The sequence below is a fragment of the Paenibacillus vini genome, assembly GCF_018403325.1.
Lineage (GTDB): Bacteria > Bacillota > Bacilli > Paenibacillales > Paenibacillaceae > Fontibacillus > Fontibacillus vini.
Genome location: NZ_BOSL01000001.1, coordinates 517,990 through 575,660 on the forward strand (window position 1 = coordinate 517,990; position 57,671 = coordinate 575,660).

Below are 57,671 nucleotides of genomic sequence, written 5' to 3' on the forward strand. Positions count from 1 at the left end.
AACGGCCTTAACCATGATGAGCAAAAATTTGCGCTTTGTACTGGCGGTCGGACTGATGGTCGTGTTCGCCATGCTGCTGTACAGAATGCTGTTTCGCAGGGAAGGGCGTAACATTTATCATCTGCTGCTGATCGGGCTCATTTTCGGAACTTTTTTCTCGAGTGTGACCTCGTTCCTGCAAAAGCTGATTGATCCGAATGAATTTCTGGTCATCCAGGATAAAATGTTCGCCAGCTTCAATAATGTCAATTCCGATCTGCTTTGGCTGTCGCTCGTCGGCGTGATGCTTGTGGCGCTTTATTTTGCGAGGTTTACCAAGTATCTGGATGTGCTTGCTTTGGGTCGGGATCATGCCGTCAACCTGGGCATCAGTTATGAATATGTCGTCAAGCGGATGCTGATCGTCGTCGCTGTCCTGATATCGATTTCGACTGCCTTAGTCGGACCGATTACTTTTCTGGGGCTGCTTGTGGCCAATGTGTCTTATCAGTTCCTGAATACTTACCGTCACAAAACGTTGATCCTCGGCGCTTCCCTGGTCAGCTTTATCGCCTTAACCGGAGGTCAGTTGATCATCGAGAGAGTGTTTACCTTCTCCACTTCGCTAAGCGTCATCATCAACTTTATCGGCGGGGTGTACTTCATCTATCTGCTGCTAAAGGAGAATAAATCGTGGTAAAGGTCAGAGGAGTTTCCAAACAATATGGCGGTAAAAAGGTCGTCGACAATGTCTCGCTGGAGATCGCGAAAGGAAAGATTACTTCCTTTATCGGGCCGAACGGTGCGGGGAAGAGCACGTTGATGTCCATGATCAGCAGACTGATTGCCAAGGACGAGGGCGAAGTCTTGATCGAAGACCGTGAAATCGGGCAATGGAAAAGCGGGGAACTTGCCAAAAAGATTTCAATTCTTAAGCAATCCAATCACATCAATATTCGGTTGACGGTGCGGGATCTCGTAAACTTTGGGCGTTTTCCCTATTCGCAGGGACGCTTGAATAAGGAAGACGAAGCCTATGTAGACGAGGCGATTCGCTATATGCACCTTGAAACGATGCAGAATAAATTCCTCGACGAACTCAGCGGGGGTCAGAAGCAACGGGCGTTCATCGCCATGGTCATCGCGCAAAACACGGAGTACGTGCTGCTCGACGAGCCGCTCAACAATCTGGATATGAATCATTCTGTGCAAATCATGAAGGTACTGCGCAGATTGGTCGATGAGCTTGGAAAAACGGTAGTGCTGGTGATCCACGACATCAATTTTGCCTCCTGCTATTCCGACTATATTGTCGCGCTGAAGGATGGCAAGGTGGTCAAGGAAGGCACGACCGATGAAATTATCGAACCGTCCGTGCTGCGTGAAGTTTACGATATGGAAATTCCGGTCCAGGAGATCGGCGGCAACAAAATATGCGTGTATTTTGCTTAAGCATTCTTTCGAAATGACTTTAAATTGTGAAAATATGGGGGAATTCAGGTGAATAGCAAAAAGTTAGCGTTAATGTTTACTACTCTGGTTATGGTTCTTGTATTGGCCGCTTGCGGAGCGAACAAAAACAGCGGAAGCAATGGCGGCAACGCTGGAGCTACTGGAAGCACGGATACTACGCAGCCGGCAGCTGCCGCACCAGCCGAGGATGAAGAGCTTACGATCAAGCACAAGCTGGGCGAAGCCAAGGTCAAAAAGAACCCGGCCAAAGTGGTTGTGTTCGACATGGGCGTGCTGGAAACGCTCGACAAGCTTGGCGTGGAAGTGGCGGCTGTACCACAAGCCAGTTTGCCTACCCATTTGAAGAAATACGAAGACGGCAAGTACAAAAATGCGGGTACGCTGTTTGAGCCGGACTTTGAAGGCCTGAATGCATTGGACCCGGATGTCATCTTCATCTCCGGCCGTTCTTCCGAGGCTTATGAAGAGTTGAACAAGATCGCTCCAACGATCTTTATGGGCGTAGATACTGCCAATTATATAGGCTCGTTCACGGAAAACGTGAAAACGCTCGGCGAAATTTTCGGCAAAGAGGCTGAAGCAGAACAAGAGCTTACGGCGATTAACGATTCGATCAAAGCTTTGAACGATGTGGCGACTTCCAGCGGGAAAAAGGGGCTTGTTATCCTGACGACTGGCGGCAAAGTCAGCGCCTATGGACCAGGCTCGCGCTTCGGGATCATTCATGATGTTTTCGGTATCCCTGCAGTCGATGAAAATCTTAAAGCCGATACGCACGGGGACTCCATCTCCTTCGAATTCGTAGCGGAGAAGAACCCGGATTATCTGTTCGTCGTAGACCGCGATGCTGTCGTAACTGAAGAAGGCAAGCAAGCCGAACCGGCCGCTAAGCTGGTTGAGAACGACCTCGTGAAAAAGACGAATGCCTACAAAGACGGCAAGATCGTCTACCTGGACGCTAACTACTGGTACCTTTCCGGGGGCGGCCTGTTGTCCGTACCGGAAATGTTGAAAGAAGTGCAAGAAGGAATTCAGTAATATAACGCAGGCCATATCTGTGATGCAGCAAGCAAGCCCTACGCTCTTATGCGCAGGGTTTGCTTTTTTGCGTTTGGGCTTTGTCTTACTTATCAGCCTTGGGTCCGCTTGGAATATTCACCGGGGATTACTTATATAATGGCAGTGATAAATCGGAGGTCAGGAGTTCGAGCGTTCATGATTTCCTCATCTAACCTTCATGCACTTTTTCATGCGGGCATGGTAGAATTTAATTCAGAACTTAGATTAAGTCTAAATACAATATCAAAGCCGAAAGGATGATTTATAGATGAACAGCAACAACAGATTGACGACGAATCAGGGAGCGCCAGTGGGAGATAATCAGAATTCGCGGACGGCAGGACAACGCGGTCCGACTTTGTTGGAGGATTACCATCTGCTGGAGAAGATCGCGCATTTTGACCGGGAGCGTATTCCGGAGCGGGTCGTTCATGCGAGAGGAGCCGGCGCTCACGGGGTGTTCGTTACGGAGCGGAGCATGTCCGAGTTTACTAAGGCGCATTTCCTGCAGGAGGCTGGCCGCGAAACTCCGGTGTTCGTTCGTTTCTCGACCGTTATCCACGGTCAGGGCTCGCCGGAGACGGCGCGCGATCCTAGAGGCTTCGCGGTAAAGTTCTACACGGAGGAAGGTAACTATGATCTCGTCGGCAATCATCTGCCGGTATTCTTTATCCGCGATGCGATCAAGTTCCCGGATATGGTTCATTCACTGAAGCCTGCGCCGGATACGAACATTCAGGATCCGGCCCGGTATTGGGATTTCATGTCCCTGTCGCCAGAATCGACGCATATGATGACTTGGGTGTTCTCGGATAACGGCACGCCGGCGAACTACCGGCAAATGGACGGCTTCGGAGTTCACTCCTTCAAGTGGATCAATGCGGAAGGCAAGATTACTTACGTGAAATACACCTGGAAGTCCAAACAGGGAGTTGTCAATCTGTCGGCGGACGAGGTGCGTGAAGTACAAGGGCAAGACTTTAACCATGCGACACGGGACCTGCATGATCACATCGAGCAAGGGAACTTCCCGCAGTGGGAACTGAACGTACAGTTGATGCCGGTAGAGGATCTCGATCTTTGGAGCTTCGATCCGTTGGATCCGACGAAGGTATGGCCGGAATCCCATTATCCGCTCATTCCAGTCGGCACGATGACCCTGAACCGTAATCCTGTGAACTTCTTCGCCGAAGTAGAGCAATCGGCATTTTCTCCAAGCGTACTGGTTCCGGGCATTGAACCGTCCGAAGATAAGCTGCTGCAAGGCCGGCTGTTCTCTTACCCGGATACGCAGCGTTACCGGCTCGGCGCGAACTATCTGCAAATTCCTGTCAACTGCCCGTATGCGCCGGTCCGCAATCATCAGCGCGACGGCTTGATGAATGTCATGCAGGACCCATCGCCGGTTAATTATGAGCCGAATAGCCTGGAAGAAAGTCCGAAAGAAGACCCGCATTACCAGGATAGCGTCGTTCCGGTAACCGGGCATATCGGCCGCGAGAAAATCGCCAAGACCGATGATTTTACACAAGCGGGCGAACTGTATCGCAGCTTTACTCCTGAAGAGCAGGCTAACCTGATCAGCAACCTGGTGAACGATCTGCGGCAGACGACGGAACAAACCCGGCTGCGCGCCATCTGCAACTTCTTCCGCGCTGACGTCGAGTACGGCATGCGGCTTGCGCAAGGATTGGGCGTGGACATCAGCGGGTTCATTCCGGCCGCTCCGGCTGCGGGAAGCCAAGAACAAGAGGCATAAACGGGATTGAAATCAATATGAAGAATAGAAAAGACGGAATCCGTGAAGGGTTCCGTCTTTTTTTGCAGTAATGTTATATAAGGGACCTTCCGCAAGCATGCTCGATGGATGGATTGATTGGATAATTTCCAAGCAATCCGCCGATTTTGAAGCCTGTAAGAGATTTGGTTGGACAAAATCCAAGCCGTGGTGCTTACGGAGAGCCATTTTGATAGTGTCGGGTCTCGTTGATTGGAAAACCTCCAATTAAGTAATGGGACGCGAACTTTCCTGGGGATTATGATTGGATTATATCCAATCACGCCGTAGTCGGGATGAAGAGATGATCTAGAAAAGATTCAAAACGGAAAGGGTGGGAATATGATCTCGAATAACTCGAGCAACTCGAATAACAGTCCTGTTATCACCTTAAGAGATTTAAGAATGAGATTTTCGGACAGGTACGTCTTGAACGGAATCGATCTGGATGTGAACCCCGGTCAAATTATTGGATACATCGGCCCTAACGGGGCAGGAAAGAGTACGACCGTTAAAATTATGCTTGGCCTGGTGGAAGGCTATACCGGCGAAGTCCGGGTTTTCGGCGAAAGCCCGAGCGACGGAGGCGTGGATTACAAGAAGCGCATCGGCTATGTGCCGGAGGTCGCAGAAGTGTACGATACGTTGACGGCACGGGAGTATTTGACGTTTATAGGCGAGCTGTACGGCCTGAAGCCAGCGGATGCGGAGAGCAAAGCGAGACGCCTGCTGGAGATGTTCGGGCTGAAGGATGTGTTTGACGTCCGGATCGCTACCTTTTCCAAAGGGATGAAACAGAAGGTGCTGATTATTTCCAGCCTTCTGCATAATCCGGATATTCTGTTTCTGGATGAGCCGTTAAGCGGCCTGGATGCCAACAGCGTGATGGTGGTGAAGGAAATTCTCGCCCTGCTGGCTGCCCAAGGGAAAACGATCTTTTATTCGTCTCACATCATGGACGTCGTGGAAAAGATCAGCGATCGCATCATTCTGTTGGATGGAGGGCGCATTGTGGCGGACGGCAGCTTTGAAGAGCTGAAGGGACAGAGCCAGGAGGGGTCTCTGGAGCAGATTTTTAATCAGTTGACCGGATTTAACGAGCATCAAGAGATCGCGGAGCAATTTGTGGCGATCGTGCAAGAGGTGTAGCCGATGAAAGAGATGAGAACGTTATGGGTGCTGGACCGGTTCAAAGGCGTCTTCGGAAAATTTGGAGTAGACTACCCCGTGATGCGCCGCATTCTCCAAATCAAGCTGACGATGGACGGAAGAAGAGTACCCACTATTATCGGTAAGGCCAGGAATAAGGATCAGGCGGATGGCGGGAAGGTAAACGGAACGGAAAAAAACCAGTTTTTCAGCTCTTTGTGGCTGTATCTGATCTTCGGTGCGTTCAGCTCCATGTTTGTGGGGCTCGGCGACAACTTTATTTTTCAGATGAGCCTGATTTTCGGCATATTCATGTTTATGATCATGACCTCGCTGATTTCAGATTTCTCCTCCGTGCTGCTGGATATCCGGGACCGGAACATTTTGTCCACGAAGCCGGTGAACCGCAGAACGATTGCGATGGCCAAGATGCTGCATATCTGCTTCTATATGTTTTTCCTGACCGGGGCAATTGCGATCGTTCCGCTGGGTGTAGGACTCGTCCGGCATGGAATAGGATTCTTTCTGCTGTTCGTGGCCGAATTAATTTTGATGGACCTCTTAATCGTCGTGATTACGGCGTTGATTTACCTGGCTGTGCTTAAATTTTTTGATGGCGAGAAGCTGAAGGACTTCATCAACTATGTGCAAATCGGACTCACCATCGTTATCGCGCTGGGGTATCAGTTGCTTATCAGGCTCTTCGACTTTGTTGATTTGCAGCAAGCGGTGTTTCAGCCGAAATGGTGGGAATTTGTCATCGTTCCGGTTTGGTTCGGCGCGCCGTTTGAGACGCTGCTGCACGGAGACAACAGTATACCGTACCTTTTGTTTTCGCTGCTGGCTTTATGCGTGCCGATCCTGACATTTCTGTTGTACATTAAACTGATGCCGTCGCTGGAAAGGAATTTGCAAAAGCTGGCTGACCCGGGGAGCCGTAAAAAGGAAGGCGCCGGAAAATGGCTGAAATCCATTTCACATCTGCTAGGCTCAAGTCCGCAAGAAGAGGTATTTTTCAGATTTGCCTGGACGATGATGGGGAATGAACGGGAATTTAAGCTTAAAGTGTACCCCTCTATCGGCTTCTCGCTGATCTTCCCTTTCATCTTTTTGTTTACGAGCGGCAGGGAACGCGGATTATCCGGATTGCCGGGGACGAAGCTGCATCTGTTCATTTACTTTTGCGCCCTGTTGGTTCCGAACGTCATATTGATGCTGAAATATTCGCGCAGCTACAAGGCGGCATGGATTTACCGGGTTCTGCCGATCGGCGATCGCGTTCCGGTATACCGGGGAACCCTGATGGCGGCTGTGGTCCGGCTCATTTTGCCTCTGTATGCGGTAGAGGCCGTCGTATTTGCCATCCTTTTCGGGGGCAGAATTGTTCCCGATTTGATTGTGGCCGGCCTCGCTATCTTGGCCTATTCCGTGCTTAGTTTTGCTTATCTAAGCAAAGCGCTTCCGTTCTCCGAACGGTTAGAAACGGCTCAGCAGGGTGAAGGAATGCGCATGATTCCGCTCATGCTTCTGTTAGGGGGCTTCGCTCTGGTGCATTATGCGGCGACTTTGGTCAGCTTTGGCGTATATGTGTACGCAGCGTTGCTGCTTGCGGCCAACTGGGTTTTGTGGCAAAAGGCGTTTTCCGCTAAATTGCCGTGAGAGAGCCCGTGCAACACAAATTAGGATTTTTTACGAAAAAGGCAGAGGTTATCCCACAAATTCACATTACTTAAGCGGGGGTTGGAAATGGACACATTGACTAAAGGCTCGGGGCAGGAACGACGCCAGGCCGGGCCTAGAATCAGCCGGGAGAAGGCAACCGTCGGGCATATGATTTTGATTTTTTGCAAAGGAAAGCACAGAGAGGTTACGAAGGAAGGCGGTTTATGCCAAGATTGCCGCGAGCTGCACCGTTATGCGATGAACCGGCTGACTTACTGCCGTTTCGGGGAAGAGAAGTCCACCTGTGTGGACTGTCCGGTTCATTGCTATGCTCCGGATCCCCGAGAAATGATTAAGGAAGTAATGCGCTATTCCGGTCCCCGCATGCTGTGGTCCCACCCCGTGCTGACGATCTGGCACATGCTGGACGGACGGAAATCTAAAGCAGTGACTAGCTGACACATTTTTTTCACAACCCTACAAATAAGAAGCAAAGTCGCGCCAGCACTGGGCTTTTAGGACTTTGTTCACTAATGTGACATCTATCATGTGATTCTTGTCACAAAATTATTACTTTTTACCCGTCTATCTTCATAATTCCGTGATAGAATTCACATTAGTTAAGAATTAATCTTGTTTGAAGAAAGTAGGGAAGAAAAATTATGGATCCGTTAGTGCTTGCGAGACTTCAATTTGCGGCGACAACGATTTTTCACTTCTTTTTCGTGCCTTTGTCCATTGGTCTGGTTCTTCTGATCGCCATCATGGAAACGATGTATGTCGTCAAAGGCAAAGAGGAATACAAGAAGATGGCGAAGTTCTGGGGCAAGCTATTCCTCATTAACTTTGCGGTGGGCGTCGTCACGGGGATTATTCAAGAATTCCAGTTCGGCATGAACTGGTCGGACTATTCACGGTTTGTAGGCGACGTTTTCGGAGCGCCTCTGGCGGTGGAAGCCCTGTTTGCTTTCTTTATGGAGTCTACTTTTATCGGATTGTGGATCTTCGGTTGGGACCGCTTGTCCAAGAAAGTCCACTTGCTCTGCATTTGGCTGGTAGCGCTCGGAACGACCATGTCGGCGTTCTGGATTCTGGCCGCCAACTCGTTCATGCAAAGACCGGTTGGCTTCGAGATCAACAACGGACGCGCAGAAATGAATGATTTCTTCGCCTTGATCGGCAACGGCCAGTTGTGGGTAGAATTTCCGCATACCGTGCTCGGTGCATTCGCCACCGGCGCGTTTATGATTACCGGCATCAGTGCCTATAAATTGCTGCGTAAGCAGGATGTTCAATTTTTCAAAAAGTCGTTCACGATTGCGGTCATTGTCGGCTTGGTGGCTTCTTTCTCCACCGCGTTGTTCGGGCACCAGCAGGCGCAATATCTGGTAGAAACGCAACCGATGAAAATGGCGGCTTCCGAAGGCTTGTGGGGCAAGAGCGGCGACCCTGCACCTTGGACGGTTTATGCACATATCGATTCTGAAAATGAAAAGAACAATTTTGAAATCAAGATTCCTTATCTGCTCAGCTTCTTGTCGTACAGTTCGTTCTCGGGCGAAGTCAAAGGCATGCATCAGCTGCAGGCGGAGTATGAACAAACTTATGGTCCCGGGGACTATATTCCTCCGGTACGCACGACCTTCTGGAGCTTCCGGATTATGATTGCCGCCGGATGTCTGATGATTGTGCTTGGGATGTACGGCGCCTATCTGGCATGGCGCAAAAAGCTGGAGCAGCCGAATAAATTTTTCTACCGTTGCATGCTTTGGGCGATCTCGCTTCCGTTTATCGCCAATACGGCGGGCTGGGTTATGACAGAATTCGGGCGTCAGCCTTGGACGGTATTCGGATTGATGCAAACGAAAGACAGCATTTCGCCAAGCGTTACATCGGGGCAGCTGCTGTTCTCCCTGATTGCTTATTGCTTAATTTACACTGCATTGGCTATCGTGATGGTTTACCTGTTCGTGAAAACAATCAAGAAGGGTCCGAACGCCATAGCCGCTTCTGATGACCATTCGTCAGATCCATTCTCGAAGGAGGGATACCACCATGTCTCTTAATGAACTCTGGTTTGTGTTAGTGGCCGTATTGTTCATCGGTTTCTTCTTCCTTGAAGGATTTGACTTCGGGGTCGGAATGAGTACCCGTTTTCTCGCCAAGAATGATATGGAGCGCCGCGTCCTGATTAACTCGATCGGTCCGTTCTGGGACGCTAACGAGGTGTGGCTGCTGACCGCCGGGGGTGCGATGTTCGCGGCATTCCCGAACTGGTACGCCACCATGTTCAGCGGATACTATACTCCGCTCGTAGTTCTTCTGCTTGCCTTAATTGCGCGCGGGGTAGCGTTTGAATTCCGCGGAAAAGTCGACAATGGAAAGTGGAAGGGAACGTGGGATGTCGCTATTTTCCTCGGCAGCCTGCTGCCTCCGTTCCTGCTCGGCGTCGTTTTCTCCGGCCTGCTTAAGGGCTTGCCGATTGACGGCGACATGGAAATGAAGGCTGGACTGTTCGATATGGTTAATATATATACATTAGTAGGCGGTATTACCGTAGTTGTGCTTTGCCTGGTGCATGGCCTCATGTTCACCTCGCTGCGCACGACCGGAGATTTACGGGATCGCGCCCGGAAGCTGGCACATAAGCTGCTGATTCCGTTGGCCGCCTTGTTCGTCATCTTTGCTGTCATGACTTACTTCCAGACGGATGTATTCGAAGTTCGCGCTTTGCCTCTCGGTTTGATGGCCGTAGTGGGTCTGGTCTGCTTCCTGCTTGCGGGAATGTTCATGACCAAGCGCAAAGACGGGTGGGCATTCGGCATGACGGGCGCTCTGACCGTGCTTTCGATCTCGGGCGTATTCGTCGGGTTGTTCCCTCGGGTGATGGTCAGCTCGATTAGTGAGGCATTTTCGCTTACGATTCATAACGCGGCCTCCGGTCATTACTCGTTGAAGGTTATGACGATCGTTGCTTTGACACTGCTGCCGTTCGTACTGGGATATCAGATCTGGAGCTACTTTGTTTTCCATAAACGTGTTCACGAAAAGGAGCATTTGGAGTACTAATGGGCCAGGGACTAATGAAATACAAAGGGATCAAGCCGGTAATGGCCGTGATGGCGGGCTTGACCCTGATTCAAACTATAGCGATTATATTGCAGGCTAAATGGCTGGCGGAGGTCATCTCCGCCCTGTTTGCCGGCGCTAAGCTGCAGGAACAGGCCGGTGGAATCGGCATGTTCCTGCTTGCTTTTATGGTCCGGCAGGGATGCGGAGCACTTATGCAGAAGACGGCCTACCGGTTTGCCGAGCAGACTGGGCAATCCCTGCGGAAGCAAGTGCTGTCCAAGCTGTTTGAGCTTGGGCCCCGGTTTGCCGGGCAGGAAGGTACGGGCAATCTCGTTACCCTCGTTCTTGAGGGCGTAACGAAATTTCGTAACTACCTGGAGCTGTTTCTGCCGCGGATGCTGGCGACGGGGATCACCCCGGCGCTGGTTTGGCTGTACGTCTTTATTACCCTGAACAAAACCTCGGCGGTCATCTTATTGGTGACGTTGCCGATTCTGATCATTTTTATGATTCTGATCGGTTTGGCTGCCCGCAAACAGACGGAGCGGCAATGGCAAACTTACCGTACGCTGTCGAATCATTTCGTCGATTCGCTGCGCGGGTTGGAGACGCTGAAATTTCTGGGGCGCAGCAAAACGCACATTGATTCCATCGAGCGGGTCAGCGATTCCTATCGTTCTGCAACGATGCGGACGCTCCGCGTGGCGTTTCTGTCTTCGTTTGCGCTGGATTTCTTTACAATGCTGTCCGTAGCCTCCGTGGCCGTAAGCTTGGGACTGCCGCTGGTAGAGGGCCGGATCGAGCTACTGCCCGCGCTGACGGTGCTGATTTTGGCGCCGGAGTACTTCTTGCCGGTGCGGATGGTCGGCGCGGATTATCATGCGACCCTCGACGGCAAAGAGGCTGGCGCAGCGATGGAATCGATCATCGCCGCAGCGGAGGAAGAGGCGTCTAAGACGGCGCCGGTTCCGGCGGGAGCCGATTTGCGCTGGACGCCGCAAAGCACATTGGTGCTGCGGGGATTGGGCGTGAAACATGAGGCTGAGGAAAGCCAGGCTGATGGTGGCCAAGGAGCGGATGATGCGATAGAATCGGGAGCCAAGCCTTCCTTGGAGGGCGTGGATTTGGAGATTCGCGGAATGGGCCGGATCGGCGTGATCGGCGAGAGCGGCGCCGGCAAATCGACCCTGATCGATGTGCTGGGCGGATTCCTGCGCCCGACAACAGGAAGCATTGAACTGAACGGTACGGTGCTTGGCGATTTGAGCCCGGAGGCGTGGCGGGAGCAGATTACGTATATTCCGCAAAAGCCTTATATTTTCAGCGGCTCGCTGGCGGATAACATCTGCTTCAACAAGCCGGATGCTTCATCGGCTGAGGTGGAGCAAGCCGCGGAGGCCGCCGGACTCGGCACGCTGATTCGCAGCCTGCCCGGTGGGCTGGACGAGCCTATCGGCGGCGGCGGACGCCCGCTTAGCGGCGGTCAGGAGCAACGCGTGGCGCTGGCTCGGGCGCTGCTGAGCGAACGGCCGGTCATCCTGCTTGATGAACCGACGGCGCATCTTGATATCGAGACGGAATATGAACTGAAGGAGACGATGCTGCCCCTCTTCGAAGGGAAGCTCGTCATTCTGGCAACCCACCGTCTGCACTGGATGCAGGACATGGAACGGATCATTGTCATGGAGCAGGGGCGGGTTGCCGAAACGGGCACGCATGATGAGCTCTTGGCACGCCAAGGCGCTTATTATGAATTGACGGCATTGCAGCGGGAGGGATTACGATGAAGGCTCAGGGACAGCAGGGACAAGAACCGTGGATTACTCCTTATTTCCGGATGTATAACGGCCGGTTTGCGCTTTACCTGATTCTCGGCGTAATGACGCTGCTCGCCGCGTCGATGTTGATGTTTACCTCCGGCTTTCTGATTTCCAAGTCGGCGACCATGCCGTACAACGTCCTGCTTGTATATGTGCCGATCGTCGGCGTTCGGGCCTTTGGCATCGGGCGCGCCGTGATCCACTATGTGGAGCGGCTGGTCGGTCATGATGCGGTGCTGCGGATTCTCTCCAAAATGCGGGTCCGTTTGTACCGCATTCTCGAACCGCAAGCTTTGTTTATCCGGTCCCGCTATCGGACCGGAGACATTCTCGGGGCGCTGGCCGATGATATCGAACAATTGCAGAATGTCTATATACGCACGGTGTTCCCGAGTCTCATCGCCTTGGTGCTCTATGCCGCGGTGGTGATCGCGCTCGGCTTCTTTGACTGGACGTTTGCTTTATTGATCGCCTTGTATATTTTCGTTCTTGTTGCCGTCCTGCCATATATCTCGCTGAAGCTGACCCGGAGGATGGACACGGAAGTGAAGCGGGAGCGGAACGGCTTGTACCAGAAGCTGACCGATGCCGTGATGGGCATCGGTGACTGGGTCATCAGCGGAAGATCGGACGTTTTCCTGCGCGAATACGAACGGGATGAAGCCGCCGTCATGCGCAAGGAGCGTAAGCTCAGATCCTGGGCCCGCTGGCGGATGTTAATCGGCCAGTTGGTGGTCGGACTCGCGGTCGTATCGATGATTTACTGGGCTGGCGGCCAGGCAGCGGCCGGCCGGATCGACTATACGCTAATCGCTGCCTTTGTTCTTGTCATTATTCCGCTGGCGGATGCGTTTCTCCCGGTGTCGGAGGCGGTTCAGCGCCTTCCCGAATACAGGGAGTCCTTGAACCGGCTGGAGCGGATTTCGGGTGGCGGGCATGCGAGGGGCGATGGCGGCGGCGACGGCGACTACTCCGTCTCGCCGGAGACGATTGCCAAGGCCGCTTCCAGCGCGCACCTGAAGCTGGAGCGTGTCCGCTTTGCGTACGGAGCCGAAGACGGCAATTCCGTTGACGGCGTTACGCTGGACATCCCGCAAGGCAAGCGGGTTGCGGTGATCGGCCGCAGCGGAGCGGGCAAGTCGACGCTGCTGAAGCTGATCCAGGGGGCCATCGCGCCTACGGAGGGCGCGGTTACGATTAATGGAATGCCGGCCGCCGATTTCGGCGATGACGGCATTCCGCGGATCATCTCCGTGCTGAACCAGAGCCCGCACTTGTTCGACACCACGGTGGCGAACAATATCCGGCTCGGGCGTCCGGACGCGGAGATGGAGGAGATTGCCCGCGCGGCAGAGCAGGCGCAGCTCGGCGGGCTGGTCGCCGGTCTTCCGCGTGGACTGGACACGCCGATGCGGGAGACCGGCCAGCGGTTCTCCGGCGGGGAGCGGCAGCGCGTCGCCTTGGCGCGCGTCCTGCTGCAGAACACGCCGGTGCTGATCCTCGACGAGCCGACCGTAGGGCTCGACCCGCGTACCGAGCGTGAGCTGCTGTCGACCATATTCCGGTCGACGGCGGGCAAGACGCTCGTGTGGGTGACCCACCATCTGGTGGGAGCGGAGGAGATGGACGAGATCATCTTCATGGAGCACGGCCGCATTCTGATGCGCGGTACCCATGCCGAACTGATGGAACGCGAACCGCGGTATCGCAACCTGTACCATTTGGACCGCCCGGGAGAATAAGTGGATTGGTAATCGGTCCGGCGGTTCGATTACCGAGCCGATCGTCGGCCAGATCGCCGGACAGATCGTCGGGCCGATCGTCGAACAGATCGCGGGCCAGATCGCCGGCCAAGGCCTTAACCGCCTTCCCGGCGCGCGGTGCTTGGTCACACGGTGACGGTCAACCCAATCGTATATTAAGTGTAAAATCTGCAGCTATTTTTAGCCCGAGAGAATAAATCGGAGAATTAACTGTAAAAACTCCCGCTAATTTCGCTCGTTTGAGCCCAATTCGGCTAAACTGGTGATATTACATGTAGGTTTTACAGTTAATTGATGGGATTCCCCGAATTCGTCGCAATTAGCTGCAGATTTTCCCTCTATTTTGTTTTAGGCAACCCATGTATATAACAACAAGGTTAGATCAAGGAATGGTTTCCCTTCCCGGATCTAACCTTGTTTGCTTATTGAACTTCCATATCCCTAACCTAAGTTGCGGACTCTGGCGATTTAGCCGGTCTAGCCGGTCTAGCTAGTCTAGCCAGTCTAACCAAATTGTGCACAATCAGGCTTTCCTCTACAGCAGAAACAGCTAGAAGAGGTGTAAGGCTTCCGTTCCGGAGGGATACCCTATATAATGAGGGATAATCAATCGATATTACATGGTATGGAAGTGTTTTTGGAATATTGAATCTGGCGGGATATCGGCGGGATATCCGCGGGAGCGGAGGCGGCGAAGTGGAACTCAGGCAAATCCAATATTTCATCGAGGTTGCGAAGCTGGAACACGTAACCGAAGCGTCTTATGCGCTGCATGTATCGCAGTCGGCGGTAAGCCGGCAAATTTTTAAACTGGAATCGGAGCTCGGGGTGGACTTGTTCATCCATGAAGGCCGAAAAGTAAAGCTGACACCGATCGGTCGATTGTTTCTGGAGCATATGGAACATTTGATGAAGGTAATAGATAACGCCCAACAGGAGATCAGCGAGTATCTGGACCCGGAGCGCGGGATTGTTCGGATCGGATTCCCGAGCAGCCTGGCGGCGCAGATGATTCCGAAGATCGTTTCCGCTTTTCGGGAGCGGCACCCGTTTGTTCATTTTCAATTGCAGCACGGGTCTTATAAGGAATTGGTCGAGTGGGTGGCAAAGGGCGACATGAATTTGGCGATCATGGGGCCTGTCCCGCATAATGAACCGCAAATCAAAAGCACCGTACTCTTTCAGGAGAAGTTTGTCGCTTTGCTTCCGGCAGGTCATCATTTAGCCGGTCAAGCCTCGGTTAAGCTGAATGAATTGAAGGACGATTTGTTCGTTCTGTTCCCTGAGGGATTTGTACTGAGGGAAATCGTGGTGGAGGCGTGCGCGAATATTGGCTTTCAGCCGAAGGTAACATTTGAAGGCGATGATCTGGATGCGATCAAGGGACTGGTATCCGCGGGACTTGGCCTTACCGTATTGCCTGAAATCGCGTTGAGCGAGCATATTGCGTCCTCGATCGTAATTCTGCCAATAACGGAGCCGCGAGTAACCAGGGATGTGGGCGTGATCGTTCCGGCAAACCGGGAACTGCCGCCGACGGAGAAATTATTTTATGACTTTTTGCAGGAAATTATACCGGAATTAGGATTTCCCGAGTAAAACGCGTTGCACAGAGATCATGTAAAATCCCAGGTAAAGCAGGCCCTTTATCGACTGTAAGCACAGAATAGGTTGAGTTAAATAGGACAAACTATGATGAAATTCACTTATTTTAGTCATTAAGTTAATACTTAATGACTATTTTTGTAGAAAATATGTTACAATGGATGACGGGTTGTTTACTTCTTAATTGTTCAATTTTTCACTAACTTACTTAGTTAAGTTGTGACGGGAATTGGGTCCCTGATCAACCCAAAATTCAAGCATTAAGGCTTATTGTAAAGGAGAATTGGAATGTCAGAACCGACCACTGAAACAAATTCTGCAGTAGAAACGAATGTTTCGTCCACCGACAATGCCGGACGGGATATCGTTGATCAACTGCTCAAGCCCGAAGTCCAGGAATCCTTGACGGTCCTGGTTCAGCAGCTGCCTAAACTAACCGAGCTGGTTAATTTGATGACTAAATCGTATGATTTTGCCAAAACGGTAGCTACGGACGAAACTTTAAAGAGCGATACAATCGGGGCGATTACGGAAATCGCCGGACCGGTTAAAGACAAAGTTAAAAATCTTGCGGCTACTGTGATTGAAGCCAAAGACCGCGCCGATGAGAGCCAGGAAGTTATCGGTCTTTTCGGTCTGCTCAAAATGCTTAAAGATCCTGAAGCGCAGAAACTGTTCCGTTTCGTAAATGCTTATCTTCAGGTTGCCGGTGAGAAAAGTAAGCAAAAATAAATACTAATTCATTTTTTCAGAACGGAGGACGGAGAATTACTATGTCTAAACATATTGTTATCCTGGGTGCCGGTTACGGCGGTGTACTGAGCGCTTTGAACGTGCGTAAATATATGACCAAGGAAGAAGCACGGGTTACCGTAGTCAACCAGTATCCAACACACCAGATTATTACTGAACTGCATCGTCTTGCTGCAGGCAGCATCGCTGAGCGGGCGGTAGCTTTGCCGCTGGAGAAGCTGTTCAAAGGAAAAGACATCGATCTTCGCATCGCGAAAGTAGAGAGATTCTCGGTAGACAGCAAAGAAGTGAAGCTGTCCGACGGTACGCTTCTTTCGTATGACGCTCTCGTTGTAGGTCTTGGCAGCATCACCGCATATTTCGGAATTCCGGGACTTGAGCAGTACAGCATGGTCCTCAAATCGGCGGAGGATGCCAACCGCATTCATCGTCATATTGAAGACCGGATCGCGGAGTATGCCAAATCGAAAAACCCTGCGGACGCTACGATCCTTATCGGCGGCGGAGGGTTGACCGGGGTTGAGCTGGTCGGGGAAATCGCCGACAAGCTTCCGGAAATGAGCAAGAAATACGGCGTGAACCAATCCGAGATTCAGCTTATGCTCGTAGAAGCTGGTCCTAAGATTCTGCCGGTTCTGCCGGATGTGCTGATTGAACGCGCAACGGCCAGCCTGGAGAAACGCGGTGTTAAATTCCTGACCGGCCTGCCTGTCACGAATGTGGAAGGCAATGCAATCGACTTGAAAGATGGACAAAAGATTGTCGCCAATACGTTTGTATGGACCGGTGGCGTACAAGGCCATCCGCTTGTCGGCGAGTCGGGTCTCGAAGTTAACCGCGGCCGCGCGACTGTGAACGATTTCCTTCAATCCACTTCGCATAGCGATGTTTTCGTTGCCGGTGACAGTGCGGTATACTTCGGAGCGGACGGACGTCCTTACCCTCCAACCGCGCAAATCGCTTGGCAAATGGGCGAGCTAATCGGCTACAACCTGTATGCAGCCTTAACCGGCAAGCATTTGGAAACTTTCAGCCCGGTCAACTCGGGAACCTTGGCCAGCCTTGGCCGCAAAGATGCCGTAGCTACGGTTGGCGCAAGCAACACGCAACTGCGCGGCTTGACGGCTACGATGATGAAAGAAGCAAGTAACATCCGTTACTTGTCCCACATCAAAGCATTGGACGCTTTGGCTTACTAATAACTAACAAGTACAAAACGACATATAAGCGAAGAGCCTGTACCTTTGATCGGAGATGCGATCCTGGGTACAGGCTCTTTTGGCTCTTTAGCATTCTATAGCATTCCTTGGCATCTCTTAGCATTCGTTGGTATTGGTTGGCTTGCAATCTCATTTCTTTGATATTCCCTGAATTTCCTGCAATTCTACATTAATTTGAGTCCAGACAACGTAATATTAGTGTAACTGATGCAATAGGGCAGCATTTTTTAGCTTGTAGGAGATAAAGTTACTCGGAATGAGGAGGGATGATGTATTTTCGCAGCAATACTTCCCTTTCGAGCCAGGAAATTAATAAACTACTGCACTTTTGCAGGATTCCTCCCTAATTCAGTATGCTCCAGCATAATCACACCGCCCGTACTATTCCGATGACTTTTTCTACTGTTACAACGCATTTCGAGACCTGTTCAAGACCAGCTCAAAGACTAATCTAAATCTGTCCTAAGGCTCTCTAAAACAACTAAAAAAGAGTATCCGCTGAGCCATGGCCCCGCGGATACTCTCCTACTTCAAGCTAATTATATTATGATTAAACCACGCCGTGAGCGACCATCGTGTCGGCGACTTTCAGGAAGCCGGCGATGTTGGAGCCGACCACGAGATTGCCTGCATGACCGTACTCTTCAGCCGCATTTACGCTGTTGCTGTAGATGTTTTTCATGATTTGTTGCAGCTTGGCGTCAACTTCTTCAAACGTCCAGGCCAGTCTTGCACTGTTTTGCGCCATTTCCAGAGCCGATACGGCAACCCCGCCGGCGTTGGCCGCTTTGGCCGGTCCGAAGTACACGTCGTTGCTCAGGTATACTTCAATGGCTTCCAAAGTGGAAGGCATGTTGGCGCCTTCGGCAACGAATTTCACGCCGTTCGCTACGAGCGTCTTGGCAGCTTCTTCGTTGATTTCGTTTTGGGTTGCGCAAGGCAATGCGATGTCGCAAGGAATGCTCCAAATGTTCTCGCAGCCTTCATGGTATTCCGCTGACGGATGCTCGCTTACATATTCTTTGATCCGTTTTCTTTCCACTTCTTTGAGGCGTTTAACTGTTGCCAGATCAATGCCGTTTTTGTCATAAACATAGCCGTTGGAATCACTGCATGCAACAACTTTGGCGCCGAGTTGTTGAGCTTTTTCGATCGCGTAGATCGATACGTTACCGGAGCCGGAAATGACAACCGTTTTACCTTCAAAGCTTTCGCCCTTAGTTTTCAACATTTCGTCGGTGAAGTAAACCAGACCGTAGCCGGTAGCTTCCGTACGCGTCAAGCTTCCTCCGTACGTAAGTCCTTTGCCTGTCAGGACGCCTGCTTCATTTCCACCGCGAAGGCGTTTGTATTGGCCGAACATATAACCGATTTCTCTCGCGCCTACACCGATATCGCCGGCAGGTACGTCTGTGTCTGGACCAATATATTTGGACAATTCTGTCATAAAGCTTTGGGTAAATTTCATGACTTCGTTATCGGATTTACCCTTCGGATCGAAGTCGGAACCGCCTTTACCGCCGCCGATCGGCTGGCCGGTCAAGGAGTTCTTGAAAATTTGCTCAAAGCCGAGGAATTTGATGATGCTGGCGTTTACGGACGGATGGAAGCGAAGTCCGCCTTTGTAAGGTCCGATCGCGCTGTTGAATTGAACGCGGAAGCCGCGGTTCACTTGAACTTTACCTTGGTCATCGACCCAAGGCACGCGGAAGGAGATCAGTCTTTCAGGCTCCACGATTCTTTCCAGGATCGCATGGTTTTTGTATTTAGGGTTCTTTGCGAATACCGGCACGAGGGAATCAAGGATTTCTTTTACGGCCTGGTGAAATTCGCTTTCTCCGGGATTGCGTTTTTTGACGGTTTCATAGACTTCGTTCACGTATTCTTGTGCGGCTTGGAGCTCGGGACTAGTTTGTGTAGTAATTGCCAATGTGTTCTCCACCTTTCGTTTTTTAGCATTATGGTTTGTTCCATTTTTCACGACTTTTCTAACTCTAATTGTAATATCTATGTAAGATATAAACAAAACTTTATTTAGATGAAGTTGATGACCTTTTGAGATGAACTTTACAGTTCGTGTAAGATAATTGAAGCATCGAAACAAGCTTAATGCATAAAAAAGCCAGGCGGCTCAAGGATTGATCCGCTTGGCGATAGAATTCAGGGATAGAGGAAATAGAGCAATTTTTAGGTTACAGTTTTTTCTCGTAAAAAGCCATTTGAAACAATGCTTTCATTCCTACGGCTTCGTACAATTTGTTTGCGCCAGTCAGGCTAACGTCATCGACACTGAGCAGGACTTGCTCTATCCCGCGGTTATATGCAGCGTGAAATACGTGTTCCAGCAGAGCGCGGGCGATGCCTTGTTTGCGCCATGGACGCCTTACGCCGAGGAGATCGACATAAAGGTGATCCCCGAAGTTTTTACTGATAATGAAGCCGGCTAATTGATTATCGGCATGGGCTATGAACCAAAAGTTACGGTCATAATGAGCGCCGCCTTTCTCTTTTAACCACTGGGACTTGTCTACTTCATAATAGGTTCTAGTGTCCTGAAACGTCTCGCAGTAAGCGGACCAAAGGAGATCTTCATCGGTTGCGGGATTATACAGATTGATAGATATGCCGTTATTTGGAGTTGATAGAGCAGGAGGCGTCTGCATCTCCATACCCATCCGGCTATACTTCCGTTGAAAGACATAACCGCGGTTTTCCAGCAACTGCCGGGCCGCCTCGCTGAGCGCAGGGATGACGTTGGAGAGGGTGCAGGCAGTTTCGGTGGAATCCAGTGTATATTCGCGGGCTCTGTTTTCAATGGCTTCAAGGAGAAGAGGACCCAGCCCCTGACTTTTCCACTTGGGATGGACATAGCCGTAAGAAGACAAACGGCCTTTTTCATTTTCTTCAAGAAAAGCGAAAGCCGCCACCTCGCCGTTCATCCGGATCATCCATGAATTGGTGGCTAATGGAATGTCGCTGCAAATGTCCAGCAAGTCTTCAAGCACGAAATCAGGCTGTCCGTATTCGTCAATATCGCAGGCGATAACAAGCTCCGTAATCTCCTCCGCTAAAGCCAAGTCGACCGGTTCAAGCGTAACATTTTGCATATAAGCACCCCTAATTTCCCAACAAATTTGATTATATTATTCCACAGGGTTCCATTTTCTGCCACTGGTTTTTGCGTTTCCGAAACTTTGCTCCCCTTGTGATTCGCCTAAATAACCGCTACGCTTAAGAAATAAGACAAAACGAATTCAGGAGGCAGACAACATGGATTTGAATATCGGAATTGTAGGTACGGGCTGGTTCAGCAAAGTGCATGGCGATATTTTGGCCGGGATGGATGGAGTTCGGGTTGCGGCAGTTAGCGGAACAAGCTTGCCCAAGGCAGAATCCCTGGCGGCGCGATATTCCGGAGCTCGCGGCTATGCCAGTTTGACCGAGATGCTGGATGGAGGGAAACTGGATGCCGTATACCTCTGTATTCCGCCGATGTCCCATGGCGACATTGAAGCCGAGCTGATCGAGCGGGGAATTCCGTTTTTGGTAGAAAAGCCGCTCGGCGCCGAGCTTGATACCCCGCTTAGCATTCTGAATAGCCTGGAGAAGAAGCCGGTCATTCATTCCGTAGGCTACCACTTCCGTTACAAAGCCTCCATTCAGAAGATGAAGGATGCTTTGGATGGCCGAACGATCGGGATGGCTCTCGGCACCTGGATGGGAGATATGCCGCAGGTTTCCTGGTGGAGAAGGCAAGATGGCTCCGGCGGCCAGTTTATCGAACAGACGACGCATATCGTGGATCTGCTGCGCTATACGGCCGGCGAAGTGGAAGAAGTTTATGCGACCTATGGCAACCGCGTAGTTCATAATCAATTTGAAAATGTAAATGTTGCGGATGTGGGCACGGTCACCCTCAAACTGCATAGCGGGGCTATTGCGAATATTTCAAATACCTGCGTTTTGCCGGGCGGTGTGGGTGAAGTTGGCCTGAAGCTGTATACCGACGAAGGAATTCTGGACTGGAACCCGGATCGTTTGGAAGTAACACGAGCGGGAGAGAAGAGCTCTTATGTAATAGATGATAATCCTTATGTAAAAGAAAGCGAAGCCTTTATCCATGCGTTGCGAACCGGAGATACGTCCGGGATTCTTTCCGGCTACGCCGATGCCGTGAAGACACAGCGGGTAACATGCGCTGCGCTGGAATCGGCCGCAACCGGCAAGCCGGTGACAATCGCGGGCGCCCCCGAGTAATTAGATTGATTCGTCAGGCTCGGCCGTCATAATCAAAAAGCTCTCTTCCCTGCATCGCGGGAAGAGAGCTTTTTTCTTAAAATGTTATATCATAGTTCACGAAATGAGGATCCCCATTAACTTCGGTGGTCGTAATTTCTCCGCCTAAAAGTTGGGTCAACTGTACAACAGGTCCGACCAGCCGGCCCTTGACGATGACGGGCTGCGAATCCAGATTCACAGCTTCCCCGTTCACGCTTGCCAGCGGATCATTGACGCTAAGCACGAGCTCTTTATCGCCGAGAGTCAGGGTTGCTTTCTTGGCGGCGGTATCATAAATGAATTCCGCTCCGATGCCTTCCGCGAAATCTTTCAACGGAACGCGGACCTGATCCTTAGACGTAGTCGGGATTTGCTGGAAGGAAGCCGGCTGTCCGTCGACGGTCAAAGTAAGCGAGAAGAGGGGTCCGTTTTCATTGATGACCAGGCTCTGCACCTGTTGCTCAAGATCCTTGTTGAACTGATCCACGTTTTCGGCGGTGACCTTGTTCGTTCCCACAGCGATTTCTTCCGCAATGCGCTGATTCACTTCCGCCGAGTGATGCGACAAGTCTTTGTATACACCGAGATCGTAGGTGATGGAGTCATCGCTTTGGAAGTCGTAAATACTCACATTGTCAAAGGCGCTGAATTGCTCGAACATATACTTTTTCATAGCCATTTGATTGGCGAAGCGTTCCGGATTCAAACTGTACCATACCTGCTGGCGGATGACGGAATACGGCGGGTAATAGAACGTAAACTCTACTTCCGGATGTTCCTTAACCAGTCTCAGAATATTGTCCTGAAACCGCTGTTTAACTACGTCCAGCGAAGGCTCGTTTACCGATGTTGTCTGCTCGGAGTTCCATGCCTCTTTCCATTTGGTCATGACGCGATCCGCGCCATATTTAGCATAGCCCCCCCAGTAATTGAGCTTCTCCAAATTGCGGTATTGGGGATACTTGTCCTTGGGCAGAAACAGGGCGCCGAAAGCATGCTTTACATTAGAGATATTGAAAATATATTTATAGTCGTTAAGCTTGTTATCGTCGTATAAGTAAAAGGGAAAAGACTGTTCATCCCGCACGGAATTTTCACGCAACGAGAAGTAATCGAGGCCCCAAAGTACTTTTTTAACTTGTCCGGTACCGAAAGCTACATCGGCGATCATGCTTTGCTCCTTGGCGGTTGAGCCCTCCGTCGACAGCTTAAGCACATTGCCGCCGAGTGTCTCGCCGACCTGGGATGGAATGAAATTCTCTGTCATGGAGCTGCCGATAATGACCATGTCGTATTTGTAATTTTTGGCCAGCCCCGGGTTCTGATAGCGTTGTTCCCCCGAGAAAAGAGGCTGATAAGACGCCTTCCGGTATTGCTGGAGAGGGTCGACGGCATATACGAACGTTCCGACGATCGCGCCGAACAGCACGATAAAGACGAGGAACGAAACAATAAAACGAAGGTTCTTCAAGAAGTGATCTCCCTTTCGCAGAATGATGAATATCCGGGATATTTTTTAGAATGTGAAATACAGGAATTCGCTGACTTGGTTAAAATACAAGACGGAGAACACGAACAGGAACGCGATGAACGCGGCGTGTCTCAGGTTAGGCCGGAATTTCTTGTTCATTTCCATCGAGTTGCGGGCAAAGACGGCAACTACCAGTCCTACGAAAATCAGCAGAACTTGTCCCAGCAGACTCATCGACAGGTCGATGGACCCGATATCGAACATGCCGCGGAACACTTTGATAGCGTCATCCCATGTTTTGGCGCGGAAAAACACCCAACTGAAGTTGATGAACATAAACGTAATGAACCAGGCAACCCAATTCGGGAGCACGATTCCGGTTTTTTTCCACAAACGTTGGATGACCTGAGCGACACCGTGCATCAGACCCCAGATGATAAATGTCCAGCCCGCGCCATGCCAAATCCCGCCGATCACGAAGGTGGCGACCAGGTTGAAGTAGGTGCGGAAATGACCTTTGCGGTTGCCCCCCAACGGAATATAGATATAATCCCTGAGAAAACGGCTCAGTGTCATGTGCCAGCGACGCCAGAAGTCCTGGATGCTGAGGGCTTTGTATGGTGAGTTGAAGTTAATCGGCAGCTTGATGTTGAAGAGCAGGGCGATCCCTATCGCCATGTCGGAATAACCGCTGAAATCAAAGTACAGCTGCAATGTATAGGCCAGCGACGTAGTCCAGGCTTCCACGAACCCTAAATGGGCGGATACGTCAAAGCCTTGCGTTGCGATCGGAGCTAAAGTGTCGGCAATGACGACTTTCTTGAACAGACCGATGCAGAATACGAACAATCCTCTTGCAACATTGCCCGGAATAATTACTTTGCTGCGGGCCCGGTCGAATTGCGGCATCATTTCTTTATGATGAAGGATCGGACCTGCGATTAAATGAGGATAGAAGGTTACGAAGAGCACGTAATTTACGATGCTGTACTCCTTGGCCGAACCCCGGTAGGCGTCAACCAGATAGGCGATTTGTGTAAAGGTAAAGAAGCTGATTCCGAGCGGCAGAGCCAATTGCAACAGTTGAAGTTGCGCGGAGAACAGCGAATTTACGTTGGTTATCAGGAAATCGGCATACTTATAATAGCCGAGCAGCAGAACATCCCCGGTAATCGCGAGCGTAAGCAGCAGCTTTCGGACGGACCTGGATTTATCAGCATGGCTGATGGCGCGGCCCATAATGTAGTTGAAGGCGATTGAAGCGAGAATCAGCGGTAGGGACTTAATGCTCCACCAGGAATAGAAAAACAGGGACGCGAGGGCCAACCACAGTTTTCCGATAATCGGGGGGCAAAAGCGATTTAGTAAAAAATAGACGACAAATGAGACGGGCCAGAAGGCAAAAATGAATTCGTAAGAGTTAAACAGCAAGTCCTGTGTACACCTCTTTGCTAGATTAAGAATAGTATTCAAATAATATGATCATACCCCAGACGGCAATAATCGACAATGCAAAAAATACGAATGCGCCCCCGTTGCTGAATCGAAAAAGAGGCCGTTCTTCCGGGTGGAAGGCAGCCTCTTTATTCCAAATTCGAGCCGACAAAATATTAACGTTGCTACTCACATGAAAGTTACTGTTACTTGACGGTTTTATTATAGTTTTCTATTTTGCTACTAATCTCTTTAGAGGCATCGTCCAGGGCTTGCTTCGTCGTCTTGGAGCCTCCGAGCGCTTCCTCGATGGCGCTTTCCACGATTTGCCGGGCTTCAGGGAACACGCCCATTACAGCGCCTTGCGTTGCCTGGCTTGGTTTGCTGGCATGAAGCTGGTCGATCGCCGTTTGGAACTGCGGATATTTGGCCAGATTATCCTTCACGATTTGTTCTTCATAGGCCTTCTTCGTGATTGGGAAATAACCGGTAGAAATATGCCATTTCGCTTGGGTATCCGGCTGAGCCAGGAATTTGATGAATTCCCAGGCGGCTTGCTGCTCGGCTTCCGGCTTGTTGTTTAAGATCCACAAGCTCGCTCCGCCGACTACTACGCCGCCGTCCTCCGTACCGTCGGGTTTCGGCAGGAATGCGGTGCCGACTTCGAATTTATCCCCTACGCCGTCAACGATGCCGCGCAGGCTAGCCGTAGAATCCAGCGTCATACTGATTTGTCCGGCGAGGAACGCCTTTTTCGTATCATCCGTTTTACGTCCGAGATTGATGGCGGCTTTACTGTCGATGAGGCCTTTCCACCAATCCAGAGTCTTCGTGCCGGCTTCGCTGTTTACGAGTGAAGCATCAGCCGGAGCGGTCCGGCCGTTTCCGTTGTTCACGTACTCCGCTCCCTGATTTGCAAAGAATTGCTCCATAAACCAGCCGTAGATCGCGAAGGAAGCGGGGGCTCCCTTTTGTGCCAGCTTATCGGCAGCCTGTTTTACTTCCTCATATGTAGCTGGCGCCTTCTCCGGGTCGAGTCCGGCGGCTTTAAATAAGTCCTTATTATAGTAGAGAATCGGATTGGAGGTATTAAACGGCATGGAGTATTGTTTGCCATCAAACGTGTAATAGCCGGCGATGTTCTCCTCCAACTGGCTGACATCGTAACTCTCCTGGTCGATAAAGTTCTGGACCGGGGTGATGGCGCCGGAATCGATCATGAAGCGGGAGCCAATTTCGTATACCTGGATCAGGGACGGTCCGCTCTTGGAATCCAAAGAGGCTTTCATTTTATTCAAGCTCTCGTCGTAGGTGCCTTGATAAACGGCTTCGACTTCTACGGTGCTTTGCGAGGCGTTGAAGTCCGTCACTAACTGATCCGCCGCTTTGCCCAGCTCTCCGCCCATGGAATGCCACCAGACCACTTTAGTCTTGGATGCGGAGGTCTCTTCTTTGTTCCCGTTTGAGTTTGCGTTGGCAGCTTGTTTGTTGTTGCTTGCCGCTCCGGCATTGGACGCGGTATTCGTATTGGCCCCTCCGCAGGCCGTCGCCAGCATGGACAGCAGCAATACGGTAATCAGCAATAAGGAACTTTTCAGCTTCGGTTGTCTCATTTCGGATGGTTCTCTCCTTTTTATATAAGATGAACTATTAAAGGGGATGGGGGGCAAGTACGTAAAATGTTCCTATGATCGCTGTTGGTTCCAGATTTCTTGATCTTATAGAATCTGAATCGGTAGAAATCCGGAACCAAAGGCGACCGCAGCCTATGCTTCCGATGCAGCTTTCTTGCAGAAAGCTTTGAACTTCTTCGGAATCATTTTACTCCCTTGCCTGCATCCCCTTCTTTTAAATCATCTTATAAATATAAGATTTTGTATTTAAAACCGTCCTGAAGGACGGGGATCTTTACGGATAACGTCGAGCGGCTACCCCTTTACCGCCCCCGCGGTCAAGCCGCGGACAAGCTGTTTAAGACCGAGAACGATCAGCAGCAGAGACGGCAGCAGGACGAGCGCCACACCGGACAATACGATGTTCCAGGCGGTGAATTCCTCGAATTGCAGCATGCTGACCCCGATTTGAACGGTGCGCATTTCGGCGGTATTGGTGATGAGCAATGGCCAAAGGTACATATTCCAGGTGTTCAGGAAGACATATACGGCCAAGGTGGCAAGTCCCGGGCGGGAGAGCGGCAGGACGATGTTGGCAAAATACCGCAAATGCCCGCATCCATCCATTTTTGCGGCTTCGAACAGTTCCTTGGGCAGCTGCAGATAGAACTGGCGGAGCAGGAAAACCCCGAATGCCGAAGCCAGAAAAGGAAAGACCAGCCCCGGGTAGGTGTCGAGCCAATTCCATGATTTGATCAATAGGAAGTTGGGAATCATCGTAACCTCCCATGGAATCATCATGGTCGATAGAAAGACGGCGAACCAAATCGCTTTTCCGCGAAAGGAAATAAACGCGAAGGCATACGCAGCCAAGCTGGCAGTAATGAGTTGCCCGATCATCACCAGGCCAGAGACGAGAAAGCTGTTAAGGATAAAACGCCCTACTGGAATGAGGTCGATTACTGCCTCGAGGCTGCCCAGATATAGACTGGAAGGCAGCAGCTTGGGCGGGAATTGATTGGTCTCCTCCGGGGTCATAAAGACGGAGAGGAACGTATAGAGCAGCGGATATACAATAAAGAGCGCCATCAGGCACAACAAGAGATATACCGCGCTTTTCCGAAGCGGGAGGGGGAGCGTCATTGATAATGCACCTTCTTTTCCACAAGAGTGAATTGAATCAGCGTCAGAATCATGATGAGCACAAAGAGCACGATGGCCATGGCGCTGCCGGTGCCGAATTGATAGTTGACGAAGGCTTCTTTATAGATGGAATATACAAGAACCTCTGTAGAGCCGGCGGGGCCGCCCTTGGTTAAAATATGCATCTGTCCAAATGCTTGAAAAGCTCCGATAAGCGAAACGACCGTCAAAAAGAAAACGACGGGAGATAGAAGCGGCAGAATAATCCGTACGAAAGTCCGGACCGGGCCGGCTCCGTCGACCTTTGCGCTGTCGTACATGTCTTCGGGGATGCCCTGTAGCCCGCTGAGCAGCACGATGAAGTTGAAGCCTGAGTTCATCCATATCGTCATGACGGAAATGGACAGCAGCGCCCACTTCGGATCGGTTAGCCATTGCACGGCCGGAAACCCGGCCAGATCGAGAAAGTAATTGAACATCCCGAGGGTAGGATGAAAAAGCATCATCCATATGACGGCGGAAGTGCTCACCGAGAGCGCCAGTGGCAGCGAGAATATAAACTGGAAAATCCACATCCCCTTGAGCCGGGAATGGGCGAGCGCGGACATGATCAAACCGAGCAGAAGCCCGCCGGGTACGGTGATGAGCGCGAATTTTCCGGTTACGGCGAGACTGCTCCAAAATGAGGAGGAGGTCAGCAACTGCCGGAAGTTATCGAACCCGACATAAGCGGCGATATGGCCGCGGGGGTCGGTCAGGAAGAGACTGAGGTATAGGGAGCGCATCAACGGGTAGAGCAGAAACAATCCAAAAAGCAAAATGGATGGCGCCAGAAAGAGGTAAGCCAAAGCGGGTTCCTTTAGGCGGGACAGGCTCCGTTTTTTTGCGCGAACCGCTTTATAAGAAGATGCCGGAGTTACGGCCGGAGCGGGTGCATTTTGGGCGGAAGAATTCACGGGGATGCTCTCCTTTCAATTCGGCTTGGTAGAGATATCTCTATCAGTTTAGGAAAGGGGGATTATCCCGGCATCAACGCGGGGTAAAGTTACCGTTAAATATGAATGGAATTGTATAACCCTAAATATCGCTATGGCGAAAAAAAAACGACCCCGCCAATGGCAGGGTCCAAGAGAGAAATCAATATATGAAAATTAGGAGGAAACAATAGTTAAAGTACTTACTTCGAATTAACGAATAAGCACTGAGATCAGCATCGGCGCCACGCCCAGCGTGAACAGGGCGGCCAGAATCATCGAGATGCTGGAGATCGTTCCGGTCAGGGAGCTCAGCTCAAACGCCTTGGAGGTGCCGGTGCCGTGAGCGCTCGTACCGAACAAGACGCCGCGGGCAACCTCGCCTTCGATGCGGAACAGCTTCATGACCATCGGTCCGAGCATGGCACCCAGAAGGCCGGTCAAAATAACAAAGACTGCGGTGATGTTCGGAACCCCGCCGATCACCTGCGATACGCTCATGGCGATCGGGGTCGTAACGGAACGGGGGATCAAGCTGCTGACGAGCTGGGCATCCAGATGCATCCACTCCGCCAGGATTGCGGAGGAGATCATTGCTACCACCGAGCCGGTGAGGACACTGACCAGAATTTCCACCGCATGCTTTTTCAGCACGTTATAGTATTTGTAAAGAGGCACCGCAAAAGCAATGGTGGCCGGCTGCAGCAGAGCGCTGAGCCATTTTCCTCCGCTATGATAAGTTTCGTAAGGAACAGAGATCCAGATTAATCCGATGACCAGCACAAGCGGAGTAATAAGCAGCGGCGACAAATATACCCGCGGCCGGATGCGGTACAATTGTTTCGACAATCCATAAACAACGAGCGTAACGATTAGACAGATCAAGCCTGGAATCATGATAGCTTGCGCTCCTTTCTTTTGGCGATTTGAGAGGCGACCAGGCCGGAACTGACCATAACGATTACCGTACTGGAGATGACTACAATAAGTATCCGTACACCGTCGTGCTCCAGTAACGGAATATATTTCATGACACCTACCGCGGCAGGGATGAAGAACAGCAGCAACTCGGCAAGCAGCCAATTCGCCCCCTGCTCGATCCATGTCAATTTGATGATGTTCGTTTTTAGTAATGTGAAAAGGACGATAATGCCCAGAATGGATCCCGGTATCGGCAGATGAAGCCACTGCGCCAGGAAATTCATTGCTATCGAGATCAGGATCAGAATAGCTACCTGCATCACGATTTTTCCGATCGTTTTAACCATTCCCATAGGTCGTGGGCTCCTTTCTGCAAAGTTAGATTTGATATTGAAAATATTACATCAATTGCTTTCATGGGTAAAATGAATATACTGAATGAATAGCATTCCATTTGTCTATGGTAAAACAGTCAATGTAGAAGGGACACGCGAAAGATGGATATCCGGCAGATGCAGTATCTGATCGAGGTTGCGCGCCTGAAGAGCTTTACAAAAGCAGCCAGCGCACTTTTTGTTACTCAGCCGACGATCAGCAAAACGATAAAGGGGATGGAAGAAGAACTTGGGGTTGTCCTGTTCGACAGGGTCGGTAAAAGAGTAGAGCTGACCGATGCCGGGCAGCTAATCGTTACGCAGGCACAACAGATCGTCACCTCTTTTCAAAATTTGACGGCGGAACTGGATGACTTGAGAAACCTGAAAAGAGGACATATCCGGATCGGACTGCCCCCTATGGTGGGCTCGAGTTTCTTCCCGCGGGTCATTGGCCAATTTCATCAGCGCTATCCTGAGATTACGATCCAACTGTTTGAGGATGGGGCGAAGAAGGTGGAGTCCGACGTTGCGGACGGGCTGCTGGAGGTCGGGGTGGCGGTGCTGCCAACAGTCCAGGAGGGGCTGTGCAGTTTTCCGTTTGTCGAGGAAAAGCTGAATTTGGTGGTGCATCCTTCACATCCGCTGGCCGACCGGGAACAGGTAGAATTGGCGGAGCTGGCGGGTGACGGGTTTGTTCTTTTCCGGCAGGATTTTACGCTGCACGACCGGATTATCGCGGAATGCGCCAAGGCGGGGTTTCAACCGCATGTTATATATGAAAGCTCCCAGTGGGATCTGATCAGTGAGATGGTGGGCGTCGGCCTCGGAATCACCCTGCTGCCGGAGACGATTTGCCGTGAAATCGGTAAGGAGCGGGTTCGGATTCTGTCCCTTGTGAACCCGGTTATTCCTTGGAAATTGGGCATTATATGGCGAGAAGACCGATATTTATCGTTTGCTACCCGGGAATGGATCCGATTTGCGCAAGAGGTTCTGACTTCTCCTGGGGATAACGAATATTCTCTTTAATGTATAAAAAAACCACGAAATGTTCACTTTTTGGGTAAATTAACCATGTAGAGCTGCCTAGTCATGTAAGTTCGGTTTTATTATAATTACGGAATGTGTTTAAATACTTCAATATTAGGGGACAGAGCCTAGATGAGTTTTTTTAGAAGAAAATCGATTACATCCATGCTTCAAGAAAAAGCGGCCTCCAGTGCTGGAGGATTGAAGAAGGAGCTTGGCGTATTTGATCTGACCATGCTCGGTGTGGGCTGTGTAGTCGGCACCGGGATTTTTGTGTTGACCGGAGTGGCTGCCGCCAAGCACGCCGGGCCAGGCCTTATCTTATCCTTTTTGCTGGCGGGAATCGTCTGTGCGTTCTGCGCGCTGTGCTATGCGGAATTTGCCTCTATGGTTCCCGTATCGGGAAGCGCCTACACGTACAGCTACGCAACCTTCGGCGAAATCATCGCCTGGATTCTTGGCTGGGACTTGATCCTGGAGTACGGCTTCGCCGCCTCTATGGTAGCGAGCGGCTGGTCGGGCTATTTTCAAGGACTGTTATCGGGATTTGGACTGGAAATCCCCAAAGCGATCAGCAGCGCTTTTAATCCGGCAGGGGGAACCTACTTTGATTTGCCTGCGGTTCTGATCGTGCTTTTGCTTACTTTTGTCGTGTCACGCGGGGCCAAGGAATCCACCCGGCTTAACTCTATTATGGTAATTATTAAAGTAGCGGTCATTATTCTGTTCATTTCCGTCGGTGCGTTCTATGTGAAGCCGTCCAACTGGACACCGTTCATGCCGTACGGCTTCAGCGGCGTGGTCACCGGCGCAGCCACGGCATTCCTGTCTTACATCGGCTTCGATGTCGTCGCTACAGCGGCCGAAGAAGTCAAAAATCCGCAAAAGGACCTGCCCAAAGGGATCATCTGGTCCTTGGTCGTCTGCTCCTTGCTCTATATTCTGGTCACCGCGGTATTGACCGGCATGGTGCCGTACACGCTGCTGGATGTAAAAAACCCGGTTGCTTTTGCACTCCAATTCATCCATCAGGATTGGGTGGCCGGCTTTATTTCACTCGGCGCGATCGTCGGGATCACCACGGTGCTGTTCGTGCTTCTGTTCGGACAAACCCGTCTTTTTTACGCAATCGGCCGCGACGGCCTGCTCCCGGAGAAGCTGTCCCGGCTGCATCCGAAAACGGGGGCGCCTGCGGTCAGTACTTGGGTGACCGGCATTGTAGTTGCCATCTTCGCCGGGGTCATTCCGCTGAACAAGCTGGCGGATCTGGTGAGTATCGGAACCTTGTTCGCCTTTATTGCCGTTTCCCTCGGGATCGTGATCTTGCGGAAAACCCGCCCCGATTTGCAACGGTCCTTTAAAGTGCCGCTCGTTCCGCTGATTCCGATCATTGCGGTGCTCACCTGCGGGTACCTGCTGATCAGCCTGCCGGGGATCACCTGGATCGCTTTCCTGATCTGGATGGCGCTGGGGTTATGCGTTTACTTCATGTACGGCTATAAGCATAGCCATCTGGCCGAGAAGAAATAGAACTCAGCTACACCTTTGTGCTATGAATGAATCTATAAGGCATGCATATTTCCGGCAAAAAAGGCTGAAGTTAAGCAGAGCACTGGAGCAGAGCTTGCAAGCTGGAGCTCGAACTGCCAGGTTTCTTTAACACAACAATTCATGAAGAAGGAGAGAACTTTCCTTATGAAGGTTGCCTTGATTCCGGGGCTGCTTGCCTGTTTTCTTCTCAGCCCTGCAGCCGTAGGGAATGCTGCGGCTTCTGCTGCGGCTACAGCCAAGACTGAAATGGCCTCTGCCGCTGTCGCTGCCGATGTGCCTTATCATTTCGGATTTAAAAGAAGTGTGGGCGGTCAGCTTCCTTCCATTAACGAGGAAGGTTTTAAGGAGATCGTAGATCGGCACGGCGCGATTTTTTTGGGGGATACGTCCCGCAAAGACCTGTTCCTAACCTTTGATAACGGGTATGAGAACGGGTACACTACGCCGATACTGGACACGTTAAAAACGAAGAAGGTGCCGGCAGTCTTTTTTATTACAGGCCATTATGTGAAGGACCAACCGGAGCTTGTGAAGCGTATGGCAGCGGAAGGGCATTTGGTCGGCAATCATTCTTGGAGCCATCCGGATATGACGACGATCCCGGACGGGAAGATCAAAGAAGAGCTGGACCGGGTGAAGCAGGCGTCCACGCAGCTTACCGGCACCGATAAAATGCGCTATTTGCGCCCGCCGCGCGGCATATTCAGCGAACGGGTACTGCGGGTGACGAAGGAGCTCGGGTACACGAACGTGTTTTGGTCGGTCGCCTACAAGGACTGGGATGTCAATGACCAAAAAGGGGCGTCCTACGCCTACCAGAAAGTCGTATCCCAGCTTCATCCCGGGGCCGTCATTCTGCTGCATTCCGTTTCCAAGGACAATGCTGCCGCCTTGGGATCGATCATCGACGAAGCCCGCCGCCAGGGTTATGAGTTCAGAAGCCTGGATGATCTCGGCAAAAAGCCGGAGTCAGAGGCTCAGCCGCAGCAACCTAAGGAAGCAAAATAAGAGACAGACCGTTCTGATTCGGGAGTAACCCGTTCGGAACGGTCTTTTTTAGTGGAAGTCGTTTTTGGGTTTATTTAGCGCTAGGAGCGCTGCTTGACTTTGGAATTTTAGGCTCCTATAATTAGGCTTACGAATAAATAAGTTACCTAAATATTAAAGTATATAAATAAATGGAGGCGATGACTTGAATATGGGCGAGGATCCGATGGCCCAGCGTTTAATGGAGGTACTAAGCCGGTTCCGGAAAGCGGAGTGGCATAAGACTCCGAAGGAAGGCTTCACCCCGAGCGAGCTTAAAGTATTATTGCTTATCCAAAAAGGAAGTTTAAAGGAAAATCGGGGCGTGGCCATCTCAACTATCAGCAGCATGATGGGCGTGAGCCCTCCTACGGTAACCCCGCTAGTTCGCAGTTTGGAGACGCAGGGCCTGATTACCCGGTTTAATGATCAAGAAGACCGGAGGGTTGTTCGCGTCAAGCTCACGGAGAAGGGTGAGGAAATAAGGCGCGAGGTAAAGGCGGCATATGCCCGGTACTTCACGGAGCTAAACAGCTTCTTGGGCCCGGAACGGAGCAGCCAGCTTGCCGATCTGTTGGAACTGGTGTTTCAGTATTTGGATGAGAAACATAAACAAGACATCAATCATTCGTAAAAGAGAAGTGGAGATGATAGGAATGACTAGGCTTTTCCGGCATTTGAAGCCATACGGCTGGCTGGTAGCGGCAGTATTGGTGCTGGTGTTTTTTCAAACGCTCTCCGAATTGTACCTGCCTACTTTGATGTCCGATATCGTGGATACCGGTGTCGTTAAGGGGGATACCCCGTATATTTGGAAGATAGGCCTGTTTATGCTGCTTGTAGCTCTGGGCGGGATGGCCTGTTCGATCGGGGCAAGTTATTTTTCGGCCAAGGCGGCGTCCGGGTTCGGTAAAACCTTGCGAGGCAAAGTGTTCGGCCACGTATCGAATTTCTCGCTTGAAGAGTTTGATAAGATCGGTACGGCCTCGCTGATTACCCGTACCACCAATGACATTACCCAGATCCAGCAGGTATTGATTATGATGCTGCGGATGATGATCATGGCGCCGATGATGTGTATCGGCGGTATTATTATGGCTGTGTCGAAGGATGCGACCTTGTCGCTCATCTTTATCGTCATTATGCCTGTGCTGGCAGCAGCGATTTTTCTGATCGCGAGAAAAGGGATTCCGCTGTTTAAAGCCATCCAGAAGAAAATTGACAAACTGAATCTGGTTATGCGCGAAGGATTGACCGGGATTCGGGTCATTCGGTCGTTCAATCGGATCGACCATGAGAAGAAGCGTTTTGACGCGGCCAACTTCGACTTGACCGATACTTCGATCAAGGTAAATAAAGTGATGGCCTTTATGATGCCGATTATGATGCTGGTGCTGAACGTTTCTTCCGTGGCGATCATCTGGTACGGCGGCCTGCGGATTGATGCCGGTCATATGCAGGTCGGAGATCTGATGGCATTCCTGCAATACGCTATGCAGATTATGTTCTCCCTTATCATGGTATCGATGATGTTCGTGATGATTCCCCGGGCCTCGGCTTCGGCTGTGCGGATCAATGAGGTGTTGGAAATGGTTCCTGTTATTAAGGATACAGTGACCCCTACATCGACTTCCGGTCAAAAGGGATATGTGGAATTTCAAAATGTAACGTTCAGCTATCCCGGTGCGGAGCAACCGGCGATACAGGACATTTCCTTTAGCGCCAAGCCCGGTGAAGTGACCGCGATCATTGGCGGTACAGGTTCCGGCAAGTCGACGCTGATCAGTCTGATTCCTCGCTTCTATGATGTGGAAGAAGGCAAAGTGCTTGTGGACGGCGTTGACGTAAGGGATTTGCCGCAGGAAGAGCTGCGGGCCAAGATCGGCTTTGTGCCGCAAAAGGCAGTCCTGTTTACAGGAACGATTCAGGAAAATATCCGTTACGGCAAGGAGGATGCGACGGACGAGGAAGTCTGGCATGCCGCCGAAATCGCACAGGCTTCCGATTTCATCGCGGGAATGGAGCAAGGTTACGATTCCGTGATTGCACAGGGAGGAACGAACGTCTCCGGCGGGCAGAAGCAGCGCCTTTCCATCGCCAGAGCGCTCGTCCGGGGGGCGGAAGTTTATATCTTCGACGACAGCTTCTCCGCGCTCGATTTCAAGACCGACGCCAAGCTGCGCGCTGCGTTAAAAGAGGAAACACGCGAGTCGACCGTTATTATTGTGGCACAGCGGGTAAGCACCGTGTTGGATGCGGACCGCATTATCGTGATGAACGAAAGCCGGATCGCCGGGATCGGCACGCATCACGAACTGATGGAGACCTGTGACGTATACCGCGAGATCGTGTATTCGCAGCTTTCGGAGGAGGAGATCGCATGAGCCAGGAGCAATCAAGAAAAGGTCCCGGCCGGTCCGGAGTCAGACGCGGCGGACCCGGCGGACATGGGCCCGGCGGTCCGGGCATGATGATGCCGGCAGAGAAAGCCAAGGATTTCAAAAGTACGCTAAAACGTCTGATTCGCTATTTGCGTCCGCATAAATATCAACTGGGCGCTGTCCTGGTTATGGCTATTTTAAGTACTCTATTTAGTATTCTCAGCCCGAAAGTCATGGGTAAAGCAACGACGAAATTGTTTGAAGGAATTATCGGCAAAATGAAGGGCATTCCGGGGGCGGCGATCGATTTCCACTATGTGTGGCAGATCATTATGGTCCTGCTCGGCCTGTACTTGCTCAGCTCGATATTCAGCTATTTCCAGCAGTATCTGATGGCCGGCGTCGCGCAAAAGACCGTTTACGACCTGCGGCGTGATGTGAACGACAAGCTGTCCAGACTGCCGCTGAAATACTTCGATGCCCGGACGCACGGGGAAATTCTGAGCCGGGTGACCAACGACGTGGACAATATCAGCTCCACGCTTCAGCAAAGCTTGACCCAGCTAATCACGTCTATATTGACGATTATCGGAGTTCTGGTAATGATGCTGTCGATCAGTCCGCTGATGACGCTGATCGCCGTGCTGACTTTGCCGGTAAGCATTATCGCGATCACGTCGATCGCCAAGCGTTCCCAGAAGCAGTTTATTCGTCAGCAAAAAGAATTGGGAGAGCTGAACGGACATGTGGAAGAAATGTATACCGGCCACAAAATTATCAAAGTGTTCGGCCGGGAACAACGTTCCCAGGAACAATTTGACGACATTAACGGCCGCCTATACGATGCAGGGTGGAAGGCGCAGTTCATCTCCGGCGTGATCATGCCGATCATGAGCTTTATCGGCAATATCGGTTATGTGCTCGTCTCCGTAGTCGGGGGTATTCTGGTCACGAAGAAAAGTATCGAAATCGGGGATGTTCAGGCGTTTATCCAATACGCAAGACAGTTTACTATGCCGATTACCCAGACGGCGAATATCGCCAACATCATTCAATCCACGGTAGCTTCGGCGGAGCGCGTCTTCGAAATATTGGATGAAGAGGAAGAAGTGAAGGAAGCTTCACATCCTGTCGTTCTTGAGGAGCCTAAAGGCAATGTAGTCTTTGATCATGTGAAATTCGGGTACGACCCGGAACATACGCTGATTCAGGACATGAACATTCAAGTATCTCAAGGGCAGATGATCGCCATCGTCGGTCCGACCGGTGCAGGTAAGACGACGCTGATCAATCTCCTGATGCGTTTCTATGAAGTGAACGACGGGGCGATTACGATCGACGGCGTCAATATTACCGATATGAAACGCGGGGATCTCCGCAGCCTCTTCGGTATGGTACTGCAGGATACATGGCAGTTCAACGGAACGATCCGCGAGAATATCGCCTATGGTCGCGAAGGCGCAACGGAAGAAGAGATCATACAGGCCGCCAAAACGGCGCATGCCGATCACTTCATCCGGACGCTACCAGCCGGATATGATACGATTCTGAACGAGGAAGCATCGAATATCTCGCAGGGGCAAAAGCAGCTTCTGACTATTGCCCGCGCCATTCTTGCCGATCCGGCTATCCTGATCCTGGACGAGGCGACAAGCAGTGTCGATACCCGGACCGAGGTCTACATCCAAAAGGCGATGAACGAGCTGATGAAGGGCAGAACGAGCTTTGTTATTGCCCACCGGTTATCGACGATTCGGGATGCCGATCTTATCCTCGTGATGAACCACGGATCCGTAATCGAGCAAGGCACGCATGAGCAACTGCTGGAGCAAGGCGGATTCTACGCCGATCTGTACAACAGCCAATTTTCGAAGGGCGGCGGCTTTGATCAGGAAGTAGGCTAAATCTTTATCAAACCCAGCATTGGGAACGAGAAAAACGAGCGGACAGACCATCTAACTCTTGCTCGTTGGATTATTTCCAATGAGAGCTGCTTGAATTCCTTTCGATTAGAATGTGGTTGGAATTTTTCCAATAAAAACACTACAGTTGGATCAATTACACCGTAATCTAAGAATTTCATTGGATTATTTCCAATGAAGTCTAATTGATATCTCCCGGTAGGCAATATCATTGGATTTATTCCAACCAAATGTGTACCTCCAAAAAAATAAGGGGCTGTTCCAAAAGTCATGAATGATCTGCTTTTGGGACGGCCTCTTTTTTTACTATAGAATCCGGGTTTGCTGCTCCTAAGCTTCCCCCGCCAGACTCCTCAGCTTGGCCTCATCCAAAATGCGTATCTTTCTTCCGCGGACCACCGCAATGCCGCCCTTTGACAGTTGGCCCAGCTTACGGCTGATGGTTTCCGGGGTAGCTCCGATCACCCCCGCAAGCTCCTTCTTGCTGACAGGCAGGTTGAATTCGTTGGAGAACGGCACCGACTTGTTGCGGAAGTACAGCAACATTTTAGCCAGCCTGCGGTCGGCTTCAAGCAGCGTAAGAACGGCGGCCCAACTGTCGGCCTCTTCAAGCTGTCCGCTGAGCGCGCTCATGAACCGGGCGGCCGTATCCGGGCTGCGGCGCAGCACCTCCAGGAAATCGGCGCGGTAAATGCGGCAGATGTCGGCCTCGTCTGCCGCATCCGCGCTGGCATAATGAGGTTTTTCCTGAAGCAGCGAAAATTGGCCAAAGAAGTCGCCCGGGAACAATAACCGGATAATGTGTTCTTTTCCGTTGTCTTCAAGCTTGGTCAATTTGATGACCCCCCGGCTGAGAACAAAGAGCGAATCCGAGCGGTCTCCTTCTTTAAAAATGTTCTCCCCTTTGCCATAATGGCCGGATCTCATCACAGAGTGAAGAAGCTCGAATTCCTCGGGACGAAGCTGACTGAATACCGGAACGCGGGAGAGGCAGGAGGGAAGTTGTCCTGCTCCGTTTGAGTGTAATAAACAAGCCATTCGTTATCACCTCGACAAATATCTTTATTTTTAAGTTACCAACAGGTGGAAGTCGTTCTCGTGATTTTAGTCACAAATAAAAGGGACAAAACTTGACTTAAATCAAGGCCGGAAATCCGAAGATAGTGCAAATTGGTAGTAGAGAAGCGGCTATGGAGATAAGAGGCTTTATACAGGACAGGAGGAGACAACGATGAAAGGATTTAATTTTGACGATTTAAAACAGGTGGATCGTACCCGGCTTGGCAAAGAGGTACCGCTGGAACTGTTCCGGGCGATCCGGCTGATCGGAATGCGTGAGGGATTGCCGCTGGAAGGTAAAGGGACGACGGCCTCCATCGGCCGGAAAATCGGTGAAAGCCTGCCGGTGTCCACGGAAGAGGAATTGTTGGATCTGTTTGCCGAGCTAAAGATCGGATTGCCCCGCGTAACTCACCGGGAGGAACGCTTGATCAAAATCGTAGTGGACGATTGTTTTTGCAAGGGACTTCCCGTTCTGGAGGAGAAGAAGGTGTGCGACCTGGAGGGAGCGATTATTGAGGGGGCGCTGGGACGGATTATGAACCGAAAAGTTAGCGTCCGTGAGACGAAATGTAATGTCTGCGGGGATGAGCATTGCGAATATGAGGTTCGTTGGTATGACTAAGTCGGGAACTTTATAAGTTAATTTTCTAATATCAGGATATTTGCCAACATTTTTCGATAACACTCTACACGATTCGACATGTCCTGCCGATATTCATTTTATTATCACACATATAATGCTGGCAGGAGGAAATGGGTATGGTGGAGCAGGATAATCAAACTCAGTTTATTTATCAGGATTTACGCAAGAGAAATCAAATGATCTGTTGGATGGTTGGATGGTTACCTTTACGGTCGGATTAACGATATTTATGCTGCTCGGATTACGTGCGGGGGGTACGGCGTTCGCGTCGATTATGATTCCTTGCGTCATATTGGTAGCGGTAGTATGGTTTGGGCATCTGACTAAAAAGTTTGAACGTTGGATTTCATTAATCTCGGTTCTGGGGATGTTTGCTATATCCGTGGTTCCCATTTTGCAAAACGGGGGCAGCGCAACTGGAGGGTTATCGGCCTTCTTCGTACTTAGTATCGGCTTGATGTACAACGTACCTATTGTCGTATGGTCCGCATTCGGCTCCGGTTTGGTACTTCTCCTTGTTACTTATTTTATGGCTCCGTCAGACGTTCCCAATTCCGGCATAGAGTTTTCATTATATTTGTTCTACTATATCGTCTCGGCTGCGGTTTTGCTCGCCCAGTCGGGGTTAAGCAGAAAGATGCTGAATCATGTAGGCGAATTGAGCCAAAGCACAACGGAGATGCTCGCGAAAGAACTGGATCGTGAAAAGGTTACCGCTGAAGCCACGCGAACGATCTCCCAGAGCATTACAGAGATTCGGGTCAACAGCCAGGATAGCCAGCAGGCATTCCGGGAAATGAACACCGCCTTTCAGGAAATGGCAACGGGGTCGGCCGTTCAGACGGAAACCATTGGCGGAATATCCAATCTGATTTATTCCTCCAACCTGAAGATCGGTCATATGATGGACTCCATGACTCATTTGGTAGAGACCGTCATGGAGACAAAGAAGGCTTCCGCGGATGGTTCGGAAGTAATCACGCAGTTGACCACAACGATCGATCAGTTCCACGATAATATGAATGAAATGAAATCGGAAATCGGCGCATTGATCACCAACATTCATCAAATTGCCGAACTGACGTCTTCGATTCAGGAAATTGCCAGCCAGACAAGCCTTTTGTCGTTGAACGCCAGTATTGAAGCGGCTCGGGCAGGAGAGCAAGGGCGGGGATTCGAGGTCGTTGCCAACGAGATTCGCAAGCTGGCCGATCTTACGAATGAATCGGCGAAACAGATTACCGAAAATGTCGGACATGTTACCCGTCAAGCCGATGTGTCCCATATCCGGCTGGAGGAGAATGCGGCAAGCATGAAGCAGAGCCTGGAGCTTGTTGATCAGACGAAGCGGGCGTTTGATTCGATCGACAAAAGCGTTGGCGAGCTGACGGTCGGTGCGACTGAAATTTCGGAGGTAGCGGGTTCCGTGAAGAAAACGTCTGGAGAAATTGAACATTCCGTCAACGACTTTGTGGCGGTAATCGAGCAATCTTCGGCAACGCTGCAGGAATTGCTGGCTACCGTAGATACGCTGACCGCCCAGAATGAACCGATGGTCCGCAGAATCGAAGAGACGGATCAAGCCGTCAAACAGCTGGTCTCTATTGAGAGTTGATCATATCAAGTAAAAGAAACCGCCTGGACTATTATGTCCAGGCGGTTGTTTTGTAATCGAAGCAAGTGTGAGTACGTGCGGTATACGTAAATCGGCACAATAGTACTCAGCCTAGCTGATTAAAGAGGAAAACCTACAGTTAATTTAAAGAGAATACACTCTTATCGCAAAATAGATGGATAACCTGCATTTATTTCAACCGTATTGGTTGATTCAGCGTTTTTACTCCAAGTTTAACTGCAGATTTTACAGCTAATTGTGCAGGAATCGTCTTTTGTTTAAAAATAACTGTAGGTTTTCCAGTTAGTTGTCTGACCAGCAATTAATGTATGGTTTACAAGCAAATTAGGGCTCTTATGCCCGCTTGTTCCTCATGACTTCGCCAGCAAATACACCCCGAAAAGAATCACCGCGACTCCGGCCAGCTTGGTAGGCGTGATCGTTTCGTTGAACATGAAATAAGCGGGGATCATCGCCAGCACGTAAGCGAATGCTTGCATCGGGTAAGCAACGCTGAGCGGCATTCGCGTGAGGACCGCAAACCAGAGCAAAGTGGCGATACCGTACAGCGCAACGCCGCCGATGACGGCCGGTGAGGTAACAAGTTTACCCCAGTGCAGTCCGCCCGAACGTCCCAGCCCGATTTTAAATAACATCTGGCCTGTGACCAGTAATACTATGTTGCCTAATAATAGGAGATAACTAATCGTTTTGTCCATGGAGAGCCTCCCGTTCCTTCAGAATCGTCAATTCCTGGGTCAGCCGCAGCACTTGGGCCGTGAGCCTCGTAACGACGATCGTCAGGTGAAGAATGAATGCGAAGCAAAATAATAGTCCAAACAAAAACAGGATGGCAGGCGCATATTTAACTCCGAGCCTCGCTGCAATCCATTCGATGAAAGATACGTTAAACGAAACGATGAACAGAACCGCACTGAACAGAATCCACAGCAAAGAATACTGTTCCTTGAGCTTTTGCCGGCGGACCAATTCCAGCACCAGAAGCAGAAACAGGAAGGCCAGCACGACGGATAATACATAGATCATCATGGCTTGGACACCGCCGTTCTGTCGTAACGGATCGCACTCATCAATACGGCTAACGTTACTTTAATCATATAATAGACCGATTTCCACGGGGTAATTGAGGATTTGCCGGCTTGGCGGTCATGCATTTCCGTCGCTACCTCGGTAATCCGGCATCCTTTGCGTTTCAAATAAACGATCGACTCCACTTCGGGATAGTCCATCGGATAATAGTCGGCATACAACTCGATCACTTTACGGCCCGCAGCCCGGAAGCCGCTGGTCGTATCGGTAAAACGCTGACCGGTTACCAGCGAGACCAGGCCCGAGAAGAACACCATGCCGATCCGGCGGAGACGGGAGGAGCGATAGGAGGTCGTCTCCACGTATCTCGAACCGATGACCAGGTCATAGTCTTTTGCCTTAGCGATCAGCTTGGGGAGCTCCTCAGCGGGATGCTGCCCGTCGGCATCCATCTGCACCGCGATATCGTATCCCATGCGCTGGGCATACAGATATCCCGTCTGCATGCCTCCTCCGATCCCGACGTTGTAAGGAAGCGTCAGCACCTTGGCCCCGTCGGCTTCCGCAATCTGCTCCGTCCGGTCGGTCGACCCGTCATTGACGACGATAATGTCGGCCTCGGGCGTATGACGGCGAATGTCCCGGATGACGCCCGCAATGCTGCCTTCTTCATTATATGCAGGAATAATAATCAGCGTTTTCATAGGGATGACGACCTCCTTGCTTCAAGTCGGTCCGAACCGGAGTATCTGGCCAGCAGACGCTCGATCAGATAAGAACCGAACAGGATCAACAGCGCCATGTTAGGGTAACCGTATCGGTTGAACGCGACAAACGGAAGGTAAATGACCGTGAAATAGGCGATCGCCAACCACAGGGGCAGCAGGCGGGAGAAAGAGCATTTAACCAGCGCCCAGACGATCCCTGCCATATTCACCAGCATCAGCGCAATTTGCAGGACGTTCATCACAGGGCGGGTGATCGGCCAGATCGGACGCGAATAAAAGGGATGGAAGTACAGCTCCACCCATCTCCCCAAAGTGAACCAATATAAGTATTTCAGCGGCTCATGTTTAAAACCGTAAGAGATGACGTCCAATCCTTTTTGAATCGCCGTGCTGTCCGAGCCCTTGAACAAGGTCTCCGGATCGTACTGCGGATGGGCCTCGAAGAATCCGGCCGGCGGCAGCTGCCCGTGTATCCGGGTTCCGAGCAGGAACGGGCTGCCTCCCGAGTTGGTAAACAGAATGAACTCGTGGAAAGTGACCCAGTTGCGAATCCACCAAGGCGTCAGCAAAGCCGCATAGACGATAACGATCAGAAACATGTACTTAAGCGCGAGCCGCCAAGGGAGCTTGTCCCTCCACCAAAGCACCAGAAATACGGCGGGATATAGCGACGCATGCGGTTTGAAATAGGCGGCGGCAGCCGTTAGAACGCCGATCAGTATGTACAGGCTCGTCCGGTTACGTTCCAGCGCGAGAATAGTGACGCATACCAGAAGCAGCAGCAGCGTCCGGAAGGTTGTTTCCGACAAGATGACGCCCGAAGAGAAATAATCGGGTAAATACAACGCACTAATGATGGAGGCGATCAGACCGACCCGTGTGTTGAACAGGCGTCTGCCGATCCAGAAGATCAGATAAACGGATAAGGCCTGTTCTAGGCATTGAAAAATCCGGAAAGCGATGACGCCCCCTTGGTCTTGACCGAATATCGCCATGAAGCCGGCTAACATAAACGGCATCCCCGGCATAATGAAGGCGGACGGCCTTTCCTTGGTGTTATACGCCAGCACTCCTTCATTCAGCAGCAGCCGCGAGCTTTGAATGTACTTTACATCGTCATTGTTCGGATTCACCGGATCTCCCAGCAGAAAATAATCGTTGTACGCGAGGACGATGATGCAGGACAGAATGCCCGTAAAGGCGATCAATCCGATCAAGAGAACCCTGGCCCTGCGGCTCATTCCTGTTGGTGAGAACAAATTTCTTCAACTCCTTTACTTCATGAATGTTTTCATTTTCCTTTCAGACCCATTATATCAGTTTATATCCATAAAAAAGCTTATGCAATCCTTCAACGCTTGGAAGGCTCATAAAGTTTCAGACGGCACGCTGCATCTTTGCTCCAGCGACTGTCCGAAATCGACATGGACCGCGTTGCGAAACCCATTGGTAAACATTTCCGGTCTTCCCGATCCTCCATATCGTATACCCACTTCGCGGCACGCTGAAGCCCTGTGTCTACCTCAGGCCGGAATTGCTTTGGGCCGCCAGCGCGGCCGGGGAGAATTCCCCGGCCAGCTCCAGCAATCGGCTGCGGATCGTCTCCGCAGCGCTTGATCGTTGTACATGTCAATTCGTCTCCTGTAAGGCGACTTTTACTTTACTCGATCAAGGCAAAATACTGCTCCAGCAGATCATCCACCCGCTGCTGGAGTTGATTCCGGCCGGCCTGCAATTCGGTCAGCCGCATGGCGTCGCAGGCGGCTTCCGGCTCCAGCATGGCCGCGTCGACCGCCGCCAGCTCCGCTTCGGCGGCGGCGATATCGCGCTCCAGCTTGCTCACCGCAGCTGGATTCGGCGCCTTCGGCGGGCGGCTCGCCTCCCGGCCTGCGGCAGAGCCGGGGCCTGCCGCAGCAGCCGGCCCCGGGCCGGCAACGCCCGCCGCCGGCGCCAGGGCGGCACCGCCGCTTTGCGCAGCAGCGGTTGCCCTGCCCGTAGCCGCGCCGCCATCGCCGCGCGGCGCAACCCGCCGCTGGCTGTCCGCGCCAGCGGCCTCCGCTGCGGCTTCCCGCTTCAGCCGCTCCGCGCGGAAGTCGTCAAAATTGCCCCAAGTCACGGACAGCTGTCCGTGATCCAGCAGCCAGACCTGGCCGGCAATTTTGTTAATGAAATAGCGGTCGTGCGAAACGGCCAGGAGGGAGCCGGGGTATTCCTCCAGCGCCTCTTCAAGCGCTTCGCGCGAATCGATGTCGAGATGATTCGTCGGCTCGTCTAGCAGCAGCAGGTTGGGCTTCTTATACATCAGAATCGCCAGGCGGAGCCGGGTCCATTCCCCGCCGGACAAGCTGCGGACCTTTTTAAAAACGTCGCTGCCGTAGAACAGAAATCGGGCGAGCTGATTCCTCGCTTCTCCCGTTTCCATTCCAAGCTCATCGCGGAAGTATTGCAGCACGGTCCCTTCCTCATCGGCAGGAGCGGACTCCTGGGCCAGATATCCGGTTTCCACCCGGGAACCGAGCCGGATATCACCCGCATCAGGGGAACTCAATCCGAGAATGCTCTTTAAGAGCGTGCTCTTTCCGGCTCCGTTGCCGCCGATCAGCGCGGCGTTCTCCCCGTATCTCAGCGTCCGGGAGACTCCTTCGTACAGCTTGCGCCCGCCCGCGGATTGGCTGACCTCCGAGAGGATGAGCGCTTCTTTGCCTGAACGATCGGCCTGCTCCAATTGGAGGTCGATCCGTTTGCGTTCCAGGATCGGCTTCTTCAGCTTGACCATCCGGTCCAGCGCCTTCTGCATCGAGGCCGCGCGCCGGTGGAATCCCGGATTCGGCGGATTGGAACGGTTGCCCCATTCGATCAGCTGTTTGATCGTTTCCTGCATTTTCTTGATCTTCTTCTGCTGTTCCTGATAATCGGCGAATTGCTGGAGCAGCCGGGTTTCTTTTTCTTCCTTGTACTTGCTGTAATTGCAGTGGTACGTGAACGCTTCGCCGTCCTCGATATCGACTATTTTTTCGACTACGGCATCGAGAAAATAACGGTCATGCGAAATGACAACCACTGTACCGTCAAAAGAGCGGAGGAAACCCTCCAGCCATTCGATCGCCGCCATGTCGAGATGGTTGGTCGGCTCGTCGAGCAGCAAAATATCAGGATTTTGCAGCAGAATGACGGCAAGGCCGACCTTGGTTTTCTCACCGCCGGACAGGGAAGAGAAGGGCCGGTCATATTGGTCCTTCGGGATACCGATCCCGCCTGCAATCCGGTCGATTCCCGCCTCGATTTCATAACCGCCGCCGCGCTCAAAGCTTTCCTGAAGCCGTCCGTATTGCTGGAGGAGCGGCTCCAAATCGTTCTGTCCATCGGCTGCGGCCAAGGACATCTCGACTTCCAGGCGCGTCATTTCCGCCCGGGCCTCCAGCAGCGGCCGGAAAGCGGATTGGAGCACATGGTATACGGTCTCCTCCCGGCCGTAATCGGGGATTTGAGCGAGGGAGCCGATCACCGCGTCTTTGCGGATCATCAGCGCTCCCTGATCTGGAGCCTCGCTGCCCGTAAGCAGGCGCATCAGCGTCGTTTTGCCGGTTCCGTTCCGCCCGATCAGTCCGACGGTTTCGCCTTCTTTGATTTCGAACGATACATCGGTTAGCACCAGTTCGGCACCGTAATATTTTTGAATATGGGCACATTGAATCATCATCGTAATTATCTCCTTCGGCCAATGCCGTCCGCCCGTACCTCTTCGGAGAACAAAAAGAAGGCTGCAGGAAAAACCTGCAGCCTTCTTCACACGTACAATTTCAGTCCGTGAGGTAGGGTAGGAGCGGCATTTCGCAATTAGTTATGGATATCGAATTTGGAAAAATGGACAGACTTATCCCGTTACGGAATTCAGCATGAACATTGCCAAACATTGCCATCGGCAGTTGGCCAATTCGACTCCACGCAAACTTGCGATCCACTTCTACCCACCTCCATTCGTAAAACAAGATATTGAAAGTATATGTGCTGGCTATGGAAAAATCAAGTAATCGTACAAAAAGAAAAATTTCACATTATTGTAATGTTTGAGCCTGGATTTTTTCGGGTAATGATTGGTTTGTTGTTTATTTCCCCATTCTTTTCCTTTATAATCATTCTTAGGCCAAAAACGCAGTTTCGCCACAGCGGCTGCGCAGTGTCAATCTATGATGAAGTAAGGGGAGCCTAATTGGAAAGAACAACAGCGAAGCAAATCCTTGATGAATTGCTGGAAGTGTCAGGCAGCGAGGTCTCCGTCCATATCAAGTCCCGGTTCCCGGGGGGCCGCAATGTAGGCGGCAAGTACAGCCTCTCGGATCACTCGGTGACGATGTATCTGGGAGAGATTAAGAAGCAGTGCCTTACACTGTTCGGCTCGGTTGACGGTTGCGAGCGATTGCTCCGGATCGTCTTCGCTCATGAGCTCGGTCATGCGGAAGATGCGATGTTGGCTGAATTATCTAACCGCCTCGATATTTGTGACAGTGAGCTGGAACGGAAGAGAATCGCCCTGCGGATCGAAGAGAACGCTTGGGAGTATGCCATGAAGCTTGTACCTGATACGGACCGGCAGATGATGGATACGGTCATTTACTATTCCCTGCAGTCCTACCGCGAAGCGATCGCGCAAGAAACAGCACAGGAAATCGCCTGATACAGGCTGCACGAATATAGAACAAACCTCATTGCAAAAAGGGTTAAACCCGGCATCTCGCCGCGGTTTAACCCTTTTGTTTATTTACGCGACCAGAGGGTCGTTCGTTCTTATTGAATCTTTATATTTCCCGACGTCGTTCTGGCTTTGATCACATCCCGGGTCTGCATCGGAGAGTCGGGAGCCTTGACGTTGCCGGTCGAGGACTTCAAATCATAAATTCCTTTGAATTCAGGGTCTGCACTTAAGGTGATATTACCGGAGGTAAGGGAAATGTCCAGTGAATCGGAGCGTTGGTTGGTCAATGTAATATTGCCGGACGTGCTCTTGATCACGCCATCCCCGGTGAAATTCTTGAGTCGGATATTGCCGGAGCTTAACTTGGCATCGATCGCACCTTCCGCGTCTTCAACAGAAAGTTCGCCCGAGGTTCCGTGGGCGGTTAGATTCCCTTGAATCTGCTCTACTTTTACATTGCCCGAGCCGATTCTGATCTCGGTTTCTCCCTTAATCTCAGAAGCCTTCAAATTGCCGGATGTCGCCTTCATCGTCAAATGCTCGGAGGTAATGGAAGAAGCGGTCAAGTTCCCCGAAGACGTCGTCAGCTCAATATTTTTGGCGCTCAAGCCTTTAAATTGTCCGCTATTGGAGTGCAGCTTGAAGTTAATTTGATCGATCATGGCCGGATCGGTTAAGGCCACGGTCATATGCTGCTTGCTGGATTGGAAGTTGATGACCATAAAACTCCACTTATTTGACCTCGAAAGATCGAGGTTGACATTCGGGCCGGACACAGTTGTTTTTTTCAGTCTGTTGATCGTATCCTCGGCCATGTTGCCGCGAATCTCGATATAATTGGTTCCGTTCGTGCTTTCAATGACCTCGACATCGATATCATATCCGCTTTCTACCGTTAGAGAATTCAATGATTCCAAGGTCCATTTTTGCTCGTGATAAGGATCCTCATCCCCAAAATTAAAGCTCTGATAAGCCATCCCGGCAAAACCGATAATGATTAAAATAATGGCCAGCAAAGACCACCTTTTGTTATTCATGTCCCGCTCCTCCTTTGGCTACCCGTACATTCCATCTCCAATAAGATACGCTGATCAGGACCAGCGCTTTAAAAATATAACGCGAGGCAATGGCGAGAAAAATGCCCACACCCACCAGGGCTACCGTAGCGTAGGTTTTTGCAGCAAAATATCCATGACCTGCGAAATAATCAAGCACGACTGCCAGCGGACTGAGTAATCCTGCCAGAGCAGAGGCGGCCAAAGCGATTCCGACAGACCAGAAGGAGATTAATAGAGGAACGAGAATCAGGTTCAGGAAAAACAGTCCGATATAAACCATCGTCGTTACGGCTCCGCCGCGCCGTTTCACAGGCTGTTGTCTGACAGGCGTCTGGATGGGGGCCGGCTCTGGATTGGCCGGATTAAACCAGTATACGGGTTCTTTGGGGGCAAAGCGTCCGTCGATGGCTTCTTTGGCCAGCTCGGCGGGATTTCCCAGCTCCTGCGCAATTTCTTCCTCGGTTTTACCGTTTTGCAGGGCAAAGGCGAAATGTGCCTCGTAATCTTCCATCAGTTCGCTTCGTTCTTCCGGCGGCAGAACCGAAAGATGGTCATGAAGCTGCGCCAAAAACTGACTTTTATTCATAAGCGGCTTCCTCTCTCGATTAAATTAGATACGCTTTTTACAAATTGCTTCCACTCGATAACCAGCTTTTTCATATAATGTTCACCTTCGGGCGTCAGCTTGTAATATTTACGCGGCGGGCCTTCCGTGGATTCCTGCAGATAGGTTGTGCAGTAGCCCTCGCCGACGAGTCTCCGGAGCAGGGGATAGAGTGCTCCCTCCGCAACCTCGATATGCTGGGACACGGATTGGGCGAGCTCATATCCATAGCGGTCACGCTCATGGATTAGCACCAGCACGCATAATTCCAAGGCGCCTTTCTTAAATTGGACGCTTATATCCAATGATATCGCCTCATTTTCGCTGTTTATTAATTTCTAGTACTGAATATTGATTAGTATTGCTGAATAGATAGTATCATACAGTACTGATTAATGCAACATAGTGAATTGCGTTCCTCTAAAAATGGGCTGTTCCCACATGAAAATAGCGATTGGAAAAGGGGATGAACCCTAATCCAATCGCTATATGAAGCCGCTCATTCCACACGCAGTTTCTATTCCCGGCTTCCGTACTGCGGGCTGAGCCGGGGCAGATCTTCCGTAGCCGGTCCTTCGATCACGGCGCCGGTATAGTCGAATCTGGAGCCATGGCAAGGACAATCCCAGGAGCGTTCGGCCGGATTCCATTTGCATTCGCATCCCATATGCGTACAGGTGGTGTCCACCAGATAGATGTTTCCCTCGGGGTCTCTGTAGGCGCCGGCTTTTTTGCCCAGATGCTTGACGGCTGCGCCTTGATCCGGCATGAGATCCTCGACTTTTCGATGGACGATGTCAACTTTGCCGGATACTAATTCTTTGGCAACGTTGGCATTTTGTACGACCAGGTTCTTGATTCCGGGATTAGCTTTGAAACGGGAAGGGGTGAATAGCTCGGCATACCGGCTGTCTTTGCCCTGAATCAGGTCGGAAATCAGCAAGGCGGACAATGTGCCGCTGGTCATGCCCCATTTGCCGAAGCCCGTAGCTACGAAAATATGCGGGTGGCTGGCGGTGATGGGGCCGATATAAGGAACCTGGTCGATGGTCGCCAGATCTTGGGCGGACCAGCGGTAGGGAACGCTCTTCGCGCCGAATGTCATGCCGCCGAATTTCTCAAGCTCTTCGTAGTGCTTGATCGTACAATCGCTTTGTCCGGTCTTATGCGATTCCCCGCCGACCAGAATCACTTCTTTGCCGTCCAGCTCGGCGGCTCTGAGCGAACGCTTCGGATTGCCGCAGTTGATATACATTCCCCCGGCGTAAGGAGTTTCGGGTTCGATCGCTACGACATAGGAACGATCGGCATGAAGCCGGGTGAAGTAGAGTCCGCCCCCATCGTAGAAAGGAAAATGCGAAGCTGAAATAGCGCTCCTGCACGTAATCGTCACGCCCGACTCCGTCTTCAGCAGCAGCTTTCCGTCTCCGGTCTCTTCAGCGGAATCGGCCATGGTCGTATTTTCATAGAAATCGCCGCCATGCTTGATTACATAGTCGACTAGCGTATTCAAATATTGAAGCGGGTGAAACCGGGCCTGATCCGGCATTTTGACCGCTCCTTTGACTACAATCGGAAGCGGAATCGTATCGCACCATTCTCCCGGCAGATTCAGCTTTTCATAAGCGGCCCACTCTTTTTCAAGCTGCTGTAACTGATCATCCGAATCTGCATACAAGTAGGCGTCTTCCTTAGTAAAGCCGCAGTCGATATCATGCTCGCGAACGGTTTCTCCGATAAAGCGGAGGGCGTCCCGGTTAGCTTCAAAATACAGCCGGGCTCCTTCTTCCCCGAAATGGGAAATCAGCTGGTCATAGATCAGTCCGTGTTGGGCGGTCACTTTCGCCGTGGTATATCCGGTCGTCCCGTCCAGGATTTTACCCGCATCGACGACGGCCACCTTATATCCTGCTTTTACAAGCAAATAGGCCGAGGTAATTCCGGTAATTCCGGCTCCTGCGATAAGGACATCGGCCTGAATGTCCTCTTTCAGCGCGGGAAATGAAGGGAAAGACGATGTTTCTCTCCACAGCGATTCCGGATATCGGGGAAGTCCGGGAGAGGTGAACGAACTGCTGTTCATAAGAGGGTCCTCCTTGTTGGTTTATTGTCTCATTATTACCACTGCAAGGAGATAAGAAACGAGGTCAGGGGCCTTCGCATGAAAAAGGAATGAAAAGCAGATACTGGGATCAGGATTCGATATGGATAGGAGCTGCTTAGTATGATACGCAATCGGTCCCGCGGCCGGACCGGCCAGCAAAACAGGAACGCGCAGAACGGAGATTCGCTGAAATCTGAAGTTTCCGGGAAAAACATAAATTCTTCCGATGCAAGGGCATTTTCGGGACATCTGAAGAGCATGCTGGACCTCATCCGGGAAGAATCGGGGAACAGCCCCGATATCGTCATCCGGCAATTTGAAATCGGGGAGCCCGCCTCCCGTCAGGCTGACGCGGCCGTTGTATTTCTTAACGGGCTCAGCGATGAAAGAACGATAAACAACGTAGTAATGAGATCCTTGATCGAATTTAAACCTGATCCGAACCTTGTCACCGACCCTGACCGCCTGATGGAGACGATTTTAAATGAGGCGCTCGCTTCGGGGGATTGCTCAATCCACATGGATTGGAAGGATATGCTGTTGTCGGTCTTATCCGGAGATACGGTTATTTTACTGGAAGGCTGCGAAAAAGCGCTTGTGATCAGCACCCCGGGCGGGGAGTGGCGCGCAGTGACCGAGCCTTCATCCCAACTCGTCGTCCGTGGGCCGAAGGATAGCTTTGTCGAGTCGATCGGCATCAATATTTCGCTTATCCGCCGCCGGATTAAAAATCCCGACCTGTGGCTTGAAACAATGAAGATTGGAACCGTATCCCATACCCATGTGGGGATTATGTACCTCAAAAGTTTGGCGGACGAAAATCTGGTGGAGGAAGTGAAGCGGCGTCTTCATGCCATAAAGATTGAAGCCGTGTTGGAGTCCGCTTATATTGAGGAATTTATCCAGGACGAGACGTTTACACCCTTCCCGACAGTGTTCAATACGGAACGGCCGGACGTCGCGGCCGGAAACCTGCTGGAGGGCAGAATCGTACTCCTGGTGGACGGTACTCCGTTTGTACTGATTCTCCCTACCGTATTTGCCCACTTTTTTCAATCTCCCGAAGACTATGCCCAACGTTATGACATCACGATCTTGATGCGCCTTATCCGCTATATCAGCTTCATCATTCTTTTGTTGGGGCCCTCGGTGTATATTGCACTGACTACCTTTCACTACGAAATGATCCCTTCCCTCCTGCTGATCAGCTTCGTGGCGCAGAGGGAGGGGGTTCCTTTTCCGGCCTTTGTCGAGGCGATGCTAATGGAAGTCGCCTTTGAGATTCTACGGGAGGCCGGCGTCCGAATGCCAAGAGCCATCGGCCAAACGGTTTCGATCGTGGGTGCACTGATTTTGGGACAGGCAGTAGTGGAGGCGGGAATCATCACGCCGGTCATGGTTATCGTCGTTGCGCTCACGGGTATTGCCAGTTTTGCGCTCCCGGCTTACAATCTATCGATTGCCGGCCGGTTGATCCGGTTTTGTTTCATGGTGTTGGGAGGCATGTTCGGCTTCTACGGTATTACGCTCGGACTCATTGCACTCGTGGCGCACATGAACAGCTTGCGTTCTTTTGGAGTGCCTTATTTGGCTCCGCTCAGCCCGTTTGTTATGCAGAGTCAGAAGGATACGATTCTAAGATTGCCGTTCTGGACATTAAACAACCGTTCCCGAAAGATCGGCAACCACAAGACCAACATCGAGAAAGCCGAGGAAATTGCGCCGCTCGGAAGGCCAGGACAGCAAGACGGGTCAGGCGGGAACAGGCAGTGAGGCGAGTTGCATCAAGCTCGAATTTCACCCAAGGAGAAACGGTAACCTATGGTACAAAAACGGACGAAGACAGCGGCATTTCTGGCGCTCGCCTTCCTAATAATCATTACATCGGGATGCTGGGATGCCAGGGAACTGAATAGAAGAGCGATTGTTTCGGGCATTGGCATTGACCGTTCCAAGGAAGGATTTCTGGTCTCGCTGCAGGTTATCATTGCGGATGAGATTTCTGGAAAAATCGGCCGCGGAGGGACCCCGACTTCGGTGTATAGCGCTTCCGGGCGAAGTGTGGTGGAAGCGATGCGAAATGTATCGCTGAAAGTACCGCGCCTAATTTCAACGGCTCAAACCAGGATGGTAGTAATATCCGAGGAAGTCGCCAGGGAGGGCATTTCCGGCATTGTCGATTTTCTCGATCGGGATTCGGATCTCAGATTGTCCACCCAATTGTATGTCGCCAGAAAGGGGACCAGAGCGCTTGATATTGTCTCGGCGATTACCCCGCTCGGGAGGATTACCGCCTATGCACTGGTTCAGAAAACGGAATTGGCTGCCAATGAGCTGGGGGCTAATTTTTCCCTCGAGATTGACGATGTGATCCGGGGTTTGCTGGCTCCTGGAGGGGGGCCGGTTATGAACGGATTGAATATTCTGGGGGATCTCAAGAAATCGGGGGACAAGAGCAATTTGGAGAGAACGAATGCCCAAGGAGTCGTCATCATTGATGATATGGCCATATTCAAGGGCGATAAATTAGTGGGCTGGATGGATCTCGAAGAGTGCAAAGGCCTCGTATGGGCCATGAACAAGATGAAGAAAACGGTGGTAGTTGTAAAGGATGAAACAGACCATGAAGAGATCACAATGGATGTTTTTGAAACAAGCACGGCAACGAAAGTGGATATTTCCAATCCGCTGAAGCCGGTCATCCAATTAAGGGTGAAGCCGCAGATTTCGATTCGCGAGGCGGGGACATCGACCGATTTACGGGATCCGCGCGTATTGGCGAAGATCGAGGAGAAGGCGAACAAGGTCATCGCTGCGAAGCTCGAGGGCGCGGTAGCAAAAGCCCAGGGGCTTAAAAGCGATATATTTTATTTTGGACAACAGATAGAACGTCAGAACCCCAAAGTCTGGTCGAGAATCAGCGGTCAATGGGAAGCGATTTATCCGACAATCGAGGTCCGGTGTGAGGTGGAATCTATAATCCGCAATACTCAGATGAGGGACCGTTCCTACAAGTACAACATCAAGAGCAAATAAAGAAGGAGGGATGTCGCCGCCATGGACAAGACAAGAATCAGCTCTTTACAATTTTTTTCGTTGATGGTGCTGTTTCAGATGGGGACTGCGCTGGTCGTAAACGTGGGGATATTGGCCGGCAGGGATGCCTGGCTGGCTATTCTGGTCGGTATGGCTGCCGGAAGCTTGCTGTTTGCCGTTTATGCCAATCTGAATAAGCTGTTTCCGGACATGCAGCCCACTTCTTATTGCAAAGTGCTTCTCGGAAAATACCTCGGAACGGCGGTCGGCATCGCTTATGTGGTGTTTTTTCTGCATAAGGCTTCCCGGGATTTGATGGATGGGGGATTACTGGTTCTGGCTTCTGCGCTGAAGGAGACCCCGCTCATGATTATCAACTTATTGATGATTCTGACGGTAGCCTATGCGCTTCATAAAGGAGTCGAGGTCCTGGCTCGTACGGCATTCATATTTTTGATTGTCGTCATGGTGATCGGGGCGTTTATCGTACTGGTGGTCTTTTTTTCGGATATTATGAATCTCAATCGGTTGCGACCGATTCTTGGCGGAGGAGTTAGGGATGTATTTGTGTCCGTGTACCGTCAAAATTATCAATTTCCGTTTGCGGAGGTCATCTGCTTCGTAACTGTCATGCCGTCGTTAAGCAACAAAAAAGGGGGGGTGAAGGCAGGGTATCTTGCGATCCTATTATCGGGACTGATCCTCTCGGGCGCCATAGCGTCTACGATTGCTGTGCTCGGCGTCGATATAACCGAAAGGTCGGTCTTCCCTTTATTGACGATGATCGGGAAAGCCTCCATTGCGGACTTCATACAGCGCACCGATATTCTGGTGGTCATGATCCTGATTATCGGCGTATTTTTCAAAATAAGCTTGTTTTATTATGCGGCGGTCATCGGAATGTCGGATATTTTCAAGATCCCGTACAGGAAGCTGCTGTATCCGGTTGCTGTAGTCATTTTGCTATTTTCCCTGATGATTTCCCGCTCTTTCAGCGATCATCTGACCAAGGGAGGAGAAGTTCTGTACAGAGTGGATCCTGTATTCTTTGTCGTTATTCCTTTGATCCTGTTTCTTGCCGGCTTTGTTTATAAGTTTCGCTTAAAAAGGCAGGGTCGGAGCGGGGCTCAGAGTCGGGAAGATGACCGGAGTCCGAATTAGAACCTGTGTTTGAGTTAAAATCGGAAGAATGATCGGCCTGGGCATGACTGCTCCTTTTGCTCATGAATTTACGGTGAAGATCCGGTACGATCATGAATATGATCAAGGCCGCCAGCGTTAATTTTTGGGTTAAGGTCACCATGCCATAGTTAAAGTTCTTCCAGAAAGTATACCAGGGCTGCCCGAGCAAAACGTCCACAAAGATCGCATAGACAAGGCCAAGCGATAAGAATATTAGGGTGACCAGGTATTTTTTGATCAGCAACGGAACCCCCTCCTTTTTTTTAGTATGAAAAAATAAACGCCTTAACATGCAAGCCTACATTGAAGAAGTAAAATTGACTATTCATGAATTAAGACTTATACTAAGTCTAAAATAGTCATTAAAGGAATGATCCAATATATGAAATCCTTAAATTTGACGACCCAGCGCAAAGCCGTTTATGACGTCGTTCGGAATGCCGACGATCACCCGACTGCGGCTGAGGTCATGAACAGACTGGTTGAGCAAGGCTACAATTTTGCATATGGAACGGTATATAATTCACTTCGATATTTGGCGGACAAAGAAATGATCCGCGAATTGAAGCTCGGCGAGGCGGCCAGCCGCTACGATGCCAAGCTGGATGATCATCAGCATATTTTGTGTGAAGTGTGCGGACGGGTGGACGAGGTGATGTCCCAGGTGCCCGAGGAATGGAGCAGTACGGTTGCCAAAGAAACCGGGTATGACGTGCATCATGCCCATGTAGTATTCGGGGGGGTGTGTCCATCGTGTCGGCAGAAGAAGTGAAGACCCGGGGGCGCGTTCAAGCTGGAACTGTAACCCCGTTCAGACGGCCGGAGGAAAGCGGCAAGGATGTCCTGGACCATTTCGACGGCCGGGAAATGTGTCCGGTAACGCAGCGGGTAATTCTGGTCAGTCCGTTTCCCGGAGGAATTCACGAACTGGTTCGCGATTTGTCCGAGGACTGCTTCGACGTCCTGGTGTTCCATCATTGGGAGCAAGGAATCCGCAACGCACAAACGGCGGACCTGCTGATTTTCGACCTGACTCCGTTTCAAGATCCGGAGGAAGCGGCTCTCGTGAAATCGCTGGTACAGGATGCGGGCAATGTTCCGTCTCTGCTGCTGGTTAATGAGACACTCCTTCCGAAGCTGGATCAAGGAATGATGAATCAAGAGCTTCTCGTATGGCCGGCGCGTCCGGGAGAGATTAACTATCATGCCCAGCGCATTATCCGCAACGGAGGCCAACGGACGCCGGCATCGCGTCTGATGACCGGGACTTCTCCGGCAATCTTCAAGGATCTGTGGATCGATCGCAACAAAATGGCCGTATACCGCAGCGGGGCCAAGATCGGCCTGACCAAGACCGAATATGAACTGCTGGTAAAATTGCTGGAACGGGAAGGCTCCGTTCTATCGCGGGAAGAACTGCTTACGGAAGTATGGGGAACCTCGTTCCTGGGCGGCAGCAATATCGTTGACGTTCACATTAAGAGCTTGCGAAAGAAACTCGGAGACCGCGCGGTAAACTCGATATATATTGCAACCGTAAGAGGGGTAGGTTACCGTTTGGCGGATTGAGAACAAGCGGCGGGGTTCGTGCGGATAGGCAATGTTATGATGAAAATACAAAAGGGCTGTCCCAAAAGCATGCGGCTTGGGGGCGGCTCTTCATTTTTATTAAAGCTGATACATATCCTAGTTTTTGGGGATTACGCGGGTCCACTCTAAAGGAAATGAAGCCGGAGATGTCGAAATAGGTAAACTTGTAAAGATTTTTGAAGAGGGGATCTGTATTCATGAAAAAACGCGTCAGAATCACCTTGCTAGTGTCTACTGTTGTTGCCGCCCTGGTTCCGATTTTACTGGAGTTTCTGATTTCGAGTGAGATGGAAGGAAGGACCTTGATCATTGCAGGCGTTTCGCTGGTAGTCGCGGCAGCGGCGGCCTGGTTTGCGATCCGCAGCATCGCTGTTCCGCTGGACCGGTTGGGCGAATCGGCCCGGTTAATCAGTCAGGGAGATTTAACGAAACGGGTCGATGGATTAAACAGATCGGATGAAATCGGTATCCTTAGTAATCATGTGCAGCGTATGGTCGATAACTTGAACGATATGATCACCAGCGTACACGATACGACGAACCGCGTGTCCGCCTCGGCGCAGCACCTCTCCGCCGGTGCGGGGCAAACGACGAAAGCGATTCAGGACGTCACCGTTGCGATTCAGGAAATGGCGGCAGGCAGCGAGCAGCAAATGAATAACATCGAAACCGGCATTCGGGGCGTAGAGGAGATGTCCAGTCAGGCCGTTGTCATTTCCGAGCATATTCGGACATTTACAGAAACCATGGAGCGGACGACGGCGGTGGCTGAGGAGGGGAATTCCTCCGTAATCAGCGTCGTTGAGAAAATAGAGCACATCCAGCATACCGTCGAAGAGCTGGGATCCGTAATC

General features: G+C 51.2%; 50 protein-coding genes (2 of these 50 only partly in view). 30 read left to right on the forward strand and 20 right to left on the reverse strand.

All coding sequences use genetic code 11. The features are described from left to right. The 14 genes from KJS57_RS02350 to KJS57_RS02415 form a co-directional block, all read left to right on the forward strand. Window positions 1-679, forward strand: the 3' portion of a protein-coding gene (locus KJS57_RS02350) for an iron chelate uptake ABC transporter family permease subunit (RefSeq protein WP_211022989.1). Its footprint begins 272 nt before the window's first position; the window shows 679 of its 951 coding nt (coding positions 273-951); its start codon lies off the left edge, out of view; it ends in the stop codon at window positions 677-679. Continuing rightward, on the forward strand, window positions 673-1,431 hold the full coding sequence (locus tag KJS57_RS02355) for an iron ABC transporter ATP-binding protein (RefSeq protein ID WP_211022988.1): 759 nt from the start codon (window positions 673-675) through the stop codon (window positions 1,429-1,431). The genes KJS57_RS02350 and KJS57_RS02355 overlap by 7 nt, the downstream gene beginning before the upstream one ends. 72 nt (window positions 1,432-1,503) lie before the next feature. Then, complete coding sequence (locus KJS57_RS02360; RefSeq protein WP_213653777.1) at window positions 1,504-2,490, forward strand: siderophore ABC transporter substrate-binding protein; 987 nt, start codon at window positions 1,504-1,506, stop codon at window positions 2,488-2,490. A gap of 289 nt (window positions 2,491-2,779) precedes the next feature. Continuing rightward, window positions 2,780-4,270 carry a catalase gene (locus KJS57_RS02365; protein ID WP_213653626.1) on the forward strand — a complete coding sequence of 497 codons (1,491 nt, stop codon included), beginning with the start codon at window positions 2,780-2,782 and terminating at the stop codon, window positions 4,268-4,270. 423 nt (window positions 4,271-4,693) lie between these two features. Then, entirely contained in the window at window positions 4,694-5,437 is a 744-nt protein-coding gene (locus tag KJS57_RS02370; protein ID WP_244861349.1) for an ABC transporter ATP-binding protein, read from the forward strand. Window positions 5,438-5,440: 3 nt separating this feature from the next. Next, window positions 5,441-7,096 carry a hypothetical protein gene (locus tag KJS57_RS02375; RefSeq protein ID WP_213653628.1) on the forward strand — a complete coding sequence of 552 codons (1,656 nt, stop codon included), beginning with the start codon at window positions 5,441-5,443 and terminating at the stop codon, window positions 7,094-7,096. An 87-nt stretch (window positions 7,097-7,183) separates the two neighbouring features. After that, entirely contained in the window at window positions 7,184-7,558 is a 375-nt protein-coding gene (locus KJS57_RS02380) for a nitrous oxide-stimulated promoter family protein (RefSeq protein WP_213653629.1), read from the forward strand. A gap of 203 nt (window positions 7,559-7,761) precedes the next feature. Next, window positions 7,762-9,165 carry a cytochrome ubiquinol oxidase subunit I gene (locus KJS57_RS02385; protein ID WP_211022983.1) on the forward strand — a complete coding sequence of 468 codons (1,404 nt, stop codon included), beginning with the start codon at window positions 7,762-7,764 and terminating at the stop codon, window positions 9,163-9,165. Beyond that, window positions 9,155-10,168: a cytochrome d ubiquinol oxidase subunit II gene (gene cydB / locus KJS57_RS02390; protein WP_211022982.1), complete on the forward strand. Its 1,014-nt coding sequence runs from the start codon at window positions 9,155-9,157 to the stop codon at window positions 10,166-10,168. Before KJS57_RS02385 ends, cydB begins: the two co-directional genes overlap by 11 nt. Continuing rightward, complete coding sequence (gene cydD, locus KJS57_RS02395) at window positions 10,168-11,958, forward strand: thiol reductant ABC exporter subunit CydD (RefSeq protein WP_213653630.1); 1,791 nt, start codon at window positions 10,168-10,170, stop codon at window positions 11,956-11,958. Before cydB ends, cydD begins: the two co-directional genes overlap by 1 nt. Beyond that, the gene (gene cydC / locus KJS57_RS02400) at window positions 11,955-13,733 is read left to right on the forward strand and encodes a thiol reductant ABC exporter subunit CydC (RefSeq protein ID WP_213653631.1); all 1,779 of its coding nucleotides are present in this window, start codon (window positions 11,955-11,957) and stop codon (window positions 13,731-13,733) included. The genes cydD and cydC overlap by 4 nt, the downstream gene beginning before the upstream one ends. 717 nt (window positions 13,734-14,450) lie before the next feature. Continuing rightward, the gene (gltC, locus tag KJS57_RS02405) at window positions 14,451-15,353 is read left to right on the forward strand and encodes a glutamate biosynthesis transcriptional regulator GltC (protein ID WP_211022777.1); all 903 of its coding nucleotides are present in this window, start codon (window positions 14,451-14,453) and stop codon (window positions 15,351-15,353) included. Window positions 15,354-15,647: 294 nt separating this feature from the next. Next, window positions 15,648-16,091: a DUF1641 domain-containing protein gene (locus KJS57_RS02410; RefSeq protein ID WP_211022751.1), complete on the forward strand. Its 444-nt coding sequence runs from the start codon at window positions 15,648-15,650 to the stop codon at window positions 16,089-16,091. A gap of 41 nt (window positions 16,092-16,132) precedes the next feature. Further along, window positions 16,133-17,311, forward strand: coding sequence for an NAD(P)/FAD-dependent oxidoreductase (locus tag KJS57_RS02415; RefSeq protein WP_211022750.1), 1,179 nt, complete (start codon window positions 16,133-16,135; stop codon window positions 17,309-17,311). A 571-nt stretch (window positions 17,312-17,882) separates the two neighbouring features. Here KJS57_RS02415 and gdhA read toward each other — a convergent pair. Further along, entirely contained in the window at window positions 17,883-19,262 is a 1,380-nt protein-coding gene (gene gdhA / locus KJS57_RS02420; RefSeq protein WP_211022749.1) for an NADP-specific glutamate dehydrogenase, read from the reverse strand. Window positions 19,263-19,524: 262 nt separating this feature from the next. After that, the gene (locus KJS57_RS02425; RefSeq protein ID WP_213653632.1) at window positions 19,525-20,439 is read right to left on the reverse strand and encodes a GNAT family N-acetyltransferase; all 915 of its coding nucleotides are present in this window, start codon (window positions 20,437-20,439) and stop codon (window positions 19,525-19,527) included. Between the two features lie 163 nt (window positions 20,440-20,602). On the opposite strand from KJS57_RS02425, the gene KJS57_RS02430 reads away from it, so the two are divergent. Next, window positions 20,603-21,589 (forward strand): Gfo/Idh/MocA family protein, encoded by a 987-nt coding sequence (locus KJS57_RS02430; protein ID WP_213653633.1) that lies wholly within the window; start codon window positions 20,603-20,605, stop codon window positions 21,587-21,589. Between the two features lie 76 nt (window positions 21,590-21,665). Here KJS57_RS02430 and KJS57_RS02435 read toward each other — a convergent pair whose 3' ends face one another. The 7 genes from KJS57_RS02435 to KJS57_RS02465 form a co-directional block, all read right to left on the reverse strand. Beyond that, a complete protein-coding gene (locus tag KJS57_RS02435; RefSeq protein WP_213653634.1) occupies window positions 21,666-23,081 on the reverse strand; it encodes a copper amine oxidase N-terminal domain-containing protein in 1,416 nt (471 codons plus the stop codon). A gap of 45 nt (window positions 23,082-23,126) precedes the next feature. Further along, a complete protein-coding gene (locus tag KJS57_RS02440) occupies window positions 23,127-24,512 on the reverse strand; it encodes an MBOAT family O-acyltransferase (protein WP_213653635.1) in 1,386 nt (461 codons plus the stop codon). Window positions 24,513-24,721: 209 nt separating this feature from the next. Next, window positions 24,722-26,128 carry an ABC transporter substrate-binding protein gene (locus KJS57_RS02445; RefSeq protein ID WP_213653636.1) on the reverse strand — a complete coding sequence of 469 codons (1,407 nt, stop codon included), beginning with the start codon at window positions 26,126-26,128 and terminating at the stop codon, window positions 24,722-24,724. Window positions 26,129-26,443: 315 nt separating this feature from the next. Beyond that, complete coding sequence (locus KJS57_RS02450) at window positions 26,444-27,271, reverse strand: carbohydrate ABC transporter permease (RefSeq protein WP_213653637.1); 828 nt, start codon at window positions 27,269-27,271, stop codon at window positions 26,444-26,446. After that, window positions 27,268-28,227 carry a carbohydrate ABC transporter permease gene (locus tag KJS57_RS02455; RefSeq protein WP_213653638.1) on the reverse strand — a complete coding sequence of 320 codons (960 nt, stop codon included), beginning with the start codon at window positions 28,225-28,227 and terminating at the stop codon, window positions 27,268-27,270. Before KJS57_RS02455 ends, KJS57_RS02450 begins: the two co-directional genes overlap by 4 nt. A 231-nt stretch (window positions 28,228-28,458) precedes the next feature. After that, complete coding sequence (locus KJS57_RS02460; RefSeq protein ID WP_211022741.1) at window positions 28,459-29,142, reverse strand: CidB/LrgB family autolysis modulator; 684 nt, start codon at window positions 29,140-29,142, stop codon at window positions 28,459-28,461. After that, window positions 29,139-29,519, reverse strand: coding sequence for a CidA/LrgA family protein (locus tag KJS57_RS02465; RefSeq protein ID WP_211022740.1), 381 nt, complete (start codon window positions 29,517-29,519; stop codon window positions 29,139-29,141). The genes KJS57_RS02460 and KJS57_RS02465 overlap by 4 nt, the downstream gene beginning before the upstream one ends. Before the next feature lie 144 nt (window positions 29,520-29,663). On the opposite strand from KJS57_RS02465, the gene cidR reads away from it, so the two are divergent. The 6 genes from cidR to KJS57_RS02495 all read left to right on the forward strand — a co-directional run bounded on the left by cidR (window position 29,664) and on the right by KJS57_RS02495 (window position 37,434). Beyond that, window positions 29,664-30,572 (forward strand): cidABC operon transcriptional activator CidR, encoded by a 909-nt coding sequence (gene cidR, locus KJS57_RS02470; RefSeq protein ID WP_213653639.1) that lies wholly within the window; start codon window positions 29,664-29,666, stop codon window positions 30,570-30,572. Window positions 30,573-30,704: 132 nt separating this feature from the next. Further along, a complete protein-coding gene (bcaP, locus tag KJS57_RS02475; protein WP_213653640.1) occupies window positions 30,705-32,102 on the forward strand; it encodes a branched-chain amino acid transporter BcaP in 1,398 nt (465 codons plus the stop codon). A gap of 267 nt (window positions 32,103-32,369) precedes the next feature. Next, window positions 32,370-33,131 (forward strand): delta-lactam-biosynthetic de-N-acetylase, encoded by a 762-nt coding sequence (gene pdaA / locus KJS57_RS02480; protein ID WP_244861379.1) that lies wholly within the window; start codon window positions 32,370-32,372, stop codon window positions 33,129-33,131. Window positions 33,132-33,321: 190 nt separating this feature from the next. Continuing rightward, window positions 33,322-33,783, forward strand: a complete 462-nt coding sequence (locus KJS57_RS02485; RefSeq protein WP_244861380.1) for a MarR family winged helix-turn-helix transcriptional regulator — start codon at window positions 33,322-33,324, stop codon at window positions 33,781-33,783. Between the two features lie 22 nt (window positions 33,784-33,805). Further along, the gene (locus KJS57_RS02490; protein WP_213653642.1) at window positions 33,806-35,533 is read left to right on the forward strand and encodes an ABC transporter ATP-binding protein; all 1,728 of its coding nucleotides are present in this window, start codon (window positions 33,806-33,808) and stop codon (window positions 35,531-35,533) included. After that, window positions 35,530-37,434 (forward strand): ABC transporter ATP-binding protein, encoded by a 1,905-nt coding sequence (locus tag KJS57_RS02495; RefSeq protein ID WP_213653643.1) that lies wholly within the window; start codon window positions 35,530-35,532, stop codon window positions 37,432-37,434. The genes KJS57_RS02490 and KJS57_RS02495 overlap by 4 nt, the downstream gene beginning before the upstream one ends. Before the next feature lie 348 nt (window positions 37,435-37,782). Here KJS57_RS02495 and KJS57_RS02500 read toward each other — a convergent pair whose 3' ends face one another. Next, the gene (locus KJS57_RS02500) at window positions 37,783-38,490 is read right to left on the reverse strand and encodes a Crp/Fnr family transcriptional regulator (protein ID WP_213653644.1); all 708 of its coding nucleotides are present in this window, start codon (window positions 38,488-38,490) and stop codon (window positions 37,783-37,785) included. A gap of 193 nt (window positions 38,491-38,683) precedes the next feature. On the opposite strand from KJS57_RS02500, the gene KJS57_RS02505 reads away from it, so the two are divergent. Both KJS57_RS02505 and KJS57_RS02510 read left to right on the forward strand, forming a co-directional pair. Further along, the gene (locus tag KJS57_RS02505; RefSeq protein WP_211022733.1) at window positions 38,684-39,136 is read left to right on the forward strand and encodes a V4R domain-containing protein; all 453 of its coding nucleotides are present in this window, start codon (window positions 38,684-38,686) and stop codon (window positions 39,134-39,136) included. 217 nt (window positions 39,137-39,353) lie between these two features. After that, window positions 39,354-40,772, forward strand: a complete 1,419-nt coding sequence (locus tag KJS57_RS02510; protein WP_213653645.1) for a methyl-accepting chemotaxis protein — start codon at window positions 39,354-39,356, stop codon at window positions 40,770-40,772. A 371-nt stretch (window positions 40,773-41,143) separates the two neighbouring features. Here the strand turns inward: KJS57_RS02510 and KJS57_RS02515 are convergent, their stop codons facing one another. The 6 genes from KJS57_RS02515 to abc-f all read right to left on the reverse strand — a co-directional run bounded on the left by KJS57_RS02515 (window position 41,144) and on the right by abc-f (window position 46,250). Next, window positions 41,144-41,491 carry an EamA family transporter gene (locus KJS57_RS02515; protein ID WP_211022731.1) on the reverse strand — a complete coding sequence of 116 codons (348 nt, stop codon included), beginning with the start codon at window positions 41,489-41,491 and terminating at the stop codon, window positions 41,144-41,146. Beyond that, entirely contained in the window at window positions 41,475-41,822 is a 348-nt protein-coding gene (locus KJS57_RS02520) for a DUF2304 domain-containing protein (protein ID WP_211022730.1), read from the reverse strand. The genes KJS57_RS02515 and KJS57_RS02520 overlap by 17 nt, the downstream gene beginning before the upstream one ends. Beyond that, window positions 41,819-42,526 (reverse strand): glycosyltransferase family 2 protein, encoded by a 708-nt coding sequence (locus tag KJS57_RS02525; protein WP_213653646.1) that lies wholly within the window; start codon window positions 42,524-42,526, stop codon window positions 41,819-41,821. The genes KJS57_RS02520 and KJS57_RS02525 overlap by 4 nt, the downstream gene beginning before the upstream one ends. Then, a complete protein-coding gene (locus KJS57_RS02530) occupies window positions 42,523-43,809 on the reverse strand; it encodes an ArnT family glycosyltransferase (RefSeq protein WP_244861350.1) in 1,287 nt (428 codons plus the stop codon). Before KJS57_RS02530 ends, KJS57_RS02525 begins: the two co-directional genes overlap by 4 nt. Before the next feature lie 92 nt (window positions 43,810-43,901). Beyond that, on the reverse strand, window positions 43,902-44,183 hold the full coding sequence (locus tag KJS57_RS02535) for a hypothetical protein (protein ID WP_213653647.1): 282 nt from the start codon (window positions 44,181-44,183) through the stop codon (window positions 43,902-43,904). Between the two features lie 27 nt (window positions 44,184-44,210). Beyond that, the gene (gene abc-f / locus KJS57_RS02540) at window positions 44,211-46,250 is read right to left on the reverse strand and encodes a ribosomal protection-like ABC-F family protein (protein WP_213653648.1); all 2,040 of its coding nucleotides are present in this window, start codon (window positions 46,248-46,250) and stop codon (window positions 44,211-44,213) included. 510 nt (window positions 46,251-46,760) lie between these two features. Between abc-f and KJS57_RS02545 the strand changes: the two genes are divergently transcribed. Beyond that, a complete protein-coding gene (locus KJS57_RS02545) occupies window positions 46,761-47,225 on the forward strand; it encodes a hypothetical protein (RefSeq protein ID WP_213653649.1) in 465 nt (154 codons plus the stop codon). Window positions 47,226-47,335: 110 nt separating this feature from the next. Here KJS57_RS02545 and KJS57_RS02550 read toward each other — a convergent pair whose 3' ends face one another. The 4 genes from KJS57_RS02550 to KJS57_RS02565 form a co-directional block, all read right to left on the reverse strand. Further along, window positions 47,336-48,280, reverse strand: a complete 945-nt coding sequence (locus KJS57_RS02550) for a DUF4097 family beta strand repeat-containing protein (protein WP_213653650.1) — start codon at window positions 48,278-48,280, stop codon at window positions 47,336-47,338. Then, a complete protein-coding gene (locus KJS57_RS02555; RefSeq protein ID WP_211022724.1) occupies window positions 48,273-48,887 on the reverse strand; it encodes an HAAS signaling domain-containing protein in 615 nt (204 codons plus the stop codon). Before KJS57_RS02555 ends, KJS57_RS02550 begins: the two co-directional genes overlap by 8 nt. Continuing rightward, window positions 48,884-49,210, reverse strand: a complete 327-nt coding sequence (locus KJS57_RS02560; RefSeq protein WP_211022723.1) for a PadR family transcriptional regulator — start codon at window positions 49,208-49,210, stop codon at window positions 48,884-48,886. Before KJS57_RS02560 ends, KJS57_RS02555 begins: the two co-directional genes overlap by 4 nt. A 212-nt stretch (window positions 49,211-49,422) precedes the next feature. Further along, window positions 49,423-50,988: an FAD-dependent oxidoreductase gene (locus tag KJS57_RS02565; protein ID WP_211022722.1), complete on the reverse strand. Its 1,566-nt coding sequence runs from the start codon at window positions 50,986-50,988 to the stop codon at window positions 49,423-49,425. Window positions 50,989-51,129: 141 nt separating this feature from the next. Between KJS57_RS02565 and KJS57_RS02570 the strand changes: the two genes are divergently transcribed. The 6 genes from KJS57_RS02570 to KJS57_RS02595 all read left to right on the forward strand — a co-directional run. Beyond that, window positions 51,130-52,782, forward strand: a complete 1,653-nt coding sequence (locus KJS57_RS02570; RefSeq protein WP_213653651.1) for a spore germination protein — start codon at window positions 51,130-51,132, stop codon at window positions 52,780-52,782. 48 nt (window positions 52,783-52,830) lie between these two features. Then, window positions 52,831-54,045 (forward strand): Ger(x)C family spore germination protein, encoded by a 1,215-nt coding sequence (locus KJS57_RS02575; RefSeq protein ID WP_211022720.1) that lies wholly within the window; start codon window positions 52,831-52,833, stop codon window positions 54,043-54,045. A 21-nt stretch (window positions 54,046-54,066) separates the two neighbouring features. Further along, window positions 54,067-55,206, forward strand: a complete 1,140-nt coding sequence (locus tag KJS57_RS02580) for a GerAB/ArcD/ProY family transporter (protein ID WP_213653652.1) — start codon at window positions 54,067-54,069, stop codon at window positions 55,204-55,206. A gap of 403 nt (window positions 55,207-55,609) precedes the next feature. Continuing rightward, window positions 55,610-55,999, forward strand: coding sequence for a Fur family transcriptional regulator (locus tag KJS57_RS02585; protein WP_211022718.1), 390 nt, complete (start codon window positions 55,610-55,612; stop codon window positions 55,997-55,999). Then, window positions 55,981-56,796: a winged helix-turn-helix domain-containing protein gene (locus tag KJS57_RS02590; protein ID WP_244861351.1), complete on the forward strand. Its 816-nt coding sequence runs from the start codon at window positions 55,981-55,983 to the stop codon at window positions 56,794-56,796. The genes KJS57_RS02585 and KJS57_RS02590 overlap by 19 nt, the downstream gene beginning before the upstream one ends. 218 nt (window positions 56,797-57,014) lie before the next feature. Beyond that, a protein-coding gene (locus tag KJS57_RS02595) for a methyl-accepting chemotaxis protein (protein WP_213653653.1) crosses the window boundary here: on the forward strand, window positions 57,015-57,671 show its 5' portion. Its footprint extends 594 nt past the window's final position; 657 of the gene's 1,251 nt are visible here — the first part of the coding sequence; the start codon lies at window positions 57,015-57,017; its stop codon lies beyond the right edge, outside the window.

What these genes read in the sequence shown, in the direction of transcription:
- KJS57_RS02360 (WP_213653777.1), top strand. Translation starts at nt 1,504, where the DNA reads ATGTTTACTACTCTGGTTATGGTTCTTGTATTGGCCGCTTGCGGAGCG.
- KJS57_RS02365 (WP_213653626.1), top strand. Translation starts at nt 2,780, where the DNA reads ATGAACAGCAACAACAGATTGACGACGAATCAGGGAGCGCCAGTGGGA.
- KJS57_RS02370 (WP_244861349.1), top strand. Translation starts at nt 4,694, where the DNA reads ATGAGATTTTCGGACAGGTACGTCTTGAACGGAATCGATCTGGATGTG.
- KJS57_RS02375 (WP_213653628.1), top strand. Translation starts at nt 5,441, where the DNA reads ATGAAAGAGATGAGAACGTTATGGGTGCTGGACCGGTTCAAAGGCGTC.
- KJS57_RS02380 (WP_213653629.1), top strand. Translation starts at nt 7,184, where the DNA reads ATGGACACATTGACTAAAGGCTCGGGGCAGGAACGACGCCAGGCCGGG.
- KJS57_RS02385 (WP_211022983.1), top strand. Translation starts at nt 7,762, where the DNA reads ATGGATCCGTTAGTGCTTGCGAGACTTCAATTTGCGGCGACAACGATT.
- cydB (WP_211022982.1), top strand. Translation starts at nt 9,155, where the DNA reads ATGTCTCTTAATGAACTCTGGTTTGTGTTAGTGGCCGTATTGTTCATC.
- cydD (WP_213653630.1), top strand. Translation starts at nt 10,168, where the DNA reads ATGGGCCAGGGACTAATGAAATACAAAGGGATCAAGCCGGTAATGGCC.
- cydC (WP_213653631.1), top strand. Translation starts at nt 11,955, where the DNA reads ATGAAGGCTCAGGGACAGCAGGGACAAGAACCGTGGATTACTCCTTAT.
- KJS57_RS02410 (WP_211022751.1), top strand. Translation starts at nt 15,648, where the DNA reads ATGTCAGAACCGACCACTGAAACAAATTCTGCAGTAGAAACGAATGTT.
- KJS57_RS02415 (WP_211022750.1), top strand. Translation starts at nt 16,133, where the DNA reads ATGTCTAAACATATTGTTATCCTGGGTGCCGGTTACGGCGGTGTACTG.
- KJS57_RS02425 (WP_213653632.1), bottom strand. Translation starts at nt 20,439, where the DNA reads ATGCAAAATGTTACGCTTGAACCGGTCGACTTGGCTTTAGCGGAGGAG.
- KJS57_RS02430 (WP_213653633.1), top strand. Translation starts at nt 20,603, where the DNA reads ATGGATTTGAATATCGGAATTGTAGGTACGGGCTGGTTCAGCAAAGTG.
- KJS57_RS02445 (WP_213653636.1), bottom strand. Translation starts at nt 26,128, where the DNA reads ATGAGACAACCGAAGCTGAAAAGTTCCTTATTGCTGATTACCGTATTG.
- KJS57_RS02450 (WP_213653637.1), bottom strand. Translation starts at nt 27,271, where the DNA reads ATGACGCTCCCCCTCCCGCTTCGGAAAAGCGCGGTATATCTCTTGTTG.
- KJS57_RS02460 (WP_211022741.1), bottom strand. Translation starts at nt 29,142, where the DNA reads ATGATTCCAGGCTTGATCTGTCTAATCGTTACGCTCGTTGTTTATGGA.
- KJS57_RS02465 (WP_211022740.1), bottom strand. Translation starts at nt 29,519, where the DNA reads ATGGGAATGGTTAAAACGATCGGAAAAATCGTGATGCAGGTAGCTATT.
- cidR (WP_213653639.1), top strand. Translation starts at nt 29,664, where the DNA reads ATGGATATCCGGCAGATGCAGTATCTGATCGAGGTTGCGCGCCTGAAG.
- bcaP (WP_213653640.1), top strand. Translation starts at nt 30,705, where the DNA reads ATGAGTTTTTTTAGAAGAAAATCGATTACATCCATGCTTCAAGAAAAA.
- pdaA (WP_244861379.1), top strand. Translation starts at nt 32,370, where the DNA reads ATGGCCTCTGCCGCTGTCGCTGCCGATGTGCCTTATCATTTCGGATTT.
- KJS57_RS02485 (WP_244861380.1), top strand. Translation starts at nt 33,322, where the DNA reads ATGGGCGAGGATCCGATGGCCCAGCGTTTAATGGAGGTACTAAGCCGG.
- KJS57_RS02490 (WP_213653642.1), top strand. Translation starts at nt 33,806, where the DNA reads ATGACTAGGCTTTTCCGGCATTTGAAGCCATACGGCTGGCTGGTAGCG.
- KJS57_RS02495 (WP_213653643.1), top strand. Translation starts at nt 35,530, where the DNA reads ATGAGCCAGGAGCAATCAAGAAAAGGTCCCGGCCGGTCCGGAGTCAGA.
- KJS57_RS02500 (WP_213653644.1), bottom strand. Translation starts at nt 38,490, where the DNA reads ATGGCTTGTTTATTACACTCAAACGGAGCAGGACAACTTCCCTCCTGC.
- KJS57_RS02505 (WP_211022733.1), top strand. Translation starts at nt 38,684, where the DNA reads ATGAAAGGATTTAATTTTGACGATTTAAAACAGGTGGATCGTACCCGG.
- KJS57_RS02510 (WP_213653645.1), top strand. Translation starts at nt 39,354, where the DNA reads ATGGTTACCTTTACGGTCGGATTAACGATATTTATGCTGCTCGGATTA.
- KJS57_RS02515 (WP_211022731.1), bottom strand. Translation starts at nt 41,491, where the DNA reads ATGGACAAAACGATTAGTTATCTCCTATTATTAGGCAACATAGTATTA.
- KJS57_RS02520 (WP_211022730.1), bottom strand. Translation starts at nt 41,822, where the DNA reads ATGATGATCTATGTATTATCCGTCGTGCTGGCCTTCCTGTTTCTGCTT.
- KJS57_RS02525 (WP_213653646.1), bottom strand. Translation starts at nt 42,526, where the DNA reads ATGAAAACGCTGATTATTATTCCTGCATATAATGAAGAAGGCAGCATT.
- abc-f (WP_213653648.1), bottom strand. Translation starts at nt 46,250, where the DNA reads ATGATGATTCAATGTGCCCATATTCAAAAATATTACGGTGCCGAACTG.
- KJS57_RS02550 (WP_213653650.1), bottom strand. Translation starts at nt 48,280, where the DNA reads ATGAATAACAAAAGGTGGTCTTTGCTGGCCATTATTTTAATCATTATC.
- KJS57_RS02555 (WP_211022724.1), bottom strand. Translation starts at nt 48,887, where the DNA reads ATGAATAAAAGTCAGTTTTTGGCGCAGCTTCATGACCATCTTTCGGTT.
- KJS57_RS02565 (WP_211022722.1), bottom strand. Translation starts at nt 50,988, where the DNA reads ATGAACAGCAGTTCGTTCACCTCTCCCGGACTTCCCCGATATCCGGAA.
- KJS57_RS02570 (WP_213653651.1), top strand. Translation starts at nt 51,130, where the DNA reads ATGATACGCAATCGGTCCCGCGGCCGGACCGGCCAGCAAAACAGGAAC.
- KJS57_RS02575 (WP_211022720.1), top strand. Translation starts at nt 52,831, where the DNA reads ATGGTACAAAAACGGACGAAGACAGCGGCATTTCTGGCGCTCGCCTTC.
- KJS57_RS02580 (WP_213653652.1), top strand. Translation starts at nt 54,067, where the DNA reads ATGGACAAGACAAGAATCAGCTCTTTACAATTTTTTTCGTTGATGGTG.
- KJS57_RS02585 (WP_211022718.1), top strand. Translation starts at nt 55,610, where the DNA reads ATGAAATCCTTAAATTTGACGACCCAGCGCAAAGCCGTTTATGACGTC.